At 45.3% G+C, this 52388-nt stretch carries 55 protein-coding genes (1 of these 55 only partly in view); 32 read left to right on the top strand and 23 right to left on the bottom strand.

Features of this window, described 5'->3' with window-relative positions:
* The 5 genes from L5M51_RS19510 to hemC all read right to left on the bottom strand — a co-directional run.
* Positions 1-1916, bottom strand: a 1916-nt coding sequence (locus L5M51_RS19510; protein WP_263174183.1) for a retention module-containing protein, incomplete at its 3' end; no start/stop codon positions are given.
* Positions 1917-2349: 433 nt separating this feature from the next.
* On the bottom strand, positions 2350-3516 hold the full coding sequence (locus L5M51_RS19505; RefSeq protein ID WP_263174181.1) for a heme biosynthesis HemY N-terminal domain-containing protein: 1167 nt from the start codon (positions 3514-3516) through the stop codon (positions 2350-2352).
* Positions 3513-4694, bottom strand: a complete 1182-nt coding sequence (locus L5M51_RS19500) for a uroporphyrinogen-III C-methyltransferase (RefSeq protein WP_263164633.1) — start codon at positions 4692-4694, stop codon at positions 3513-3515. The genes L5M51_RS19505 and L5M51_RS19500 overlap by 4 nt, the downstream gene beginning before the upstream one ends.
* 60 nt (positions 4695-4754) lie before the next feature.
* The gene (locus L5M51_RS19495) at positions 4755-5495 is read right to left on the bottom strand and encodes a uroporphyrinogen-III synthase (protein ID WP_113940850.1); all 741 of its coding nucleotides are present in this window, start codon (positions 5493-5495) and stop codon (positions 4755-4757) included.
* Positions 5496-5499: 4 nt separating this feature from the next.
* On the bottom strand, positions 5500-6432 hold the full coding sequence (gene hemC / locus L5M51_RS19490; RefSeq protein ID WP_263174179.1) for a hydroxymethylbilane synthase: 933 nt from the start codon (positions 6430-6432) through the stop codon (positions 5500-5502).
* A 202-nt stretch (positions 6433-6634) separates the two neighbouring features.
* Between hemC and L5M51_RS19485 the strand changes: the two genes are divergently transcribed.
* Positions 6635-9046, top strand: a complete 2412-nt coding sequence (locus L5M51_RS19485) for a class I adenylate cyclase (protein ID WP_263174178.1) — start codon at positions 6635-6637, stop codon at positions 9044-9046.
* Between the two features lie 83 nt (positions 9047-9129).
* Here the strand turns inward: L5M51_RS19485 and cyaY are convergent, their stop codons facing one another.
* On the bottom strand, positions 9130-9459 hold the full coding sequence (gene cyaY / locus L5M51_RS19480) for an iron donor protein CyaY (RefSeq protein WP_105250439.1): 330 nt from the start codon (positions 9457-9459) through the stop codon (positions 9130-9132).
* Between the two features lie 79 nt (positions 9460-9538).
* Here cyaY and lptM point away from each other — a divergent pair, with 79 nt between their 5' ends.
* The 7 genes from lptM (at position 9539) to L5M51_RS19445 (ending at position 14963) form a co-directional block, all read left to right on the top strand.
* Positions 9539-9730, top strand: a complete 192-nt coding sequence (gene lptM / locus L5M51_RS19475; RefSeq protein ID WP_168825920.1) for an LPS translocon maturation chaperone LptM — start codon at positions 9539-9541, stop codon at positions 9728-9730.
* A 57-nt stretch (positions 9731-9787) separates the two neighbouring features.
* On the top strand, positions 9788-11032 hold the full coding sequence (gene lysA / locus L5M51_RS19470) for a diaminopimelate decarboxylase (RefSeq protein WP_168825915.1): 1245 nt from the start codon (positions 9788-9790) through the stop codon (positions 11030-11032).
* A 76-nt stretch (positions 11033-11108) separates the two neighbouring features.
* Positions 11109-11936 carry a diaminopimelate epimerase gene (gene dapF, locus L5M51_RS19465; RefSeq protein ID WP_105250436.1) on the top strand — a complete coding sequence of 276 codons (828 nt, stop codon included), beginning with the start codon at positions 11109-11111 and terminating at the stop codon, positions 11934-11936.
* Entirely contained in the window at positions 11933-12562 is a 630-nt protein-coding gene (locus tag L5M51_RS19460) for a DUF484 family protein (protein WP_263142969.1), read from the top strand. Before dapF ends, L5M51_RS19460 begins: the two co-directional genes overlap by 4 nt.
* Positions 12563-12619: 57 nt before the next feature.
* Positions 12620-13540, top strand: a complete 921-nt coding sequence (xerC, locus tag L5M51_RS19455) for a tyrosine recombinase XerC (protein WP_263148225.1) — start codon at positions 12620-12622, stop codon at positions 13538-13540.
* Positions 13540-14271, top strand: a complete 732-nt coding sequence (locus tag L5M51_RS19450) for an HAD-IA family hydrolase (protein WP_168825913.1) — start codon at positions 13540-13542, stop codon at positions 14269-14271. Before xerC ends, L5M51_RS19450 begins: the two co-directional genes overlap by 1 nt.
* Before the next feature lie 113 nt (positions 14272-14384).
* Entirely contained in the window at positions 14385-14963 is a 579-nt protein-coding gene (locus L5M51_RS19445) for a HupE/UreJ family protein (RefSeq protein WP_168825911.1), read from the top strand.
* Between the two features lie 29 nt (positions 14964-14992).
* On the opposite strand, the gene L5M51_RS19440 is transcribed toward L5M51_RS19445, so the two are convergent.
* The 14 genes from L5M51_RS19440 to L5M51_RS19375 form a co-directional block, all read right to left on the bottom strand.
* Positions 14993-15496, bottom strand: a complete 504-nt coding sequence (locus L5M51_RS19440; RefSeq protein ID WP_105250431.1) for a helix-turn-helix domain-containing protein — start codon at positions 15494-15496, stop codon at positions 14993-14995.
* Between the two features lie 132 nt (positions 15497-15628).
* Positions 15629-16384: an iron-sulfur cluster repair di-iron protein gene (ric, locus tag L5M51_RS19435; RefSeq protein WP_168825909.1), complete on the bottom strand. Its 756-nt coding sequence runs from the start codon at positions 16382-16384 to the stop codon at positions 15629-15631.
* 405 nt (positions 16385-16789) lie between these two features.
* Positions 16790-17560 carry an HNH endonuclease gene (locus L5M51_RS19430; RefSeq protein WP_263148224.1) on the bottom strand — a complete coding sequence of 257 codons (771 nt, stop codon included), beginning with the start codon at positions 17558-17560 and terminating at the stop codon, positions 16790-16792.
* Between the two features lie 340 nt (positions 17561-17900).
* A complete protein-coding gene (locus L5M51_RS19425) occupies positions 17901-18617 on the bottom strand; it encodes a Crp/Fnr family transcriptional regulator (RefSeq protein ID WP_247651554.1) in 717 nt (238 codons plus the stop codon).
* A gap of 260 nt (positions 18618-18877) precedes the next feature.
* Positions 18878-19603 (bottom strand): nucleoside phosphorylase, encoded by a 726-nt coding sequence (locus tag L5M51_RS19420; protein WP_131523378.1) that lies wholly within the window; start codon positions 19601-19603, stop codon positions 18878-18880.
* A 70-nt stretch (positions 19604-19673) separates the two neighbouring features.
* Entirely contained in the window at positions 19674-20879 is a 1206-nt protein-coding gene (locus tag L5M51_RS19415) for a NupC/NupG family nucleoside CNT transporter (RefSeq protein WP_263148222.1), read from the bottom strand.
* Positions 20876-21427, bottom strand: a complete 552-nt coding sequence (locus tag L5M51_RS19410; RefSeq protein ID WP_263148220.1) for an NAD(P)H-dependent oxidoreductase — start codon at positions 21425-21427, stop codon at positions 20876-20878. Before L5M51_RS19410 ends, L5M51_RS19415 begins: the two co-directional genes overlap by 4 nt.
* A gap of 390 nt (positions 21428-21817) precedes the next feature.
* Complete coding sequence (flhA, locus tag L5M51_RS19405; RefSeq protein ID WP_113940840.1) at positions 21818-23899, bottom strand: flagellar biosynthesis protein FlhA; 2082 nt, start codon at positions 23897-23899, stop codon at positions 21818-21820.
* A gap of 15 nt (positions 23900-23914) precedes the next feature.
* The gene (gene flhB, locus L5M51_RS19400) at positions 23915-25045 is read right to left on the bottom strand and encodes a flagellar biosynthesis protein FlhB (protein WP_263148216.1); all 1131 of its coding nucleotides are present in this window, start codon (positions 25043-25045) and stop codon (positions 23915-23917) included.
* Complete coding sequence (gene fliR / locus L5M51_RS19395; RefSeq protein WP_113940838.1) at positions 25042-25821, bottom strand: flagellar biosynthetic protein FliR; 780 nt, start codon at positions 25819-25821, stop codon at positions 25042-25044. Before fliR ends, flhB begins: the two co-directional genes overlap by 4 nt.
* A 1-nt stretch (position 25822) precedes the next feature.
* Positions 25823-26092, bottom strand: a complete 270-nt coding sequence (locus tag L5M51_RS19390; RefSeq protein WP_006083412.1) for a flagellar biosynthetic protein FliQ — start codon at positions 26090-26092, stop codon at positions 25823-25825.
* A gap of 4 nt (positions 26093-26096) precedes the next feature.
* Positions 26097-26831 carry a flagellar type III secretion system pore protein FliP gene (gene fliP, locus L5M51_RS19385; protein WP_131523383.1) on the bottom strand — a complete coding sequence of 245 codons (735 nt, stop codon included), beginning with the start codon at positions 26829-26831 and terminating at the stop codon, positions 26097-26099.
* Positions 26828-27187, bottom strand: coding sequence for a FliM/FliN family flagellar motor switch protein (locus L5M51_RS19380; protein WP_131523384.1), 360 nt, complete (start codon positions 27185-27187; stop codon positions 26828-26830). Before L5M51_RS19380 ends, fliP begins: the two co-directional genes overlap by 4 nt.
* Positions 27180-28061: a FliM/FliN family flagellar motor switch protein gene (locus L5M51_RS19375; protein WP_113940836.1), complete on the bottom strand. Its 882-nt coding sequence runs from the start codon at positions 28059-28061 to the stop codon at positions 27180-27182. The genes L5M51_RS19380 and L5M51_RS19375 overlap by 8 nt, the downstream gene beginning before the upstream one ends.
* A gap of 1038 nt (positions 28062-29099) precedes the next feature.
* On the opposite strand from L5M51_RS19375, the gene L5M51_RS19370 reads away from it, so the two are divergent.
* The 7 genes from L5M51_RS19370 to L5M51_RS19340 are packed head-to-tail and all read left to right on the top strand — an operon-like array spanning position 29100 to position 35909.
* On the top strand, positions 29100-30410 hold the full coding sequence (locus L5M51_RS19370) for a sigma-54 dependent transcriptional regulator (protein WP_113940835.1): 1311 nt from the start codon (positions 29100-29102) through the stop codon (positions 30408-30410).
* A gap of 28 nt (positions 30411-30438) precedes the next feature.
* Positions 30439-30777, top strand: coding sequence for a flagellar hook-basal body complex protein FliE (gene fliE / locus L5M51_RS19365; RefSeq protein ID WP_131523386.1), 339 nt, complete (start codon positions 30439-30441; stop codon positions 30775-30777).
* 12 nt (positions 30778-30789) lie between these two features.
* On the top strand, positions 30790-32466 hold the full coding sequence (gene fliF, locus L5M51_RS19360; protein WP_263174175.1) for a flagellar basal-body MS-ring/collar protein FliF: 1677 nt from the start codon (positions 30790-30792) through the stop codon (positions 32464-32466).
* Positions 32467-32482: 16 nt separating this feature from the next.
* Positions 32483-33469 (top strand): flagellar motor switch protein FliG, encoded by a 987-nt coding sequence (locus L5M51_RS19355; RefSeq protein WP_251073491.1) that lies wholly within the window; start codon positions 32483-32485, stop codon positions 33467-33469.
* Positions 33469-34179, top strand: coding sequence for a flagellar assembly protein FliH (gene fliH, locus L5M51_RS19350; protein ID WP_113940832.1), 711 nt, complete (start codon positions 33469-33471; stop codon positions 34177-34179). Before L5M51_RS19355 ends, fliH begins: the two co-directional genes overlap by 1 nt.
* Positions 34157-35506, top strand: a complete 1350-nt coding sequence (locus tag L5M51_RS19345) for a FliI/YscN family ATPase (RefSeq protein ID WP_113940831.1) — start codon at positions 34157-34159, stop codon at positions 35504-35506. The genes fliH and L5M51_RS19345 overlap by 23 nt, the downstream gene beginning before the upstream one ends.
* Positions 35484-35909, top strand: a complete 426-nt coding sequence (locus L5M51_RS19340) for a hypothetical protein (protein WP_113940830.1) — start codon at positions 35484-35486, stop codon at positions 35907-35909. The genes L5M51_RS19345 and L5M51_RS19340 overlap by 23 nt, the downstream gene beginning before the upstream one ends.
* Before the next feature lie 88 nt (positions 35910-35997).
* On the opposite strand, the gene L5M51_RS19335 is transcribed toward L5M51_RS19340, so the two are convergent.
* The 3 genes from L5M51_RS19335 to flgA form a co-directional block, all read right to left on the bottom strand.
* Complete coding sequence (locus tag L5M51_RS19335; RefSeq protein WP_028761850.1) at positions 35998-36453, bottom strand: flagellar protein FlgN; 456 nt, start codon at positions 36451-36453, stop codon at positions 35998-36000.
* Positions 36446-36727, bottom strand: coding sequence for a flagellar biosynthesis anti-sigma factor FlgM (gene flgM, locus L5M51_RS19330; RefSeq protein WP_263148208.1), 282 nt, complete (start codon positions 36725-36727; stop codon positions 36446-36448). Before flgM ends, L5M51_RS19335 begins: the two co-directional genes overlap by 8 nt.
* A 100-nt stretch (positions 36728-36827) precedes the next feature.
* Complete coding sequence (gene flgA / locus L5M51_RS19325) at positions 36828-37565, bottom strand: flagellar basal body P-ring formation chaperone FlgA (RefSeq protein WP_263174173.1); 738 nt, start codon at positions 37563-37565, stop codon at positions 36828-36830.
* A gap of 96 nt (positions 37566-37661) precedes the next feature.
* Between flgA and flgB the strand changes: the two genes are divergently transcribed.
* From flgB to fliS, 17 genes are all read left to right on the top strand, one after another.
* A complete protein-coding gene (gene flgB, locus L5M51_RS19320) occupies positions 37662-38012 on the top strand; it encodes a flagellar basal body rod protein FlgB (protein ID WP_168825885.1) in 351 nt (116 codons plus the stop codon).
* A gap of 8 nt (positions 38013-38020) precedes the next feature.
* Complete coding sequence (flgC, locus tag L5M51_RS19315) at positions 38021-38437, top strand: flagellar basal body rod protein FlgC (RefSeq protein WP_113940825.1); 417 nt, start codon at positions 38021-38023, stop codon at positions 38435-38437.
* Positions 38438-38439: 2 nt separating this feature from the next.
* On the top strand, positions 38440-39102 hold the full coding sequence (locus L5M51_RS19310; protein WP_263174172.1) for a flagellar hook assembly protein FlgD: 663 nt from the start codon (positions 38440-38442) through the stop codon (positions 39100-39102).
* A gap of 22 nt (positions 39103-39124) precedes the next feature.
* Positions 39125-40327 (top strand): flagellar hook protein FlgE, encoded by a 1203-nt coding sequence (gene flgE, locus L5M51_RS19305; RefSeq protein WP_113940823.1) that lies wholly within the window; start codon positions 39125-39127, stop codon positions 40325-40327.
* Positions 40328-40341: 14 nt separating this feature from the next.
* On the top strand, positions 40342-41076 hold the full coding sequence (locus tag L5M51_RS19300) for a flagellar basal body rod protein FlgF (RefSeq protein ID WP_263174171.1): 735 nt from the start codon (positions 40342-40344) through the stop codon (positions 41074-41076).
* Positions 41077-41087: 11 nt separating this feature from the next.
* Entirely contained in the window at positions 41088-41873 is a 786-nt protein-coding gene (gene flgG / locus L5M51_RS19295; RefSeq protein ID WP_006083393.1) for a flagellar basal-body rod protein FlgG, read from the top strand.
* Positions 41874-41883: 10 nt separating this feature from the next.
* Complete coding sequence (flgH, locus tag L5M51_RS19290) at positions 41884-42546, top strand: flagellar basal body L-ring protein FlgH (protein ID WP_113940821.1); 663 nt, start codon at positions 41884-41886, stop codon at positions 42544-42546.
* A gap of 14 nt (positions 42547-42560) precedes the next feature.
* Entirely contained in the window at positions 42561-43673 is a 1113-nt protein-coding gene (locus L5M51_RS19285) for a flagellar basal body P-ring protein FlgI (protein WP_113940820.1), read from the top strand.
* Positions 43673-44080 (top strand): rod-binding protein, encoded by a 408-nt coding sequence (locus L5M51_RS19280; RefSeq protein ID WP_113940819.1) that lies wholly within the window; start codon positions 43673-43675, stop codon positions 44078-44080. Before L5M51_RS19285 ends, L5M51_RS19280 begins: the two co-directional genes overlap by 1 nt.
* Positions 44077-45450, top strand: coding sequence for a flagellar hook-associated protein FlgK (gene flgK / locus L5M51_RS19275; protein WP_113940818.1), 1374 nt, complete (start codon positions 44077-44079; stop codon positions 45448-45450). Before L5M51_RS19280 ends, flgK begins: the two co-directional genes overlap by 4 nt.
* Before the next feature lie 11 nt (positions 45451-45461).
* Entirely contained in the window at positions 45462-46379 is a 918-nt protein-coding gene (flgL, locus tag L5M51_RS19270) for a flagellar hook-associated protein FlgL (protein ID WP_113940817.1), read from the top strand.
* Positions 46380-46391: 12 nt separating this feature from the next.
* Positions 46392-47405: a hypothetical protein gene (locus L5M51_RS19265; RefSeq protein ID WP_113940816.1), complete on the top strand. Its 1014-nt coding sequence runs from the start codon at positions 46392-46394 to the stop codon at positions 47403-47405.
* Positions 47406-47549: 144 nt separating this feature from the next.
* Positions 47550-48362 carry a flagellin gene (locus L5M51_RS19260; protein WP_006083386.1) on the top strand — a complete coding sequence of 271 codons (813 nt, stop codon included), beginning with the start codon at positions 47550-47552 and terminating at the stop codon, positions 48360-48362.
* 219 nt (positions 48363-48581) lie between these two features.
* Positions 48582-49385, top strand: coding sequence for a flagellin (locus L5M51_RS19255; RefSeq protein ID WP_113940815.1), 804 nt, complete (start codon positions 48582-48584; stop codon positions 49383-49385).
* Positions 49386-49605: 220 nt separating this feature from the next.
* The gene (locus L5M51_RS19250; protein WP_113940814.1) at positions 49606-50424 is read left to right on the top strand and encodes a flagellin; all 819 of its coding nucleotides are present in this window, start codon (positions 49606-49608) and stop codon (positions 50422-50424) included.
* Positions 50425-50726: 302 nt separating this feature from the next.
* Entirely contained in the window at positions 50727-52073 is a 1347-nt protein-coding gene (gene fliD, locus L5M51_RS19245; RefSeq protein WP_173496199.1) for a flagellar filament capping protein FliD, read from the top strand.
* Between the two features lie 13 nt (positions 52074-52086).
* A protein-coding gene (gene fliS / locus L5M51_RS19240; protein ID WP_113940812.1) for a flagellar export chaperone FliS crosses the window boundary here: on the top strand, positions 52087-52388 show its 5' portion. Its footprint extends 79 nt past the window's final position; only the first 302 of its 381 coding nucleotides appear in the window; it begins with the start codon at positions 52087-52089; its stop codon lies off the right edge, out of view.

Genomic DNA, 52388 nt, shown 5'->3' with positions numbered 1-52388 from the left:
CAGTTGGCGGCGGGCTCAAAGCTGTAGGTGCCGTTGGCATTGACCGTCAGGGTGCCTTGGCCGGCGATCACGTAGGCGGTGCCCAGGGTGAACGGACCGGTTTGTCCGGCGACGCTGAAGCTCTGAATGCTGAGCGGGCCATCGACACTGGTGGTGCCGGTGAGCAAGGAGCCATTGGTGACGCCACTGTCTTCAGCCACGGTCAGGGTTTCATCGGCATCGGTGAAGCCATCGGTGACAGGGGTCACATTAATGGTTAATGTGGCCGTTGAACCAGTGTTAGTGGTGTAGGTAATGACAGGTACTTGGCCATTCCAGTTTGCATTAGGCGTGAAGGTGTAAGAGCCATCGGTATTAATGACTAAGCTGCCGCCTTCTAGGGAAACTGTGGTGCCCGCAGTAACAATATCGCCGTTGACAGTGAAGCTGACAACGGACAGGGTGCTGTCGATATCGGAATCATTATCAAGCACATTGCCTGTTGCTACAGTGTCTTCTGCAACTGTAGTGCTGTCATTTTCAAGGATGGAAGGATCGTCGACAGGGTTAACATTAATGGTTAATGTGGCAGTTGAGCCTGTGTTAGTGGTGTAGGTGATGACTGGTACTTGGCCATTCCAGTTTTCATTGGGCGTGAAGGTGTAAGAGCCATCGGCATTGATGACTAAGTCGCCGCCTTCTAGGGAAACGGTGGTGCCCGCAGTAACAGTATCGCCGTTCACGGTGAAGCTAACGACCGATAAGGTGTTATCCACATCGCTGTCATTGGTGAGCACGTTACCGGTGGCAACGGTATCTTCATCAACGGTATTAGTATCGTTGGCTAACGCAGAGGCATCATCAACAGGGGTAACATTAATGGTTAATGTGGCCGTTGAACCAGTGTTAGTGGTGTAGGTAATGACAGGTACTTGGCCATTCCAGTTTGCATTCGGCGTGAAGGTGTAAGAGCCATCGGCATTGATGACTAAGTCGCCGCCTTCTAAGGAAACGGTGGTGCCAGCGGTAACAGTATCGCCATTCACAGTGAAGCTTACAACGGACAGGGTGCTGTCGATATCGGAATCATTATCAAGCACATTGCCTGTTGCTGCAGTGTCTTCTGCAACTGTGGCGCTGTCATTTACAAGGATGGAAGGATCATCGACAGGGCTGATATTAATGGTTAGCGTTGCAGTTGAGCCCGTGTTGGTTGTGTAGGTAATGACAGGTACTTGGCCATTCCAGTTTTCATTCGGCGTGAAGGTGTAAGAACCATCGATATTTAAAACTAAAACACCACCTTCGAGAGTCACTTCTGTGCCTGCTGCGTAGGTGGTGCCGCTGATTTCGAAGCTCACAACACTTAGAGTGGAATCCACATCAGTGTCGTTATCGAGCACATTGCCAGTCGCTACAGTATCTTCATTGGAAGTGTTGCTGTCATTAGCAAGTGCTGAAGGTGAGTCTGCTGCAATGGTGAATTGTGGAATATTAACCGTCGTTCCAGTCAGTGCTTGGCCGCTTGTTGAGTAGCCTGAAGCTGCAATGGTTTCTGTGCCGCTACGGGCTAGAGTGACATAGCCCGAGTTACCATCACTGCCTGGTGTGTTACCTGCTGCGGTTTCTGGTAGGTTCTGAGTTGGGTCTTCACCGGATGCAATAAGATCTTGTAATGCTTGAATTTCATCTAGGGCTGCTTCGTTAGCCGTGCCAGAGGCTGCTGCAGTAGTTTCGCTGGGCGCGACTTCATTTGATAGCTTAGTGCCATCATCGAAGGTAATTTCATAGGTTGCGTTTTCGCCAATATGGAGCACAGCACCTTTAGGGAGTTGTTCGCCATCCTTAGCGGGTTGATTTGAACCATCAACTTCGACATTGATTTGCCCTTTTACTAACTTAAGCAAACCTTTCTTTGATGTAATTACCGATCCCATAGTAAGCTCCCAACAGCCAAAGTGTGTTAATCCATAGACGCACAAGTCCAACAAATATGTCGCACTGTGATACAAGTGGTGGAATTTTAGCTAACGAAACGACTTAAGTCAATTTTTTGACGCGCTTGTGTCGCCTGTTCTTATGCGGTTTTACGGATCTTAATACGCAAAAGTGACAATTTTTAGACCTGTAACTAGATGTAGTAGCTATATCTATAAAAAGGGCCGTATTTAGTACTTTTTAACTCTAAGATTAAGCATAGTTATAAGAAATTAATCTGGATTGGGAGAGTGGTTTTTACGGAAAAGAAGCGACACGATCTAGTTTTTAACATTTTTGGCAAGTTAAGTGGGTTTTAATATGCCAGCATTGGCAAGTGCCGTGATCTTTCGTTACTCAAATCACGGCGACTAGGTTGCAGGCATTGTAGAACTACAGATTAACCGCCTGACGATAACTTTGATGTGCGTTACCTTGTTCACCTAACTGTTCTTGAATCCGTGCAAGCGCCAACCAAGAGGCTTTTGTGGGTTCGAGTCGGCAAACATTTTGCCAGCAGGTTCTGGCTTCTTTCATATCCCGTGTTTGCTGATAAAGTTTAGCTAAGCACATCTGGTAGTCGGCATTATTCTCATGGGTGATTTCATGTTTGAGTAACTGCTTACGGATTTCTGTATCTTGGGCTGTCGTTATTTCTGGAATGACTTCTAAAAGCGCTGATTCAGGAGAAGTGCGTAATTTTTTCGAGAGTAGCTTCAGCGCTTGCTCTTTGCGATTAAAGCGGCATAAACCCACAGCATAAATCGCCAAAAACTCAGACTGATTGCGCTCACTGCGAGATAACCACTGCCAGCATTGTTCTAAGGCTTCTTCGCCTTTAATGGTTGCGGCTTTGAGTAAAGCGCAGTGAGTGATTACATTGAGTTCATTTAGCTGGGTGTCATCTAGGATCTGGCGTTTCTTCAAAATAGGTAATAATAGCTTGAGCGCATCCCAATCCTCTTGCGCTCGATATAACTCGAGGGCGAGTTTGAGTACCGGTGCTTTGCTCTTACTTGTGGGGGCTAATTTATCGAGCTCGGTGCGGGCTAAAGCTAACTCACCTTGTTTTAACAGATATCGAGTACGCGTGGTTGCGACGGCGTTCGCGGCCAGCGGTTGTGTTGCTGCACGGTCAAGATATTGATCACGCTCTGCTATTTTCTGTTGGTACTGGGCAGCACGAGCCGCTGCAAGTAAATTAAGTGCAGGGAGTTCGCCATTGTCGGCGCCTTTTATCATAGCGCGTTCTGCTGCTGGCCAATCTTCTTCTGCCAGAGCCAGTGCACCCATTAAGGTATGCTTTTTCGCGGAGCGACGGCGCCAGTGGCGAGGAATAAAACGGCTACGCAGCATGAGATTAATGGCGCTAATCACCAACCATTCTAGTACTTGGAACATGGCATAAAATACAATTAAGGCAATGATCCCAAAGACTAAACTGGTCTCAACCTGGTAGTCACCTGCCGCAATGTATACATAACCTGTGTTGCCCACCAACCAAGGGCTAATGCAGAGCCCTATCAATATTATCCCTAAGAAAATTAATATCTTGATCATAATGGCACATCCTCTGATGAGGTCAGCTCACCATAGCTTGTCAGCTGTAATAGCAGAGGTTTTGCGGCAAAGGATTTCAGAGTAATAGGATCAAGTTCTAATGTCGCCAATTTATCGATTTTGGCGATGGCTTCAGCAGTGCTGTGATCTTGAGTATCGAAATAGGTTTGAATCCACTTACGCACCATCATTAATGATTGGTGATAAGCGGCCCTGTCGTAGCGGTATAACGCAAGTTGAGATTGCAGCAGTTTATGACGAATGTTTTCAACCAGATACCACTGTTGCTCAGGAGCGAGTAAAGCGGGTGCATCGGCTGTTCTATGGCGTATGGTGATAAAGTCTTGGGTTAACGCTTTCCACGTCTTCCCTAAGTTGCTCTGCCAGTCATTTAAATCGCCAGTAATGTTTGTATCTTCAGGGGCATCGGTTTCTGCATCGGTGCGATTAAGGGGTAGTTTATCGAGTTGCTCAATTAAGGCATCGAGTGCTAATACACTACCATCAATATCTGTGGTTTTAATACTTGCAGTCGCGGCGATATCTTTTGCCAGAGCCTTACGAATAGGTAGCAAAGCGGGATTGTTCATGGCAGCGATGGTTTCATCCGCCGACTTTAATAGATCGGTGGCGGTGCGGGGATCTTTTTCTAACCAAAGTTTACGGCCCGCCATGTTTACTAGATATTCGGCTTCTGACGCCATCCAATGCGTTGGACTGCGCTGGGCAAGTTTATTGATCCTGTCCTGCAGTTGATTTTGGTCTTCTGCCAATTTTGTTAATTCTTGATAGGTCTTAGCATCATTCAGTTGTTGCTGTTCAAGCTGGCCAATACGTTGATTGGGTTGTAGCAGGGCTTGCTGTAATTGATCCTGCAGGGCGATATTTTTCGCATCCTGCGCTAGCAGTTGCTGTTGCATCTGTTGGTACAGCATAAAACCACCGCCAAGGGTGCAAGCGGTTAAACCCAGCGCTAATAACACTCCAAAGCGAATCGCCCATGAACTTCTATTGGGTACTGCTGTTTGACTCGGCGTGCTTGAAGGTGTGGCTTTGGCTGTTTGGGATTCAGAAGATGGCGCTGAAGTTACGGGCGTGTCATCAGTCGTTATTGATGGTTCAATAATAGAGGTAGCCTGTAATTCAGGGCTCTTTGCGTCGTGCTTGTTGTTATCCATTTAACAGTCCTTGAAAACATGCTACTGCCGAAATTCGAGTTAAATCGGGCTAAATAGCGCTTAGAGTTTAAGGGCGTTTAGCACGGCTTTGCTGTTGGCGGCATTGGCATTGGTGACTTGGGTTATACCAAAGGCGTGAGCTTGAGCTTCTACTCGGTTACTTGGGACTATGATATGACATGAGCGCAGCCATGCAAATAACTCTTTTGGCACTAGATTAATCAGGTTATCCAGTACTTCACCGCTGGTGACGACAATAGTGTCGATGCCAAACTCTTGCCATTGTTGTGCGATCTGTTGTCCATTGAGTGGTGGACAAGCCCGTTGATATACTTCCCAATAGCGCACTCTTGCACCGCGCTCAGCCAGTCGTTCAGCTAAGGCTTCACGGCCGCCAACGCCACGTATGATCGTAATCTGTTTACCTTTAATATCTTGCAAAGGCGCGAGCGTGAGTAGACCTTCGGTCTGTTGACAATCATCTGGGGCTTCGAGGGCTTCAATGCAGAGCTGATTTAATGCTTCCCAAGTCGCATGACCAACGGCGAAATATTGAGCTTGAGGCCAGCCTTTTATTCGAGAATGAGCGGTTGTTAAGGCATAGTCGGCAAAGCTGACTGCATTGGCGCTGATACAGATAATCATATCGGCGTATGCCAGTGGGTGCGAGTTATTCGTTGTGATGGGCGGCGTTGCTTCGACACACAGTAGAGGTGTAACCCAATGGCTAATGCCTTGTTGATTCAAGGCATCGATCATGGACTGATTGCGCCCTTCAGGGCGCGTCAGTAAGACTTTCATCGACTTATGCTTTAGCGTAAACAGCGTCGAGTATGCTTTTTGCGCCTTTGCTCAATAGCTCTTCGGCAAGGGCAACCCCTAATTGCGTGGCGTCGGTTTTTGGACCTGTGATCACGCTTTCGATGATTTCACTACCATCAGGGTTACCGACTAGGCCGCGTAATGTCATCTCATCACCATTGATTTCGGCAAATGCGCCAATCGGCACTTGGCATCCACCTTCTAGGCGCGTGTTCATCGCGCGCTCGGCAATCACACGGTAGCGCGTTTCTAAATGTTCTAATGGTGCCAGTAGGGCCTTAACGCGTTCGTCGTTGGTGCGACATTCGATACCCACAGCGCCTTGGCCGTTGGCGGGCAAGGATTCTTCGGCAGAAATAAAGCTGGCAATCCGCTCAGACAATTTCAGGCGAATTAAGCCTGCAGCGGCAAGAATAATGGCATCGTATTCGCCGTTATCAAGTTTAGCTAAACGAGTGCCTACGTTACCGCGTAAATCTTTGATAATAAGGTCAGGGCGTGATGCGCGCAGTTGGCATTGACGACGTAGGCTCGAGGTGCCCACAGTTGCGCCTAATGGTAATTCGCTGATCGTTTTATATAAATTCGATACAAAGGCATCGCGGGGATCTTCGCGCTCGCAAATAACTTCAAGGCCTAAGCCTTCGGGGAAGTCGACGGGCACGTCTTTCATTGAGTGCACCGCGATATCGGCAAGATCGTCTAACATGGCGACTTCAAGCTCTTTGACGAACAAACCTTTACCGCCCACTTTGGCTAGCGGCGTATCTAAGATAACGTCACCCTTAGTGCTCATTGGCAGCAATTCCACCACAATACCGGGGTGAATGCGTTCTAATTCGGCTTTAACAAATTCAGCTTGCCACATGGCCAGCGGACTCTTGCGGGTTGCGATACGTATGCGGTTCTCAGACATGCCTAGTTTCCATCAAAGATCTTAGTTGCGCCAATGCTAACATTGGCAAATCGTTTATGTAAGGAAGCCGTATCGATTCTTTGAAGTTGGCGATGTTCTAGATACCGTGAAAGTGTGACGGGCTTCACGTTTAGTTGCTCGAGTTTGTAAAAGTGTTAACATGAGCACATTTCCCATAAGTGCTTAAGTGTTGTGTTTTTGAATGGATCGGCAAATACAGTTTCCTGATATAGCAGAAAGACTTAATAAGGTACGTATTGCACGCGCCCTAGCTTTGCTATCGCCGTTACAAAAACACTTATTCCATTTGATCCCCTTTTTAATTCACCAGAACGGTGTTCAGTATCCTGGCTATCATGCCGCCAATACGCCCTGTGGAATCAACGAGTATCAGGTTGGTGAGACTGAGTCCCAGGCCTGCGATGTGTTCTCGCTGCCTTTTACTACTCAAGAAGCGGATATCAATGCCTTTGAAGGCGTTTATGCGATGGGGAGTACTGGCAGTTTTGGCCAAAATGCCAAGAGCGATGTCGATGTTTGGTTAGTACATAGGGCTGATCTGTGTTCTGAGGATTTGGCGCTAATCAAGATTAAAGCGACTCGATTGACTGCTTGGTTTGCCGAGTATCAGTTTGAGGTGAATTTTTACTTAGTTCATCCGCAGCAGTTTTGTGGCGGTAAAGCCGTTCGCGGATGTCAATCAGCGATGGCCCATGAGCATAGTGGTAGTATGCAACATTGGTTATTACTTGAAGAGTTTTATCGCAGCCAAATTCGTTTGGCAGGTAAAACGATTGCATGGTGGCCAGACGCTAAACTCAATCCTGCGCTCTTGTCCTTAGGCGATGTACATGAATTACCTGCGAGTGAGTACTTTGGTGCTTCGTTATGGCAGCTCTACAAGGGCTTAGAAAAGCCCCATAAGGCGCTGATTAAAGTATTGCTACTCGAGGCTTATGCCAGTGATTATCCCCATTCAACTCTGCTTTGTGATCACTTATGGCAGAAAACGCTCGCCGGTGATTTTTCGACGTCGAATGATGCCTATTACTCTATCTATGAGATTATCGAAACCTATTTACTTAAGCAGAATGATACTCGCCGACTAGAGATAGTGCGGCGCTGCTTCTATTTAAAATGTGGCGTGCACTTGAGTCGAACTCAAGAGGGCAAAGATTGGCGTTATCCTAAATTGCAAAAGCTGGTGCAGGATTGGCAATGGCCAGATAGTCTGATTAGCACTTTAGACAATTGTGAACATTGGCATAGTGGCCAGCTCAATTGGTTTAACGAGCAACTGAATGAATTGTTATTAGCGAGCTACCAAACCTTATTACGCTTCGCATCGACACATGAGTTAAATGAAGGTTTGCGGATCGAAGATTTGGGAATGCTGACACGCAAGTTGCATACCTATTTTAGTCAAGATGAAGACCAAATCGCTAAGCTGAATCTGCTGTGGAGTGCTTCAGTCGCTGAGTCCGAAGTGACTATGGTCTCAAGCTCCCGCGAGCGCCAATATTATCTGTATCGACAAGGGCCTCAGCCACAAAATTTGTTAGGCGAGTCGGCAATATGTAAGGGAAAAACCCCTTCAGCTTTAATGATTTGGGCATGTTTAAATGGGATCTCGACGCCGAGTACTCAATGGCATGAATATGGTCAGAGTAAGGCAAAGTCGAAACGGCTTACCGAAGCTTCTAAGCGGTTACTGAATTTTATCGACCACGATTGGCGTGTATCTAAACGTGACTTATGCCAGCCATGGCATTTTCGTAAGCTGATTTTCGTGCTCAATCTGGATTGCGATCCCACCATTGAATGGCAAGGACAGGAAATGATGGTCGATGTGATGAATGCGAACGTGTTCTCACTCGGGCGTAAAAAAGCCAATATGCTTGGTGTGTTAGATGCAATTTGCTTGAATAGTTGGGGTGAATGGCAGTGTCATCGCTTCGAAGGCGATACCGCGGTATTGCAAGCCTTAGCCTTTGTGACGCCGGGGCTAAGACGAGCCAGTTTACCTGTGGATATGGATGTGATCAGCTGTTCACAGAAGTTACGCCCACAGCTTAAATTAGCAGTGAAAAATCTACTAAAACAAACCATGCGTTTGTGCCAACAAGTGCAGCAATCCAGCACCTTAGTGCAGCCACTGCAGATAAGTCGTACTCGCTATGGGATCTTTTTTAATCCTTTAGGCATGGCTTATCAGGACTTGAGCGATGCCAAGTCATTTTATCAACAGTTATCCCGCAGTCATCTTGTACTATTGCCGCGGCCTGAATTAGGTGACGATCCCTTTTCGAGTATGCCGAAAGTGGTGCAAAACTATGCGGCTAAAGGCGCGATTCAGTATTTTCTACGCCAACGGGTCGATAACTTGGATGTATTTATCCTCGATGAGGAAAATCAACTAAGCCATTACGTGCAGGCGGGATCAAACATGGCCGAGTTGGTAAATAAAGTGAGCCATCACTATGTGTTCGATGAGCATTATGCTTCACGGGCCCGGTTTAATATTCCGCAATTTTTCCATTTAGTGCGGGTAGCCGGAGAGTTAACGGTGGCGCCTTTCGGTATCGATGTTAGCGATCAAGACACTGAGTTTTAGCTGGTTTTTAACATAAATAATGGGAGCCAAGGCTCCCATTATTGTTTTGTACTATTACGGTTTTGCACTACGACAGGCTTAGATTAAAAGCTAAGCTTAATGCCGCCTTGGCGCTCGATAGACTCTTGCACGAATGGCATAAACTCGCCGCCATTTCGTCCGTCCATCCATTTACCTTCAACAAAACCAAAGTGATATCCACCAAAGCGTGTGGCGACCCAAATCTCATGCAAAGGTTCTTGCTTGTTGATCACTATCTTAGAGCCATCAACAAATTCTAATTGCAATACGTTGCCACTGGCATCGATATCAAGATCGGCATCTTGCTCATCAATCGCAGTTTCAATCGCATTTTCTATGGCTTGGAACATGTCATCGGCGAGCTGGTGAAATTCTGTATCTGTCATGGCCATGCATTTCTGTCCTTTGCTTTCGTCAAGATGGGTGCGATTATAAGGCCATTAGTCACCAGATGCACAGATGTTGAGAAAAATGAGACTGTTTTTATTGTTATTGCTTGGTAGCCTATTCATTACTGCGTGCGGCCAGAAGGGCCCCCTCTATCGATCTCCGGCCACAGAGGTGAATCAGCCTAAAAAGGTTGAGGCGTCTAAACCAGAGCCTGAAGTTGAAGAGATTAAAACTGAAATTCGAGCCATCGAAGTACAAAAAACACAACAATAATAGCAGCTATAACTATCATCACTATCGCAGCGATAAAGCGCAGTAAGGAATCAGACATTGGATCACTTTCTCTACCAACAAAATGCCCTGCACGCCGAAGGCTGCCAGGTCGCCGACTTAGCTCAAACCTATGGCACACCGCTGTATATCTATTCCCGCGCCACGCTAGAGCGCCATTGGCATGCCTTTAATAATGCCGTGGCAGATCATCCACATTTGATTTGTTACGCGGTTAAAGCTAATTCGAACTTGGCCGTACTGAATGTGCTGGCACGTTTAGGCAGTGGTTTTGATATCGTTTCGGGTGGTGAGTTAGCAAGAGTGATTGAAGCGGGCGGCGATCCCGCCAAAGTGGTGTTCTCAGGCGTGGGTAAAACTGCGGCCGAAATGGAACAGGCACTTAATCTGGGCATTTACTGCTTTAACGTCGAGTCGAGCGCCGAGCTTGAGCAGTTAAATTTGGTCGCAGGTCGTTTAGGTAAAGTGGCGCCAGTTTCCTTGCGAGTCAATCCCGATGTGGATGCGGGGACTCACCCCTATATTTCGACTGGTCTTAAAGAAAATAAATTCGGTATCGCTATGGATGAGGCCGAAACCGTCTTCGCCCGTGCCCATGCTTTGCCACATTTAAAAGTGAAAGGTGTCGATTGCCATATCGGCTCGCAATTAACCGAAATTCAACCTTTCCTCGATGCAATGGATCGTATGCTAGCGTTGATCGATCGTCTGGCTGAACAAGGTATCGTCATTGAGCATTTTGATGTGGGTGGCGGTTTAGGTGTGACCTATGATGCTGAAACTCCGCCGCATCCTGATGTGTATGCCGCCGCCATATTAGCGCGTATGGGCGACCGTCAACTTAAGCTAATCTTCGAACCGGGCCGTGCGATTGCCGCTAATGCGGGGATTTTTGTTACTCAGGTGCTGTATCTGAAAGAAAACAGCGACAAGCGTTTTGCGATTGTCGATGGCGCGATGAATGACTTAATTCGCCCAGCACTTTACAGTGCATGGCAAAATATTATCCCAGTAGTGCCAAGGGACTCTGAGGCCTATGAGTTTGATATTGTTGGTCCAGTGTGCGAAACCGGTGACTTTTTAGGTAAAGATCGCAAGCTGGCTTTAGTGGCTGGGGATTTACTTGCTGTGCGTTCGAGTGGTGCCTATGGTTTTGCGATGGCCTCTAACTACAACACGCGTCCTCGTGCGGCCGAAGTCATGGTCGATGGTGAGCACGCTTTCTTAGTGCGTGAGCGAGAAAAATTGTCTCAGCTCTGGCAAGGTGAGCAACTCCTGCCGTAAACTAGAAAAATTATATTGATTCAGGCGCTTGGTTTCATACTTAATGAGCGGCGCCTCGGCTTAAAGGATAAGTATCTTGATCCAATTCACTAAGATGCACGGACTGGGTAACGATTTTATGGTGGTCGATGGGGTCACGCAGAACGTGTTCTTTTCGCCTGAGCAGATCCGCCGTTTAGCCGACCGTAACTTTGGCATAGGTTTCGATCAATTACTGTTGGTTGAGCCGCCCTATGATCCCGATTTAGATTTTCATTATCGCATCTTCAATGCCGATGGTACTGAAGTCGAACAATGCGGTAATGGCGCCCGCTGTTTTGCCCGTTTTGTGCGCAATAAAGGATTGACCAATAAGAGTAAAATCCGTGTTAGCACTTCATCAGGTAAGATGACTCTGCGTTTAGAGCGAGATGGCACAGTTACCGTGAATATGGGCGTGCCTATTCTTGAACCAAGTCTGATCCCCTTTAAAGCCAAGAAAGCCGAAAAAACCTATTTACTGCAAACACCACTGCAAACGTTTTTATGTGGCGCGGCTTCTATGGGCAATCCCCATTGTGTGCTCGACGTTGAAGATGTGGCGAGCGCCGCTGTTGCTGAAATTGGTGCCATGCTCACTAAGCATGAGCGCTTTCCCCGTGGTGTGAATGTGGGATTTATGCAAGTAGTAGATTCGGGCCACATTAAGCTGCGGGTGTATGAACGTGGCGCGGCCGAAACTTTGGCCTGTGGCACTGGCGCGTGTGCGGCCGTGGTTGTAGGCCAAGTGCAAGGGAAGCTTGGCCAGCAAGTGCGGGTGGATTTACCCGGCGGTACTTTAACCATCAACTGGGAAGGCGAGGGGAAACCTTTGTGGATGACGGGCCCAGCGCAGCATGTTTACGATGGACAAATTCAGTTATGACAGAGCCTTTGATGCCGCAGACGAATGTGCCCTTTGATGAGTTGATTATTCGCGAGTATCTGCTGGATAATCCTGATTTTTTCAATCGCTATCCCGAACTATTGCTGGCAATGCGTCTACCCCACATGGAGCGCGGCGCCATCTCTTTGGTGGAACGTCGTCAAGAAATGCTGCGCCAGCGAGTCAGCCAGTTGGAAGAAGAGATCACCAGTCTGTTAACGATGGCGGCGCGCAACGAGAAAATTTACCAATTCAATACTGAGTTATCCTTCCAGCTACTGAATTGTGCCGATCTAGTGTCACTCAAAGAAATCTTAGCCGACAGTTTAAAATTACAGTTTAATTTCAGTCATGTGCGTTTGATCAGCGTTCTCGATGCCGATATGAAGGCAATATGGGATCAAAGGCTGCATAAAGGTCACTATTTTGGTCGGCTAACGCAACAAGAAGCCAAACGGTTATTTGGTAGCGAAGTGGGTTCGGTGGCACTGACTAAATTGTCGGAAGACAACCCAGTGATTTTTGCCATTGCTAGCCAAGATGTCACCCATTTTCATCCAGATATGGATAACATGCTGCTGGAACAGTTGCGGCGTTTACTGGCGCATATGCTTGCCAAGCTGTAACGGCCGTTGAGCTATAGTGCTCACCCAAGGCTTAGCAAAACCCACGAGGAAACCGATATGAGTACGCAAACAGGCGAAGTGTCGGCATTAAATACTCAATGGTTACACACCTTTGAACGTTATCTGAGTACCGAGCGACAGTTGTCTGCCCATACAGTACGGAATTACCTTTACGAGCTTAATCGCAGTAGCGATCTTTTGCCCGAAGGCGTGCATTTGCTCAATGTAAGCCGCGAGCATTGGCAGCAAGTGTTAGCCAAATTGCACCGCAAAGGTTTAAGCCCACGATCGCTTTCTCTGTGTTTATCGGCGGTAAAACAATGGGGTGAATTTTTGCTGCGCGAAGGCGTGATTGAACTTAATCCCGCCAAAGGCTTAAGTGCCCCCAAACAGACCAAACCTCTGCCGAAGAATATCGATGTCGATGCCATCAGTCACTTGCTGGACATTGAAGGTACAGATCCGCTGAGTCTGCGGGATAAAGCCATGATGGAATTGTTTTATTCCAGTGGCTTACGTTTAGCGGAACTTGCCGCGCTTAATTTATCCAGTGTGCAATATGATTTGAAAGAAGTGCGAGTCTTAGGTAAAGGTAATAAGGAGCGTATCGTCCCTGTCGGTCGTTTAGCGATTACTGCGCTGCAGAATTGGCTCAATTGCCGAAAGCAGATCCCCTGTGAAGATAACGCCTTATTTGTGACTGAAAAAGGCAAGCGACTCTCCCATCGCAGTATTCAGGCGCGCATGGCTAAATGGGGTCAAGAGCAGGCATTATCGGTGCGAGTACATCCCCATAAGCTGCGTCATTCCTTTGCCACTCACATGTTAGAAGCGAGCGCCGACTTGCGGGCGGTACAAGAATTATTGGGTCATGCGAACCTGGCGACCACACAAATTTATACCAGTTTGGATTTCCAACACTTAGCTAAGGTGTATGATAACGCCCATCCTAGAGCGAAAAAAACACAGGATAAATAATGCGTTGCTATCTTAGGCCTCAACATATTCAAGCGATCAGTTTCGATCTCGACGATACCTTGTACGACAATCTGCCGCATATTTTAAATGCCGAGGCTGAGCTGGCGACGTTTCTGTTGCAGACTTATCCATTATCGCAGGCGTGGCAACCCCATGATTGGCGCAGGCTAAAACTGCAACTTTTGCAACAAAATCGTGAGCTCGCCCACGACACCAGCGCAGCACGTTTAGCTACGCTTCGCCAAGGTCTAATACAATTAGGGTATTCGTCGACTGAAGCCGAACGCGGCGCCGAGCAAGGATTAGCATGCTTTTATTTTTATCGCAGCCATTTTCAAGTGTCTGACGAAGTGCTCTTATTACTCAAGCGCTTATCGCAGCATTTTAGATTAGTCGGGATCACCAATGGCAATGTGGATGCCGAGCGGATTGGTTTAGGTGATGCCTTCGAGTTTGTGTTGCATCCAGGTAATGGCGTGCATATGAAACCCGCTAAAGACATGTTCGAATTGGCCTGCTCGCGATTAAACATTGCACCGCAACATTTACTGCATGTTGGCGACAGTATGAATGCCGACGTTCGTGGTGCTCGATTGGCGGGGTGTCAGTCTGTGTGGCTAAATCCCAGTTTTGGTCGAGTCGATTCCTTACCGATAGCCGCCTTGTTGCCCCATTTAGAAATAGCCTCCCTCGACGCTTTGACAAAAGTATTGGCTATCGACGTAAACTAACTTAGCGTGCATTTTTAATCTGTATCTTTGGGTGATTGAGATCAAGGTTTGCCAGCCAAATTTGCACTAAAGTTAAGTTTTATATCACTAAAGTCACTGACTAAGGCTATTTTATGGCGCGTATCGGGTTGTTATTACTGCTCACTTTATGTTGGATCGCGCCGGTATCGGCCCATGAGATCCATTCAGGTGGCGGTTTCATGTCGGGTTTTAACCATCCCGTATTGGGCTTCGATCACTTGCTGGCTATGTTGAGTGTGGGCATGTTGAGCACCCAGCTCGGTGGCCGCGCGATTTGGACTGTCCCCTTAGCATTTGTCACCTTTATGTTAGTGGGTGGGATTTTAGGTTTATATGTGATTGCTGTTCCCTTTGTTGAAATAGGTATTGCCCTCTCTGTGTTGTTGCTCGGTCTTGCTATCGCCTTCGACCGTCAAATCCCGTTGTTATTCGCTATGGCCTTTGTGGGCGTATTCGCGATTTTTCATGGTCACGCCCACGGCGCTGAAATGCCGGAATTGGCTAGCCCAGTCCTGTATGCCCTAGGATTTTTATTTGGTACAGCAGTCATCCATTTAGGCGGCGTAATGATAGGCCTTGGAATGCAGCGGATGACAGGGCAACGCAATTTAATGCGCGTTACTGGCGTAGCGATTGCGGCCATGGGCGGCTATCTATTAGCAGGTTTTTAACGTAATAACAGGATGTTAGATTTACTGGATTAACGTGCCTTGAGTTGCTTCATGCAAAGATGGGCGCGGCGTAGCAGTAGATTGACTTGCCGACGGCTCGCGTGCATGTCGGCATCTCCCACCCTAAAATAACTCCCAGTGTAAGGATCGCTGCCTACGTAGATAGGTTTTAGCTGCTCAGGCGCCAGCGGTACGCGGATACGAATGAGTTTTTTGTTCATAATTTCAATAATCTGTACATCCGAGATCGCTAAAAGATTGTGACTCGTGCGACTCGGGTCATCGAGGATTTCCCAAAATTCTTGCAAGACGGGAAGGGGGTTGGGAATGCCTTCAATACTGAAATGGCCACGCTCTTCCCGCACACCTAGGATGATCTCGCCACCCAAAGTGTTGGCAAAAGAGCTATAAGTCGCCCAAATGTCTTCGGGTAATTGACCTTGGCCATCGCGGCCACCTGCGAGTTTAAATTCTACTTGGGCCGATTCGTGCAAATTGGCAATATCATCGAGTGCAAATGATTGAAATGTCATGGCAGCTTATCCGTCAGCGACACATGACTTGTTGTAGCACGTCAACAATTGAAAGGCCAGACTTAGGTCTGGCCTCAAGGTTAAGCGGAAAATCTGTAATTTGGAGCCGCTACGGGATAAACATTTAATCAATTATTGAGTCAGAACCAATGCCTTAGGAAAAAGAATATTGTTTTCTAAGTGAATATGCTGATGTAAGTCCGCCTCAAATTCCGCCAGAGTGGCATAACAAACACGCCATGTAGTGCACGCATATTCAGGTGGTGTGAAGTCGTTAGTGAGCTCGTGTAATTTTTGCAAAATCAAACCGACTTCTTCATGCTCATGTTGCATCGCATTGATGGGGTTGCCAATATGGCCAAAGCAAGCCTCAACCTGCTCTCCATGACTCATGGCGCGGATCGCCGGAAACAGTATTTTTTCTTCCTTCATTAAATGTGGCATTAAGTCTTCAACTAAGGCTCGTACCCAACCCGCAAAGGGAACGATTTCGGCATAGTGCTCACCGTGAGCGCGAATCATCTTTTCGGAATATTCGACTAATAAAGGGGCTTTTTCGCGCACGTATTGATGGTGCGTTGATTCTATATATTCGATAAGTTGATCTAAGGGTAATTGATTTAATTCATCTTCTTTGCTACCGGTAAGTGTTGCGGCATTCAGCGCAGCAACCACTTTTGCGGGATCTACATCTGCACGCTCACAGGCGACTTCCAGTGATTTACCCCCGCCACAACAAAAATCGATACCAAATTGACTAAACACATGTGCGCGGCGAAAGTCTTCTGCCACTAGTTCACCTATTTTTCGTTCTAGCCAATGATTGTGTTGAGAATTAAACCCATGGGGTGGGAGTTGTGCATCTTTTGAGACAGAAGTAGCAGACATGAGTAGCTCCAGAGCAGCAATAAAGTTACATTCATATTATTTGCAGCTTTATTTTGTGGCAACTAATCCTGACTGAAATAGTCAGGTTTTGCAGTACCAGTCACATAAATGGAGTCAAATAGAAGGAAGGCTATCTGATTGTTCTGAGCTACAAGCAACAGGAAGCCCAGATATCTAGCCCGTTATTTTGGCCTTGTAACCTTATCAAGTTGGCGTTGAATCAATTCTCTGGAGATTTGATTCATCTTAAGGGGGAAAAACCGCCCTCAAAGAGCCAAAAACGAGGCGCGAGGGCGGGTTTTAGCGGTTGACGTGAATCAGTCTGGGGTAGAGTGATTCACGGGCACAATTTAAAGTAAAACGACCATGAGTAAATTTATGGTTAATGTTCTGTTGACCCAATTTTTAGCTAATTGCCAAACCTGCGCCACAATTTGAAACAAAGCAATTTTTCATTATATTTCCCATGCCGAATTTCGTTTCTTTGGCATTAAACTCAAGGCCGGAATTGGCAACAATGTACGTAACTTCTACTGCTGTAATAGGAAACTCAATGGGCCATCCGTTCGGCCTAGCGTCGTGATAACGCTTGTTGGCGTCGTCGATAGTATTTATCTCAAAATACTCGATTGATACCATGTCACCATTCGGGTAACTAATTTTTACTTTTTTAGCTGAAGGCGGACATTCAATGTCCTCTTCACCGCCAACGTTGAACCATTCATTATTTTGAATGTAAGCCCTTGGCAAATTACTTGTTGATAGTATGTGTAGGTTTAGTAAGAGATAATTATTTTCGTCTCGCTCGAACCAAATAACTGGCTGCTCCCTAAATTTGAAAATAACTGGTGTCTCGTAATAGAAATTACCGCCGACAACAGCTAAGAGGCGATTTCTCATCCAATTGAATTTTCCGCTAACTTGTTTCCAGTTGTCCTTTCCAGTTTGTTTTAGGCTATGAAGTTGTTCTTTGGTAAATGCTCCATGATCAGCTTGTATATGATGTTCTCTGCAAAGAGCGATCATGCCCTCAGGATTATGATGATTATTTTCGCGCCATGGAGGCTCGAAATGATGCCATTCAAGATATGGTCGACCACAATCCAGAACAGGACAACCAAATCCGACCTCTTCCCGCAGTGTTCTTTTGACGTCTTCTGGAGGTTTCCTGTTCATATTCGCATCCTTTCAGCCTGACTAAATCAAAGATTATGATTAATAATAACTCTACAAGAGTCATTATATGTAAACGTGACACAAAGTCAGCATACCGCACAATGAATGGGTTTGATGCGTGAACCAGACTAGGCAAGTCTGATTCACTCATTACAAAATCTAACACTTTTTAGATCCATCAGATTGGATTATGGCTCTCCATATTTAGGATTGGATTTATCGCTCTTAACGATAAATGTGCTGATTGATGCAGTTTGTCGATGGCAAAGCTGATGCAAATTGGGTGGTTTGCCTATGAATCCCTTGCATAACCTGATGCTTGATGCAGCATTCTTTTGATCTACTCCGCAATAAAAGTTACTAGCGCCTTTGGGTCGATAATATGCAGCTGCTGATCGCGTTTTTCGACAAGGCCGAGTTCAATGAGGGAGTTGAGTGCGCGGCGGTAGACGCGACTGCTGGTGCCAAAGCGTTCGGCTTCTTGCTCGACTTTGTTAAAGGCTCCGAGGGCGATATTGTTTTGACTGCGTTGTAGCAGATCGAGGGCGATATTGACGGCGATGGGGTGCAATAGGCGGTTGGTGTAGATTGCCATTGAGTCTTGATAATCCCATGCCAGCGCTGAGGCAAAAAAGAGCGCTAGTTGCGGTTGAGTGACTATGCATTGCTGCAGTTTGGCGGCACAAATTACCTCGGCTTCCATCTGATCTTCGGCCATCACTGTCCACTGGCAGGGCAGTTTGGTAAAAAACTCAATTTCGCCAAAAATATGCTGATCACAATTTAGCTCACCTAACTGAAAGCGCCGACCATTATGGGCGCTAGTATACATGGCGACTTTTCCTACGGACACGACATAAAGCTCACGCACATTTTGCCCCTGTTGCAACATGATATCACCGGGGGCAAATTGGCGGCTGGCCGTTTGGCACTGAAATAAGGCCTGCTTAAAGAGTTCGCGCTGCTCGCTTAATGTGTCGCCAAAGCGGCTAGAGAGTTCAGGATGTAACTGCATGTTGATGATAGTTGTGGATATTGATGCGATTAAGGTACGCATTTCGCTGCAAGATTGATACTCATTCGATCATAAAATATGTAAATCCCTGCGTGAGGGCTGGCACTTTGGCGGCGGTAGATGGTCGTTCGCATTGTGTGTCGCCGTTGTTGTGACGCTGCAAACGTGTGTTATGACAGGTCGGTGTGAATGTGAGCTTTAGTGAGAATGATGGCGCATTGGCTGCGCCATTAAGAGGATGACTTGGTCGTTATCTGGATGCATTTATCGGCAAGGCTTACTGCTATTAACCTCAACAAGCTCTAATCACACAGTGCGTTGAGTGCGGCTAAAATGGCATGTTGCTCACCTTGGGCGCTTGCTTTGGACGATGCAACATAGTCATTAACTCCTGCTTTAACATCCTGCTCAAATAGCACTACGTTGGTTAGTATCGCCGCCACTTCAAGTTGGCGCAGTCGGCCGACGGTGAATAACGCAGCGGTTTCCATATCGGCCCCGAGCACGCCTTGGCGATGCCAATAGTGGCAGAGCTCCTGTTCTTGATCGGTATAAAAACTGTCGTGGGAGCGCACTACGCCGCTATGGGCAATAATATGATACTGCGCGCAGTATGCTTGCAGTTTGCCGACCAAACGATGATTGGCACAGGCCGGAAAACCGTGCTTTACATAGCTGGCAGAGCCGCCATCATCACGCACTGCAGCCTCGGCAATAATCACATCACCTATCGCTATCTGCGGTTGTAGCGCACCGGCGGAGCCGATGCGGATAAGTTGTTTAACACCGCATTGATACAGTTCCTCAAGGGCAATGATCGCTGAGGGAGCACCAATACCTGTGCTGCAGACGGTGATTATAGTGTCGCCATAACGGCCACGCATTAACCGAAACTCGCGGTTATCCGCCAAGGATTCGACATCCGTTAGATGCGCCGCGATGCGGTTGACTCGATTGGGTTCGCCGCAGACGACGGCTTTTTCACTGACTTGATGGGGCGCGACGAGAATATGGGGTTGAATACTCATTGTTGACCTTTATCAATTACTTAGCTTGGCGGTAGCCCCGAATTGTATCGGGCTACCGCGAAGGGAAAACTTAGATAAACAAACTGACAATTGCAGCATTCATCAAGTTTGCTAACGTCGCCGCTAGCAGTACTTTCATCCCGAGCTGACCAATCAGCCCCGCGCGTTGCGGTATCATTTGACTCAGGGCGCCACACACCATGGCCACTGAGCCGATATTGGCAAAGCCGCAAAGGGCAATAGTCATAATGGCATTGCTACGTGCAGAGAGTTCCACATTGCCCATATTGGCGAAGGCAACAAACTCATTCATGGCGATTTTTTGGCCTAGGAAGGCGCCTGCTGTGTTTGCTTCAGCCCATGGAATACCAATCAACCATGCTACTGGCGCAAACAAGGTGCCGAGGATCATATCCACGGTTAAGGTTGGCATGCCAAACAGTTCACCAATCGCACCCAATCCGCCGTTCAACAAGGCCATGAGACCAATACAGGCAATAATGACTGCGCCGACGATGGCAGCGATTCCCATACCAGCAATAGCGCCTTTGGCTATGGCATCAATAAAGCTACTGGGCTTTTCATCATCGGGTAATTCTGGCACTTCGTTAACGGTTGGCTCGGTTTCTGGGATAAGCAACTTAGCGAACATCAACCCCGCTGGAGCTGACATAAAGCAAGCCATAATCAGATAGTTAAGCGCAACGCCCATCCCCGCAAGGCCCGCTAAAATGGAGCCAGCAATTGAAGACAATCCACCGACCATCACCGCAAAAATTTGTGCGCGGGTGAGGACGCGGTGGTAGGGCTTGATCAGTAACGGTGCTTCGGTTTGGCCGAGAATAATATTGCCCGCCGCATTCATTGACTCCGCCCGTGATGTGCCGAGTACCTTTTGCAAGCTGCCGCCAATAATTAACACAAACCACTGCATAATGCCTAAGTAGTACAGCAAAGAGGTGAGTGCGGCAGTAAAGATGATTTGCGGTAATACCTGTAACGCCCAGACAAAACCTATGCCTTCAACGCTGAAATTGACTAAGCTGCCAAAGGCAAATTTGATCCCTTCAGTACCATAACCAAAGACTTTGCCTACAGTATTTGATACGGCCAGCAGTACATCGGCACCGATCTCGGTTGCCAGCACAAAAAAACCGAGCGCGATGATAATGCCAAATGCACCGATAACGGCGCGCCAGCTGATCAAACGGCGGTTCTCAGAAAACAGCAAACCTACGCCTAAGAGTACAAAAATACCAAGGATGGACTGGATCATACTGAGTGGTCCTTATATGAATTAACGGCTGCAATCACACGCTCGGCGTGGGCCTTTGCAAGGGAAAGGGTGTTGGACTTATTGCCACCTTCGGCGGCAGTGGAGTTCATCTCAAAGCTAATAATGGTATCGATAATCTCGACAGCGGCTGCACGAAATGGGTGTTCGTAAGCTTGTTGGTATACGTTAAAGGGTAAAAAGTTAAAGCCTGTTTCGCTGTAGGAGTCCTCAGTCGCCCCCGCAGTGATAGAAAACAGGACAGGTTTACCTTGGAGCTGGCTACCATTAGGGCCAAAGGCAAAACCATAGGTAAATACCTCATCAATCCAATATTTGAGCACGGCGGGGTAGGTGCTCCAATAGAGCGGGAATTGCACCACAATCACATCGGCATCGAGCAACTGTTGCTGCTCCGTGGCGGTATCCCCATCAAACTGAGCCACTGAATTGATACGCCAGCTCGGTTGCTCAGCCTCAAGGGCAAGTATGCAGGCATTGGCCACAGACTGGGTTAAGTTGGGGTGCCCGTTTAGCACGAGTATGTTCATTAGCTAGCTCCTGAGAGGAAACGGTGCCGCCATGCAGCCAAAACCAGAGGCTCAAGCACCGAGTTACGAAGTCATGGCGTGGATTATAGGGAGGGAAGGGTGAATACAAGAGGACATTTGTCTCCTAGCACCTGATGCAGCTCATACTATTGTGAAAATTTGATTAACATATCGATGTAAAAATGAATGAAGTGATAAGCGCAATGTCGGGTCATACCGAAATGCTAACGTTTATTAAGCGCTCAGCTCTGCTCCTAATCTGTTCATCCTGACTGCATGAAATAGTGCACATTGCATGTGGCACCAATGTCGAACGCTGGTTAGCATTCTGTCATTGATGCTTTTTGCACGATGAAAACTTAATAAAGCGATAGGGCTTAATGCGTTTGATTACCCGAGTTGTCCCGCAATCATAAGTTCTTTTGTTTCAGGGACTTCATTATAGGATAAAACATGAAGTCCGCGGGCGAAGGCTAATGCGTATCGCGCGAGGAAAGGCCTGAGTTGTGGAGAAACAAGTAGGATAGGGTTATAGCCTTTCTCTTTTGTCTCCGCGAGTAATTGGGGCATTCTTTGTTGTAGCTGCGCCAGTAGATTAGGTTCGATAGGGAAACTATCCAATGCAACTCGGCCCTGTTGCTGCGATTGATTTAACGCTGTCATTAAGGTTTGTTCTAATTCTGCGGTCAGCGTAAGTACATTCAACTGCGGACTGCTGCCTGCGATTTGATGCAAAATACTGTTGCGCAAAGCGCAGCGCACATCGGCGGCGAGTAGGACGGGATCTTTGGTTTGCTCGCTGCATTCCAGCAAAGTTGTTGCTATGGTGCGTATGTCTTTAAGGGGCACTTGTTCTTTGAGTAACAAGCGGAAAACTTTGAGTAACTGTATGGGGGTTAAACAGGTACTGAGTGATTCCGCCAGTTTTGGGGCTTGCTTACTGAGCCTGTCAGTTAATTGCATAATATCATCATGTTGCAATAATTCAGGCAGTGATTCGCGCAATAACTTACTGACATGAGTGGCAATGATCGTGGCATTATCGACGACCGAATAACCTAAATTGAGTGCTTTGGCTTTTAGTTCAGGCGTAATCCAAATCGCATCCATTTGGTAAGCGGGTTCCTTAGTTAAAATCCCATCAATTTTGCCGTACACAGGACCACTTTTTATTGCTAACAGTAGATCAGGCTCTAATTCGGCGATAGCCACTTGAGTGCCCATAAAGTTAATTTGGTATGCATGTGGTGCCAAGGCTAAATTGTCGCGCACTCTCACTTCCGATAGCAGAAATCCGATTTGTTCTGAAAGGGTACGTCTGATCCCTGTTAGGCGTTTTTGTAATTCTGCTCCTTTCGTTTTTTCGACTAGATGAACCAATCTATAGCCTAATCGTACTTCGATGATGTCGGTAAAAGGCAGGGATTCCCAGCTTGGCGCTGAAGGTTCTGTCAGGCTGGTTTCTATGAGTTCTTCTGTTTTCTCTTCAGTAAAGGAGGCTTTATTCTGGTTTTGTTTCCACGCTGCAAAGCCTAGTAGTATTGCAAAAGATAAAAATACCAGTGCTGGCATGCCCGGGGTGATACCGAGAATCGCCATCACAATGGCTGCAGTGGCTAAGGTTCTAGGGTTAGCCAGTAACTGTCGACTCAATTGGGTCGGCATTTCTTCTGCATCGGATACCCTAGTCACAATAATTGCGGCAGCAGTGGCGAGTAGTAATGATGGAATTTGTGCAACTAGGCCATCACCAATGGTTAATAGTGCATAGGTTTTAAAGGCTTCTGTTGTACTCAGATCATGCATAAAGATGCCTATGCTGATCCCGCCAATAATGTTGATTGCTAAGATCAAGAGTCCTGCGATGGCATCCCCTCTCACAAATTTTGAGGCTCCATCCATGGAACCATAAAAGTCTGCTTCTCTGGCGACATCTTGGCGACGTAGGCTGGCTTGTTCGTGTGTGAGTGTGCCAGCATTGAGATCGGCATCGATCGCCATCTGTTTACCCGGTAGGGCATCCAATGTAAATCGCGCCGATACTTCAGAAATCCGCTCGCCACCCTTAGTGATTACAACAAAGTTAATAATCATTAGAATTAAGAAGATAACAGCACCGACGACATAGTTTCCGCCAATGACGACTTCACCGAAGGCTTGGATCACTTTACCCGCAGCATCGCCTCCTTCATGACCTTCAATGAGTACTACGCGCGTCGATGCAACGTTTAAGGTTAAACGCATTAAGGTCGCAAGGAGCAATAAGGTTGGGAATACAGAAAACTCTAACGGTCGTCTGATCGATACGCTCACCAGCAGCACCATGACGGCAAGGACGATGTTAAATGTAAACAAAATGTCCAGTAGCCATGCAGGCAGCGGTAAAATCACCATTGCCAGAATAGCGAGCAGCATGACGGGAATGCCGATATAGCTGTAATTTCCTGAAAAGGTGCGAGAAAGCCAATTCATAGGTTAAGCAATCCTTTAATCGTGACGTAAATTAGGGGGAATAAAAAAATGTGGTAAAGGGTCAGGTTTCTGCTGTAAGCCCTTACGAGATGCTTTTATTTGCATGACATAACTTAATACGTGCGCTATGGCGATAAAAAGGGCACTGGGTATCTGTTGATCTACTTGCGTTGAATGATAAATAGCCCGCGTGAGCGGTGGGATATCAATAATTTCAATATCATGTTTTTTAGCGAGTTCTCGCATATAGAGGGCGAGTTCTTCGGTGCCTTTAGTGATGACGTAAGGCGCATCCGCTAAGTCAGGATTGTATTTTAATGCCACGGCATAGTGAGTAGGATTAACCAAGAGAACATCCGCTTTTGGAATGGTGGTATCTGCCCGAGAGCGAGCCATTCGTTGCTGTATTTGGCGGATTTTAGCTTTAATCTCTGGCTTACCTTCTTGCTGGGTATGCTCGTCTTTTACTTCTTGACGTGACATACGTAATTCTTTGCTGTTATGCCAATATTGGTAAGGCACATCAATAAAGGCGATCACGAGCAGTCCAGTACCAAGATAAAACATGCCTTGCGACAGTAGATTGATGCCATCACGAACCGCTTCATCAATAGGACGTTGATTGTAGCTAAGTAGTTCTTGTAAGTGACCATTCAAGAAAACCAACATAATTCCGATCAGTAACACAATCTTTAGGCATGACTTGAGTAACTCAACAAGAGATTGAGCGGAAAATATTCTTCCGACACCGGCAAGAGGATCGATTCGACTGTACTTAAAATTAGCATTTCCAAAATTAAATATTGGCCCCCCAGGCAAGGCTCCTGCAACTGCGGCCAACAGAGCAACCATGATGAATAGTGGACCTAAGATGCTTAGCATTTCGACTAGGCTGGCGCCAAGATGGCGCATCATGATGTCTGGTTGATCTAACTCTGCTCGGGTGAGCAGCATATTGTATTTAGCTAATCCACTGACTCTCGTCGCAAACCAATCCGCATTACTGGTCAGCATGACAGAGCAACCAACAACCAGTGCTGCGGAGGCAAGATCTTTAGAGCGTGGAACTTGGCCTTCTTCTCTCGCTTTACGCTTTTTCTGCGGTGTAGCTTCTTCTGTTTTATCTTGTTGGGGCGTTTTACTCATGAGATCCCTCCGATAAATTGGTACATGGCAGTTAATGCGTCTAAGCACAGATCACTGTAACGAGTTGGAATGCCGCTTAACGAAAGGAAGACGCAAATCAAGCCCATCAACAAGGTCATGGGAAACCCGAGCGAGAAGATGTTTAATGACGGCGCAGCGCGGCTTAATACACCAAAAGTGATGTTAACCATTAACATGGCGAGTACTGCGGGTATGGCGAGCATCAGCGATGCAGCAAATAGCCAGCCCATTCGACTAACCAATCCCATTAGCGGTAAGTCAAAAATCCCATTTCCAATTGGCCATAAACGAAAGCTATCAACAATGATGTTGAGCCCGACTAAATGACCGTCAAGAGCCAGAAAAATCAATGTACCAAAGATTTGTAACCATTCACTGAGAATGGGGTTGGTGTCGCCATTAGCAGGATCGTTCATCACCGCCATCGCTAGACCCATCTGCATCGACATAATAGTGCCAAGCATGGTCATCACATGGATTAAAATGGTTAAAAATAGCGCGAGCATAAATCCAGTCAGTAGTTGCTCTATGGCTAAAAACAATGATCCAAGCGAGAGCGCATCGACAGCGGGAACGGGTGGCAGCATAGGTGCAATAAGCGCTGCAATACTTAAGGCAAGAAAAATTCTTACTGTTGCAGGCACATAGGAATTACCTAACAAGGGCATTATCATAAATGCCCCCATGATCCGGCAGAATGGCCACCAAAGGCTGCCGATTAACATGCTGAGTTCGGTTGAGGTGAGTGAAAGCATATCAACCGATAATATGAGGAATATTCATAAACAGCCTGTCAAATAAATCACTTAGCTGTTGTATGAGCCAATGGCCTGAAAACAGAACCATAAGTAGAGTAATGATAAGCCTTGGCAGAAAACTCAAGGTTTGTTCATTGACCTGTGTCGCAGCCTGAAATACCGCAACGATTAAGCCTAAAATGAGTCCCGGTGTCACCAACACAGAAACCATGATGATGACGAGAAACATTGAGTCAGCAAAGAGCGAGGTCAGTTCATTGATGTCCATCTAGCTACCCAAAACTTGCGGTTAAGGTGCTTACCGTCATAGCCCAACCATCGACTAATACAAAAACCATCAGTTTAAATGGGAGAGAAATAATTAACGGTGACAACATCATCATCCCCATAGACATGAGGACACTTGCGACAACCAAGTCGATAACTAAGAAAGGTAAGAAAAGTAAGAAGCCAATTTGGAAAGCTGTTTTGAGTTCACTCAGTACAAATGCGGGCATAAGGACAAAAAAGGGGACTTCCTCTGCTGCTTTCATGTGTGTGGGTTCGTTAGCTATTTTCAGCATTTGCTCAAGATCAGTTTCTCTTGTCTGCGCCAGCATAAATCGAGTTAAAGGGATTTTGGCTATTGAGACAGCCTCCATCAATTCGATCTTACCTTGGTCATAGGGCAAATAAGCTTCCTTATAAATTTTGTCTCCCACTGGGCGCATAATAAAGATAGTGAGTACTAATGCTATCCCAACAAGCACTCGGTTAGGGGGACTTTGTTGTAGTCCGAGAGCTTGTCGGAGGATTGCTAATACAATGATAATACGAGTAAAACTGGTTAGCATCATCAGCATGATGGGCAAGAAACTAATGGCCGTCATGAGCGCTAAAATTTCGAGTTTAATGTTAACTGCTTGACTGTCTTGAGCGCTATCCAGTGTGAATAAGGTCAGTCCTTCCGATGCGAGGGCTTGGGGAGCAAACAATAGAATCGCCAGTAACAATACCCGAACTATCATTCGTTACTTGTCCCATCGAGAGTAATGCTCTCTATTTCCAGCAAACGTACGCCATATCTGCCTGCCACTTCTACGACTTCGCCTCTTCCTAATAGTGCACCATTTACTCTGATATCCAGCGGCTCACCTACCATACGGTCGAGTGCGATAACATCACCTTCTCCCATACGATTTAGTTCGCCTAAAGACATTTCAGCACTGGCCAGTTCGAGAGTAACTTGAACAGGAAGTTGTTGAAAAAAATTATTATTTTTCAATTTACGGTTATGGGTGTCCGGCTTTGAAAATGCTCTCTCAGAGAAAATATCGTCCTCTAATAGAAAATCATCATCCGATAAAATAGATTGTTCAGCCAATGTCATGCTCCTCATGCTGATAAATATCTTGGGTCAATTTCGCTACCATCTGTCCTTCATGACTATGCACAGAGGCATGAAATAGCGGTGTGTTTCCGATTGATAACAAGGTTTTTGGATAGAGATTAATAGGTAAAATATCCCCAGTTTTTAATTGGCTGAGTGATTGCACCGGGATGCTATGTTGCCCTAATGTCAGCTGCATTTTTATGGGGAGACTTTTTAGCCAGACGGCTAGTTTTGCGGGTAAATCCGCAGATACTTCAGATTTCTTAGGCTGTTCGGCCAGATGCCCCAGTAAATGCTCAGTTAAGCAAAAGAGCATTGGAGGGGTTAGTGGGCCATTGGTAAAATTGAACGACCATACTGCCGATACTGCGAGTGGCATATGGCCTTTTATGAGCTCAACTTCAAGATTATTGGTTTCGATCGTGCTATTAGGTAGCTCCTCCACTACGGAAAGTAGCAACTTTTTGGCTAACCTAAATTCAGATTGGCTGGGGTTTCTCAAAGGAGAACTTAATGGTGTTGAGGTATTACCGTAATAATTACTTGCCAATTGATCGAGCGTGCAGCGATCAATTCTCCAATAACCGAGGGTATTTTGATGATGTTTTAATACAAACCATGAATAGCAATGTTCTGGAACGACAGGTGTTCTAGGTTCTGTTAACGTTGACCCCGAAACAGCGGGATGACCCTGTCTTAGTAGCGGAGATAGGATATTATTTATGGCATCGATAAGTGGACGATGTAGCTTTTCTAGCTGTTGCAATAATCGCGTTCTCGCTAGCTTTTCTTGAACTAGCATAATAGGTCTAATTATTTCATTGGAATTTGATTTTATAAGCCTAGCTTTCGCCGTCGTCTTCATTGTTCTTCCTATTAAACGTGTTTTTACTACTAGAATGCTGCTTGGCTACCTCCGTGATTCAGTTGGCGCATAAAAAACATACACAAACAGAGTGCCTAAATATTTATTTCTTTATCGTTAAGGATTAATGAATTTCTTAAAACAGTTAAGCGTTGAACTTTAGGTTCGACTCTGTTTTAAACGACGAGGATGATAAGTTAATAAGGCTTAAGTATTCAATAATAATTATAAGAAATGCTGAAATATATGTGAATAGAATTGTAGGGTAAAGTTGGTTGTGAACAAAATGTTTGTTTTGAGATTGTGTAAGAAGATATTAATGCTTTAGGTTTTGCATTTTCGCGTCAATAAAAAGGCGGTTAGATATTATTTTGACATTTGTCGATATTTTGGCGGGCAATATTTATGTCAGCATTTACATATTGATTATTAATGATGATATTGTGTTGCAAATCTGTTTGTCTTTGATTTTCATTGTTTTTTGTGCGCTATGGTTTGTGATTTATTTAATATTAAACATTGGCGGTTAAATTTTGTCACTATTTTAAAAGTATCGATGGTGCATTTTTATCATTGTCATATATTATTTTACAAATATATTTGGTATAAGTCAGTCCTAAGTTATATGCATCACTTTTTTGCGGTTTTTCTTTTAGACCTTTCATGGTTGATAGCAATTGATTCATATAATTCGGTGATACCTTAAACTTTGTTGCTGGTCACATTTCTTATCGATGATTGCACTAGAACACGTTTTAACCTTATTTAGTTGAGGGCATATCCTTAGCCATTGTCAATGTGGATACTCATTGTGTGTAGTTCTCTATCGCTGGCTTTGATATTACATGCGGAAATATATCTTCCGCATTCAGCTTCCGCATTTGTTTTTACTGTTCTTAATGGCTTGAGTTATTTATTGCTCATTCATCTAGATGGATAAGTAAGTAGTAATAGATTTTATATACACTCAAACACAAAGACTTATAGGTCTAAATTAAGGTGTTATTTAATGTACTGTAAACGAAAGGGAGTTAGTGAGTGGGTGGCCTAAGTATACGGATTGAAGGGTTAAACATATCTGCGGAACTTGCATGCAAAATAACACATGAGGATTTTTATCTGTGGAGTGATGCAATGGAATTACCTTGGCTCACTATCGTTAACTTATCGGATTGTAGTCCTTGTGATGTGAAGTCCTATCTTGCCCGTTTTCCTGGCCGTAATATCGTCGCCTTATTAGCACCAGAGCAAGGTGAGTTGGCAGCCGCAGCAATGCGAGCTGGCGTACAGGATTATCTATTAATTCCCGTAGAAACTGAGCAGTTACTTGCCTCCATTCAACGATTACACCGTTTAGAGTTACCTGATTCTAGTTTGGTTGTCGCGGCTTCTGTTAGTCGACAATTGTTGATGTTGGCCCATCGCGCCGCAACCACTGAGGCCAGTGTTTTATTATTGGGTGAAAGTGGTACTGGTAAAGAACCGCTTGCTCGTTATATTCATCGCCACTCCTCCCGTTCACATAAGCCTTTCGTTGCGATTAACTGCGCTGCCATCCCTGAAAGTATTCTAGAGTCCGTTCTCTTTGGGCATGTCAAAGGTGCCTTCACTGGTGCCATTTGTGATAAGGCAGGAAAATTTGAGCAGGCCAATGGCGGTACTTTATTACTCGATGAAATTGGTGAAATGCCCTTGCCGTTACAGGCGAAGTTACTTCGGGTGCTACAGGAGCGTGAGGTCGAAAGACTCGGTGGCCAGCATGTTATACCACTGGATATCAGAGTCATTGCCTCTACCAATCGCGACTTAAGACAAGCCGTGGAGTTTGGACATTTTAGGGAGGACTTGTTCTATCGATTAGATGTTTTACCTCTGAAAATTAAGCCTTTAAGAGAACGAAAGGCTGACATCCTGCCTCTAGCTGAACATTTCTTAAATTTATATGGCCAATCTGATTGCTCAAGTCGCTGTTATTTCAGTGAGCACGCAAGACAAGTGCTCGTTAACTATGATTGGCCCGGAAATGTAAGAGAGCTAGAAAATTGTATTCAACGTGCATTAGTGATGCGTAGAGGTCAGGCGATTCAAGTTGCGGAACTCGGGTTAAACATTCAAGAAGAGATGCTTGAGTTGGAGCCTTTAGGCGCCTCAGATGGACTTAAAGCGTCAAAACAACAGGCAGAGTTTCAATATATTATTGATGTACTTAAACGTTTTAATGGGCAACGCACGTTAAGTGCAGAGGCGCTAGGGATGACGACTAGAGCCTTAAGATATCGCCTCGTACAAATGCGGGAAGCGGGTATAGATATCGAAATGTTATTAGAGCAAGCGGGTCGAGCAGCTTAGAGCAATCAAAAAGTAATAGGAATGGAATATGTCTAGTGGAGCGATTGTTAGCTCAAATATGTTAATGGAAACCTTAAACATTCATCGTGAAGTGGCTAAAGGGGCGATCAACATCACTTCAAACCCTGCCGATAATGGTATGGCTTATGGGTCATTCACTGACTTGATTAAGAGTAAAGTTTCTGCCGTTAACCAAGATCAGAACCAATCCTCTATGGCGATGGCGGCTGTCGATAGTGGAAAAAGCGATGATCTCGTCGGTGCTATGGTGGCTTCGCAAAAGGCCAGTTTGTCCTTTGCGACTATGCTCCAAATTCGTAATCGTCTTGTGCAAGCATTTGACGATGTAATGAAGATGCCTATTTAAGGAATTGTGTGAATGTCTACCACTTTTGTTCAATCAGGTCAGGATATTACCGGGACTGAATCTTCGTCAGGATTCATTGCTGGCATGACCCAAAAATGGCATCGTTTTAACCGTGGTGATCGTCAAGTTATCGCCTTAGCTTTACTTGCGGTGGTTGTCGCCAGTGTCATAGTGTTGATGTTATGGACTGCTACTGCAGGGTATCGACCTTTATATGGCAGCCAAGAAAATGTCGATACCTCTCAAGTGTTAAATGTCTTGGATGCAGAAGGCATTGATTATCGCCTCGAGGCTAATACTGGGGCAGTCCTCGTTGCAGAAGAGCAAGTCGGTAATGCGCGTATGCTTTTGGCCGCAAAAGGGGTAAAAGCGAAAGTACCTTCGGGTATGGAGGCACTCGACAATACCGCGCTCGGCACGAGTCAATTTATGGAACAAGCTAAGTATCGCCATAGTTTAGAAGGTGAATTAGCTCGCACTATCATGTCGTTAAAGTTGGTCCGTGCCGCAAGAGTTCATTTGGCGATACCTAAACAAACTCTGTTTATCCGCCAGGAGCCTGAACTGCCGACGGCTTCCGTCATGCTGCAGCTAGACCCGAATACTCGACTCTCTGAAACACAAGTTGAGGCTATTGTTAATTTGGTTGCTGGCAGTGTGACTGGACTAACGGCCAGTAATATCAAAGTTGTCGATCAAGATGGTCGATATTTAAGTGAGAATATTTCAGGCAATCAAGATCTTAGTCAGTCTAGAAACAAGCAGTTACAGTACACGCGTGAACTTGAGAATAGCTTAGTGGCTAATGCCGCCTCTATGCTCGAGCCTGTGCTTGGTCAAGATAATTTCCAAGTGCGGGTGACTGCAAAAGTAAACTTCAATCAGGTTGAAGAAACTAAGGAGTCACTCGATCCGCAAAATGTCGTGACTCAAGAGCGCACGAGTGTCGATGATTCAAGTAATACTATTGCCGCGGGAATTCCTGGAGCTTTAAGTAATAAGCCACCCCAAGCAGGGAAAGAGGCGACGAATGATAAGACCCGTAATTTGAAGCAGGAAGAAAGTCGTCAATATGACGTTGGTCGTTCTGTGCGTCATGTTCGTTATCAACAAATGCAGCTCGAAAACCTCTCAGTTTCAGTGCTTATTAATAGTGCTACGGGTCAAGGAGCATTCAATGAAGAGGCTCAACTGGTTAAGTTTGGCAATATGGTCAAGGATGCCATCGGCTTTTCGGCGGCGAGAGGTGATAGTTTTACCATTAATGCCTTTGAGTTTACCCCAACCGTCGCTGCCGAATTTACGCCGTCACCTTGGTGGCAATCAGAGAATTACCAAGCTTATTTACGCTACATCATAGGCGGCATCCTTGGCTTTGGACTTATTTTGTTCGTATTAAGGCCGCTGGTTAAGCACTTGACCCGAACCGCTCAAATTACCGCGCCTAGAATTGAGCCCGTTGCATTAAGTGCCGCTTCCGCTGCTACACTCGATGGGCATTCCGCCGATACTTTACCAAATCAAGCACATCAGTTACCGAGTGCCGACTGGCTAGGCAGTCAAGGTTTACCCGAGCCCGGCTCACCTTTGACCGTTAAAATGGAGCATTTAGCCTTGCTCGCAAACAAAGAACCCGCGCGTGTTGCAGAAGTGATAGCTCATTGGATAGGCGATAAAGACGGTGAATAATTCAATCGAAATTAAGATGGACAATTACGCCCAAGCGGCCATGTTATTACTGAGTATGGGAGAAGAAGGTGCCGCCATGGTCATGGCGCATTTGGATCGTAACGATGTGCAACACTTAAGCCATAAAATGGCGCGGTTATCGAGTATTACCCAGCAAGAAGCCGAGGCAGTACTCAGCCGTTTTTTCCAACGCTATAAAGAACAATCGGGTATCGCCAGAGCCTCACGGTCCTATTTACAAAAGACTCTCGATATCGCTTTGGGAGACAGAGTCTCTAAAAGTCTTATCGATAGCATTTATGGTGATGAGATTAAAGTGCTCGTTAAGCGTCTCGAATGGGTTGACCCACAATTACTTGCCCGTGAAATCACCCATGAGCACTGCCAGTTGCAAGCGGTATTGTTGGGATTATTACCACCAGAAAGTGCCGCTAAAATTCTGAAAATGTTGCCCACTGATAGCCAAGATGAGGTGCTCGTTCGTATCGCGCAACTTGGCGAATTAGACCGCAACGTTGTTGAGGAACTGCGAGAACTGGTTGAGCGTTGTATGTTGATGGCAATGGAGAAAAGTCACACGCAAGTGGCGGGCGTCAAACAGGTTGCCGATATCCTCAATCGCTTCGAAGGCGACAGAGAACAACTGATGGAAATGATCAAACTCCATGATAAGCAGATGGCGATCGATGTCACCGATAATATGTTTGACTTCATTATTCTTGGGCGACAAAAGCAAGAAACGTTGCAGACCTTATTAGGACAGGTACCTTCTGAAACCTTATCGTTAGCATTAAAAGGCATTGATTTTGAATTAAAAGATGCCTTGCTCAATGCCTTGCCTAAACGTATGTCGTCAGCGATTGAAACGCAAATAGAAGCGTTAGGTGGTGTACCTGTTAGCCGAGCGAGTGGGGCGCGTAAAGAGATAATGGAACTGGCGAAGCAATTAATGCAAGAAGGTGAAATTGAATTGCAGCTATTTGAAGAACAGGTCGTTGTTTAATGGAAAACAAGCATTCTCGTTGGCGTCTAAATACCAATCTCGCTCGTCGTTATCGTTTTCCTGCATTACACGATGCGGTGGAATCAAATTCCGATGCGGGCAGTGATTTTCAAAGTTATCAACAAGCATTTGATGAGGGTTATGACGAAGGTGTTATTCAAGGTAAGAGTGCGGGTTATGAGGCTGGCATAGAAGAAGGACGCATTGCTGGACATGCAGCTGGTTTTCATCAAGGTCGGTTAGATGGGCAGTCAGCGGGTAGGGCATCCATCGATGAGCAGCTCAACAGCTTACTTGTGCCGCTAGGTGCCTTGAGAGAACTACTCGAAGACGGTCATGCAAAGCAGGTTCGTGAACAGCAAAATTTGATCCTTGAATTAGTACGCCGAGTGTCACAACAAGTGATTCGCTGCGAGCTAACCCTGCAGCCACAACAAATACTTAAACTCGTTGAAGAAACCTTGAGTGCGTTGCCCGATGATCAAGCGGATATCAAAATCCATTTAGAGCCGAGTGCCGTGACTAAATTAAAAGAGCTCTCGGAAGATAAAATCCGTGGCTGGAATCTCATCGCTGATAGCAGTATTTCAGCGGGCAGTTGTCGAATTGTGAGTGATAAATCCGATGCAGATGCTTCAGTCGAGACACGACTCGATGCTTGCATGAAGCAGGTTGAAACCAAGTTGAATGAGGCTGAGATTGGAGTCTGATGTATTTCATGACGATTGGCCTCAGGTTCCAGTTGCAAGGGTTTATGGACGTCTCATTCGAGTCAATGGTCTATTGCTTGAGGCTGTTGGCTGTCAGCTTGGTATGGGGGATCGTTGCCAGATTGAAGGGCGAAATGGTCGTTTAATTGAGGCTGAAGTCGTTGGCTTTCATCGGGACGTATTGTGCCTTATGCCGATTGAGCCCACACAGGGCTTGATGCCAGGTGCTAGAGTGCTGCCTATTACGGATGAGCAAACAATTGCTATTGGTGATGGTTTGCTTGGCAGGGTGCTTGATGGACTTGGACAACCACTCGACTTACTGGGCGATTTAACCGGTGTTTCACAAGTCCCGCAATCTCACACGAGTTACAATCCTTTGCTGCGCCAGCCTATTCGGCAGCCGCTAGATGTCGGTATTCGCGCCATCAATAGTTTGTTGCCCATTGGTAGAGGCCAGCGACTCGGGCTCTTTGCGGGCTCTGGTGTGGGTAAGAGTGTGTTATTAGGCATGATGACTCGTTTTACTGAAGCAGATGTTGTGGTGGTTGGCTTAATTGGTGAGCGTGGCCGAGAGGTCAGGGAGTTTATTGAAGAAACACTCGGTGAAGAAGGGCGTAAACGGGCTGTGATTATTGCAGCCCCTGCAGATACCACACCGCTGATGCGATTACGTGCAATGCGGTTATCCCACTCCATTGCCTGTGCTTTTAGGGATCAGGGCAAGCAAGTACTGTTATTAGTAGATTCATTGACTCGTTATGCTCAGGCACAGCGTGAAATCGCCTTGAGTTTAGGTGAGCCTCCAGCAACCAAAGGCTATCCGCCATCGGCATTTGCACAGTTACCTAGACTGGTGGAAATGGCGGGCAATGGTGAGCATCCGACGGGAACGCTAACCGCGTTTTATACCGTATTGGCCGAGGGCGATGATCAGCAGGATCCCGTTGCAGATGCAGCGAGAGCCATTTTAGATGGCCATATAGTGCTAAGTCGTAAATTAGCCGAGCAAGGACATTTCCCTGCGATTGATCTTAATGCGTCTGTGAGTCGCTTAGCCATGCACATAGCGACCTCTAGCAGTATTGAACAGAGTCAGATCTTTAGACATCTTTTGAGTCGTTACAATGAGGTCAGAGACTTATTACCTTTAGGTGGCTACCAAGCGGGCCAAGATCCTGAAATGGATCTTGCTGTGCGAGTGTATCCAGAAATGGCACGATTTTTACGCCAGACTACACACAGTAAAGTCAATTTGGCTGAAAGTTTAGTGCAATTGGAACAGTTGATGGGAGTTATGGGATATGAGCCAGCGTCATCTCTCTAAGTTACGTGTTCAAGCTGAAAAGAAATTAGCGCAGCTAGGGCAAAAACGCGATGATTCCAGCCTAAGCGTCCAACTAAATCAACAACAACATCAAGCCTTAACCCAAATGATATTGACTTATCGTGGTGCGAAAGAGGGCTCAAATGTTTTGCTCTGGCAAAATTCCGCAAGTATGGCGCAAGTGTTAGAGCCTATGCGGGTGAAGTTAGCTCAAAAGGAGGTTTTTCTACAACAGGAACAACTGCGCATTGATCGCCTATGGCGTAAGCAATTAGGGCGTCAGCAAGGTTTGAAGTGGCTTGAAAAACAAACACATATACAAGAGCAAGCACAAGTGGCGCGCCGTGAACAGGCTGTTGTTGATGATATGGCGGGTTTCTATTACAAGAATAAAGGCCAATAAGCGCTGTGTCATTACAGCTGAGAGCCACCTTTGTAAACTATGCCACTATCTGCAGAACACCCTGGTAACTCTCAATAATTCAGTTTGATTAGCGTTTGGCACCGTAATCAATTTCATGGTGTTGGCCATCTTGATTCAGGATACGGTTAATCGTTTCTTGCTGTATTACGAGCAATCTGCCGTTGGTTTCATTGGCTGTTTGGCTATCTTTAACTAAGAGCTGCAAGTTGTCCCATGACATTTTTATTTGCGGTCTTAGGTGATCAGGTAGCGCCGTGATTAAGCGTCTCATGCCACTATTGTCACTATTAAAACCTAGTGTCGCGAGATTTTCGCTTCGCTGTTTGGCTCTCAAAGCTAACTTGTTACACAGTGCAGTTTGACGCTCGTTATGGGCTAAGAGCGCATCATTATCCCTGCGTTGCATTAATTCACGTTGGTGCTTAAGCATTGATTTTAGTTGACTATATCCCTCAAGATCTTGACGAATATCGCGAATTAAACTTTGAACAAGTTCGCGCTTATTTACTTGACTATTATCCATGCTGTATCAATATCTTATCTGCAATTTTATCTAAGCTCAGCTCAAAGTTTCCATTACTTAAAGCCTGACGTATAGCAGCAACTTTATCTGTGTCAACGTCGGAGATGGTATGTAACTCTTTCTGGGTTTGTTCTAACAATTGCCAGTCGTGACTAATATCTTGTCGTGTTGGCGTTGATAGATTTTCTGATTCAACGGGCTTTCTGGGCGTATTAGCGCTCTTACTCGTGCTGAACTCAGTGCTCAAGGCACTGCTAATTTTATTAATTTCCATAGATGTTCATCGTCATAAATGGCTAGATATTAGATATAGGCGACCTAAATAGGATAAATCTAAAATAAATTTTTAAATTTATCCTAAGGTGGCTTAAATGTTAAAAACGGGTTTCAACTCTCCCCTTAGCTATGGGGTAAGCGGTAATGATTTTCCCTGAACTACTATTCCTCACTCTAATGGCATCACCTTGTTTACCCGCATCCATAGCAATCCCAATCATATTGGCATAAAAGGTGGCACTGACTGCTTCAATAATCACTTCATCCCCTATGCTCACGAGTTCTGGTGCACTTAAATTGCTTGCTCTTATGGGTTTGTTTTTGATTATTTTTCTGGCAACCGCTTGCCCTAAAATGTGTTTTTCATCAGTAATAATGTCTTGATCTGACGCAGTTAAGGGCAACATTTGCCATTGTAGATTTTCTGATGTGACAACTTCATCTCTCTTAAGCGTTTTGTTGGCAACAGGAATGTAGGCGCTGAGAGCAACCTTGGCCCGAACATAGAGTGACCAGCCTTCAGAGGCACAGCTTATTTTTCGTTGGATCCGACCGAATGGGAGCCCTTTAGCAGCCTCGACTTGGAGCGCCGTGCTACACGTTTTTAGCTTGGCAGTGCTGGAAGGAATGTGCAGTGTGATTTTTTTGCTGACTTTTTTTATCTCTTGCGATTGTTGCCACTTAGCTATCTCTGCGGCTACGGAGTTTGTCATTTGCTGAGATATTTGTTCTGTCGCTGTGATCTTCCCTTTCGCGTACACATTGAGCGGAAGTAACCCTATGCTCAGTAAGAAAGTGAGGGAAAAGAACTTTCCGTATATCGATAGCGATTTCATTTAACCAACTGTTTTATATGAATAAGTATATTGGCATGCTAATTGTAAGCTGCTCGACCATCTAAATTAATTACGCATACAGTACTAGGAGTTGAGATGGCTATCAACCTTGATAAAGCATTAGGAATACATCCTCAGACACTCGATTTTAGAGTGGAGAGAAGCAAGGTATTAGCGAGTAATTTAATCAATGCCGAAACTCCGGGGTACAAAGCGAGAGATTTGGATTTCAAAGCGGCCATGAAGCAAGTTGAAGCAGGCATGCAGATGAATCAAGAGTACAACCTCGCTTATCGCATGCCTTATCAAAATTCTGCCGATGATAATACCGTGGAACTCGGTAAGGAACAGGCAAGATATTCACAGAATGCGATGGATTATCAAACGAGTTTGACATTTTTAAACATGAAAATAGCCGGTCTAAAGTCTGCTATTGAAGGTCGTTAGGAGCCTGTATGTCATTTGGCGATATTTATCAAATAGCGGGTGCTGGCATGAATGCTCAGACCATACGTTTAAATACAGTCGCGAGTAACTTAGCTAACGCTGGTACTGCCGCCGAAAACCCTGAGTCGGCCTATCGAGCATTAAAACCCGTATTTGCGACTATTTATGATGCGACTCAACAAGGTGCGATTGGTGCTTCGATTGAAGTGAGCGATATAGTCCAAGCGGATGCTCCATTGGATATGCGTTATGAGCCGAATCATCCCTTTGCCAATGAACAAGGTTATGTCGCTTACTCTAATGTGAACACGATTGAAGAAATGGCCGACATGATGGCGGCAAGTCGTTCATTTGAAACCAGTGTTGAAATCATGAATCGTGCGCGTTCTATGCAGCAAGGTTTATTGCAACTAGGGAATAAATAGCAATGGAATTGACTCGCTCTGGTAACAACTCGATTCAGAATCCTGCAGGTGCATTAGCGGCACCAGGGAATGATGCTGCGTCATTAAAGAATGAATTTATGACCTTAATGATCGCGCAAATCAAGAATCAAGATCCCACTAAACCGCTTAACAGTGCTGAGTATATCTCTCAATTAGCGCAGTTTTCGCAGGTCGAAAGCTTAGAGGGAATGAGGAAGAATCAATCAAGCCAAATGGTCATGATGGAAAATTTGGGCATAGTACAGTCGGCATCTTTGATTGGTAAGAATGCCATGGTGCCTGTGTCTGAGTTTCAGCTCGATGGTGAAGCGGTTGAAGGCAAAGTGTATTTAGAGAATGCAGCTGAAGGCTTAGATCTTGAAATTATCGATGCACAAGGTCAGGTCGTTAGCACTATTCAACTCGGTGCTCAGGATGTTGGTGATGTTCGGTTCTCTATCGATCCTGCTGAGCTGGGGTTGTCTGCAGGCCAATATGAAATCAAAGCTAAGGCGACACTAGGTGAAAATAGTTTAGTTGCGCCAACGTATATTAAGGCACCGATCGAGAGAATCCATTTCTCCAGTGCATCCGGCATGATGATGGCTGAAATGGGCCATGGTGTTGGGGTTGTTTCTGTGCTCAATATTTCTGAAGTTTCTTAAATTATTTTTATAGGATATTAAGATGTCATTTAACATAGCTTTAAGTGGTTTACAGGCGACGACTCAAGACCTCAACACTATCAGTAATAACATTGCTAACGCATCAACGAGTGGTTTTCGCGGTGGCCGTAGTGAATTTGCATCAATTTATAATGGTGGTCAGGCGGGTGGCGTTGGCGTGATGTCAACGAGCCAAAACTTCTCTAAAGGTGGCAGCTTAACTTATACCGGGCGTCAGCTTGATATGGGGATCCAAGGCGAAGGCTTTTTTGTTCTCAAGGGGAATGATGGCGGCGCTATGTATGCTAGAGCTGGGATGTTCCATAAGGACAATCAAGGCTTTATAACCGATCCAGTCGGTAATCGTTTACAGGGATATTCTGTGAATGCGACGGGAAGATTACAAACAGGTAATGCGGGTGATTTACAGGTACAAACGGCTTCTTTAGCGGCCAAAGCCACAACGAATGTCAGCATGGTTTCAAATCTCGATGCGAGAGTCGATGTAATTCCTCCAGCTGTCCCAGCCGTGCCATTTGATCCTAAAAATATTGATAGTTATCACTCTATTGGTACCACCAGTGTCTACGACTCTTTGGGTACTGAGCATGTGGTGACTCAGTATTATGTAAAAACAGCGCCGAATGAGTGGACGGTTAATTACACTCTGGATGGGACTCTTCTGCCAGACCAAACAACATTAAAATTTGATTCAAAAGGCATTTTAGATCCAACTACGACAAAGGATACCTTCGACCTTACATTGGGTAATGGGGCATCACCGCTTAAATTTGATATCAATTTTGATAAAAGCACTCAGTATGCCGCCAAATATAACAACTCGAGTTTATCTCAAGACGGTTACACCTCTGGTGAATTGAAAGGTGTGCGTCTGGATGACAATGGCATGTTGTATGGCACTTATACTAACGGCCAAGATCAATTACAGGGTCAGGTCGTCCTCGCAAACTTTAGTAATCCCAACGGTTTATCGGCCGTGAGTAACAATGCTTGGGTGGCTACAAATACCGCTGGGCAAGCGATTATGGGGGCGCCATCTACAGGCACTATGGGCACTGTAACGGGGGGGTATTTAGAGGGCTCGAATGTGGATACCACTGCTGAAATGGTTAACCTCATGTCGGCTCAGCGTAACTATCAGTCCAACGCCAAAGTTCTCGATGTGAACTCGACTATGCAACAAGCATTACTTAATGCCATTTAAGAAGAGACACTGACATGGAGAAGATGCTTTATACCGCAGCCAGTGGTGCAGTTCGTATTCTTGAGGCGCAAAGTATTCGCGCGAATAACTTGGCTAACGCTGAAACTGCAGGATTTAAAGCCGACCTTGAGCGCGTTAATGCCGTGCCTTTAGCTGTTCAAGGTAATAGTTTGAACACAAGGGTCATGGCACAGACTGAGAGTAGTGGTTTTAGCCTGCAAAGTGGGGTGATCAATCCTACGGGCCGTTCATTGGATTTAGCGATCCGCGATCGTGGCTTGTTCAGTGTGGCTGTTGACGGTGTTGAAGCATACACCCGTTCAGGTGCAATTGAGACAAATGCCGAGGGGCAACTGACTATTGATGGCCGACCTGTATTAGGCGTTGATGGGCCGATAGCGCTGCCTGAGCATAAAGATGTCTTTGTGGGTGAAGACGGCACAGTCAGTGTTTTACCCTCTGAAGGCGGGATCATTGAGGAAGTGGGCCGATTAAAGCTAGTGAATCCTGACTTTGCCTTAATGCAAAAGGGGCAAGATGGGTTGCTCTATCGTCGTGATGGCCAAGCAGTGCCACAAGATGAAGGTGTGTTAGTGGATAGTGGCTTCCTTGAGTCGAGTAACGTGCAGGCCGTGTCAGAGCTTATTGCATCTATGGATTTGAGTCGTCAATTTGAGATTCAAGTTAAGTTAATGAAAAGTGCAGAAAAGCTGGCCGAGGCTGGTAATCGTCTGCTGGGCAATGTTTAAGGATTATTGGTATGCAATCAGCGTTATGGGTAAGTAAAACCGGCCTAACAGCACAAGATACGAAAATGACTGCGATTGCCAACAACTTGGCAAACGTGAATACCACTGGTTTTAAGCGTGACCGTGTTGCGTTTAATGATCTGTTTTATCAGGTTCAACGTCAGCCAGGTGGACAGGTTGATGCACTGAATAATCTGCCATCGGGTCTGCAATTAGGTGCAGGAACGAGAGTCGTTGGTACTCAAAAAATATTCACTACTGGGGATATGCAAAATACCAGTCAGCAGTTGGATTTAGCGATTGAAGGCCATGGTTTTTTCCAAGTAGAAGAGCCAAATGGCGATCTTGCTTATACCCGTGACGGTCAGTTTTATCGCAGCAGCGAAGGCATGATGGTCACGTCACAAGGTTTACCTTTAGTGCCCAATATCGTGATCCCTGAAGATGCGCTAACCGTTACCATTGCTAACGATGGTGTAGTCACAGCGAAAATGGCGGGTGAAGCTGAACCTCAAGATTTAGGTCAAATCACGCTTGTTAACTTTACTAATCCAGCAGGGTTAGAAGCTCGAGGTGACAACCTTTACCGTGAAACGGCTGCATCGGGTGTGGCGGTTGAAGGTGTGGCGGGTGATCAAGCTTTAGGTGCTTTAAGACAGGGGGCGCTAGAGGGCGCAAACGTCAACGTGGTGGAGGAAATGGTCGAAATGATTTCCACGCAGAGAGCATATGAGATGAATGCCAAAGTTGTGTCAGCCTCAGACGATATGCTCAAGTTCCTCAATCAATCGGTTTAGAGAGGCGATCATGCGTTGGTTATGGTTTTTATGGTTTGCACTGTTATCGGGTTGTATGTCGCATATTCCAGATAAGGAGACTAAACCTGGCACTAAAGAGTGGGCACCGCCTGAGATTGACTACAGCCTGCCAGATGCAAAGGATGGCAGTCTTTATCGTCCCGGTTTCATGTTGACACTTTTTAAGGATAAACGTGCTTTCCGTGAGGGCGATATTTTAACCGTCGCGTTAGATGAAAAAACCTATTCGAGTAAGAAAGCGGATACCAAGACCAACAAAGAACAAGATATGGGTATGGGACTTGCGGGCAATATTGGTGATAAAACGGCCAATGCTGACGGTAAAACCTCTTTTTCGAGAGGGTTTAATGGTGCAGGCTCAAGTACACAGCAAAACCAGTTATCAGGTTCAATCACTGTAACTGTTTCTAAGGTTTTACCTAATGGTACCTTGTTGATACGTGGTGAAAAATGGCTGCGATTGAATCAGGGCGATGAGTATTTACGCTTACTTGGCATTATACGTGCTGATGATATAGGTAATGACAATACGATATCGTCGCAACGCATTGCCGATGCTCGAATTATTTATGGTGGTCAAGGTGCCATTGCCGACAGTAATGCTATGGGATGGGCTTCTCGCTATTTCAATAGTCCATGGTTCCCGCTCTAGCAAAGGATATTTTGATGCTACGTTGTTTATTATTGTTACTTTTGGCTACTGGTACACTGCAAGCGGAAGAGCAAAGCCGCTACTTGATGGATATTGTCGATGTGCAAGGTCTGCGTGATAACCAACTCGTGGGTTATGGCTTAGTCGTCGGGTTAAATGGGACGGGTGACCGCTCTCAAGTTAAATTTACCAGTCAATCTGTCGTCAATATGCTTAAGCAGTTTGGTGTACAGATTGATGATAAAACCGATCCTAAGTTAAAGAACGTCGCCGCCGTTGCTGTGCATGCGACTATTACTTCTCTGGCGAGCCCAGGACAATCCTTAGATGTGACGGTTTCATCCCTTGGTGATGCAAAAAGTCTTCAGGGCGGAACCTTATTAATGACGCCTCTTAGGGCTGTCGATGGTGAGGTTTACGCGGTAGCGCAGGGCAACTTAGTGGTTGGCGGTATTTCTGCCGCCGGTCGTAATGGATCATCTGTGACTGTGAATGTGCCAACTGTTGGCACTATCCCCAATGGTGCCTTACTTGAGGCACCAATCAAAAGTAACTTTAGTGATAATGAAGACATCATATTAAACCTTAAGGATCCCAACTTTAAAACCGCCCGAAATATCGAACGGGCTGTTAACGAACTATTTGGACCTGATGTTGCGCGTGCGCAAGATCATGCCAAGGTTCTGATACACGCGCCTAAGTCGAATCGAGAGCGTGTGACTTTTATGTCAATGCTTGAAGAACTCAAGATTGACCAAGGCCGACGTTCACCTCGAATCGTGTTTAATAGTCGTACTGGCACTGTGGTATTAGGGGGAGATGTTGTGGTTCGTAAAGCCGCTGTGAGCCATGGCAATCTGACAGTGACTATTGTTGAACGGGAAAACGTGAGCCAGCCTAATGGCGCTTATCTTGGTAATGCCGCAGGGGAAACCGTGGTGACTAATGATAGCCAAGTATTAGTCGAGCAAGGTAACAAACGTATGTTTGTTTGGCCCGAGGGCACGGCAATTGAAGAAATCGTGCGTGCCGTAAATAGCTTAGGTGCGACACCAATGGACTTGATGGCAATTTTAGAAGCTTTGGCGGAAGCGGGCTCTTTAGAAGCTGATTTGGTGGTGATTTAATGAAAGTTGAAAATACGGGCGGTTACTTAAATAAGCTGAATGCCGATGATTTGATTAAGGCGAATGGCGAGCAAGGTGCACTTAAATTAGTCAGTCAACAATTTGAGGCGCAGTTCCTGCAAACGGTACTTAAGCAAATGCGCTCAGCCACCGACGCTATGGCCGATGAAGATAATCCTTTAACCTCCAAAAGCAATAATGGCCTTTATCAAGATTTACATGATGCGGAATTGGCAAGTCGTTTAAGCCAAGTCAATGGTATGGGCTTGGCTGACGTGATGACCAAGCAGCTATCACGTTCATTTCAGTCTGAGAAAGATCCGGTCGCCTTTGATCCTCAACAGATGACAACAACAGCGATGCAGCCTGCACTTATTATGCGGCCCGTTGTGAAGGATTTTAAATGAGCATGTTGAACATTGGTAAGTCTGGCTTATTGGCAAGCATGGCCGCATTGAATGCAACCTCAAATAACGTTGCTAATGCTATGGTTGCAGGCTATTCACGTCAGCAGGTGATGTTAAGTTCGGTTGGTGGCGGTGCTTATGGCTCCGGCGCGGGCGTGTTTGTTGATGGTGTTAGACGGATCTCTGATCAATACGAAGTCGCGCAGTTATGGCAAACCACGAGTGCAGTTGGTTTTTCTAAAGTGCAAAGTAGTTATTTGCGTCAGGCTGAACAAGTATTTGGTGCCGAAGGGAATAATATCTCAAAAGGCCTAGATCAATTATTCGCCGCCCTCAATTCATCTATGGAACAACCTAATCTCATTGCCTACCGACAAGGTGTACTTAATGAGGCTAAAGCCGTTGCCCAAAGAGTGAATGCAATCAACGACAATATTGATTCGCAACGTAATCAGATCAATGGACAGCTTGGTTCATCCGTAAAAGAGATCAACTCACAACTAAATATTATTGCCAGTTTCAACCGCGACATTCAGGCGGCGAGTGTGACAGGAACGATTCCCCCTGCACTGCAAGATAGTCGAGATGCTGCGATTGATGACTTAGCTGCGATTTTAGATATTCGGGTTGTTGAAGATAGCCAAGGCATGGTCAATATCTCGCTGGCACGAGGTGAGCCGCTATTGACGGGAAATACTGCCGCTAAGTTAACGAGTAATCCCGATCCCACCAATCCTAAGAACGATTTGGTGACTATCCAATTTGGTGCTAGCCAGTTTAATGTTGATGAAACCGCTGGTGGCAGTTTAGGTGCCTTGCTTACTTACCGTGATGTGCAGCTTGCGGATTCGCAACAGTACATAGATGAATTAGCGGTAATGTTAGCGACCGAGTTTAATTCTATTCTTGCTTCTGGCACTGACTTAAATGGTGCGACACCGTCACAGGATTTATTTACTTATCAAGCTAATAACCCAGGAGGAAGCTTATCTCTAACGGCCGGTTTTACGCCTGATAAACTTGCCTTTGGTAAAGATGGTACCCAAGGTGATAACGCAAATTTAAAAGCTTTAGTACAGCTAGCGAATAAAGAACTGAGTTTTACTAGCCTTGGCAGTAATACAAGCTTAGCGGAATCCTTCTCCAGCAAGGTTGGCCAGTTAGGTTCTGCTTCTCGCCAAGCGATTTCATTTGCTAAAACCAGTGTAGATTTGCAAAAAGATGCGCAGTCCCAATGGGCGAGTACCAGTGGTGTAAATCCCGATGAAGAAGGGATTAATTTGATCATCTATCAGCAGTCATATATGGCGAATGCGAAGGTGATTTCCACCGCAGATCAACTGTTTCAAACTATGCTTAGTAGCTTTTAAGGACTTTATTCATGCGTGTAACAATGCAAAATTTATACACTAACAATTTAAACAGTTTGCAGAACACGACCTATGATGTGGCACGTTTGAATCAAATGCTCTCTAAAGGTGTTTCAATACTATCGCCTTCGGATGATCCTATTGGTGTTGTTCGGGTAATGGATAACCAACGCGATTTAGCACTAGTACAGCAATACATTAAAAATATCGATTCCTTAAGTACCAATATGAGCCGTGCTGAAACCTATTTATCGAGTATGGTTGAGACGCAGCAGCGGATGAAGGAAATCAGTATCGCCACTAATAGCTCAAATCTCTCGAAAGAGGATAGAGCATCCTATGCTTCTGAAATGGAAGAACTCTTAAAGGGATTAGTGGATAATATTAACGCCACCGATGAGTCGGGTAATTATCTCTTTTCCGGTAATGCGATTGAGAAAGCTGCGGTAGTTAAGGATGCGGCTGGGCGATACGTCTATCAAGGTGATGCTAGCGAGAGAACGGTACAAACGTCTAGCTCTTCATGGACTACGGCTAATGTCACCGCCGAAAAAGTCTTGTTCTCCAATGCTGGTCAAGATATTTTGAATCAAGCAATGGACTACATTAACGTATTAAATGATCCAAGCTTATCACCAAGCGATCCTGCTTTTAGTGCGGCTGCGAGTGGAATACAAACAGCGTTAAGTGAAACCTTAGATAGCATAGGTGCAGCTATTACCGATTTCGGTGGCAAGCAAAATAATCTCGCGTTAGTTAAAAGCTCCCATGAAGAAATGGTGTTGTTTAGTAAACAAGTGATAGGTGAAACGCAGGAGCTCGATTATGCCGCTGCCACTGCCGAGTTCAATGTCAAATTAACCGCATTAAAAATTACCCAGCAAACTTTTGTACAGATAAGCCAGCTGTCCCTTTTCAATCATATGTAGGTAATGAGTTAAATGATCAAAGGGATAGGTGAGTCACTTAGTCAGTTACGTCAAAGTCAGACGGTAACGTCTCATTATGTTGCTCCGATATCAGGTGCGCCCCGCAGTGCACCGAAAGCGAGGCCCATACCTAAGCATAGATTGGAAGCCTATGGACGTTGGGCCAAGGTGACTCAAGAGCAACATAATATTAGTGCATCGCAAGTGGTGTTACAGAGCTTGATTTCAGCCAAAAGTATCCTAGGTCAACTAAACAAACAGCTACAAACCTGCTTGTTCAGTAAAAACACAGTTGTTGAAGATGCATTACATAAAGCGGAGGAGTGTCGAAGACAATTAATCGAGATTAGGCCTTATTACCAAGGAAAGCGTTTACTCGATCATCACTTGAATTTGATTTCAGCATCCCAGCCTGCGGCATTACATTTTTTTAGGTTCCGACGAGTCGATCTCACATCACCTAAGAACCGCGATGAGCGGATTACGCTTTTTACAGAGAAGCAAACATTGCATTTGCTTTTGCCTGCCAATAAAAATCGCTTAGAGCTACAAGATATCATAGAGCCTGTTTTAGCTTCGATTGGGATAAGTATCGACCGCTTATCGACCAATGACACAGTGTTTACTGTACAGCATGAGACTTGGATGAAGCTCAATGGGGCGATTTTAATGGTTGGCGAAGGGCAAAGATTGCCAGCGGGTGAGCCGAGGAATATACCATTAGAAGAGAAATTTAGTTGGCAGGATCCCCGTGAATGGAATTTTACGGATACTGAAAAGTTAAAAATGACATTGGCTAAAGTGTCAAAGGTAGATAAAAAAGTCACAGTGCAAATTGATGATATTAAAGCATCCCACCGTTTACTACTGGTGAAGGTTAAGCAATTGACCGCATCTAGTCAGCCCAAATTTGAACTCCAACATTTGCATAAATTTATGCAACCCTATCCTTTTGCCTATCAAGTAACATCTTTGATGGCGCAGGGAAATACGAACCGCGAACAGGTTAGCGCTCTGCTGCTCTAATTTTTGAAGCGAACCCTAAGTGTGATTATTTAATTTTTGAAAATAAGCTATTTGGCTTCAGTGAAGAGCTTTTCATGTCGCCTTAATGAGTTATGCCTGGATTCAGGCCTAACCAAAACAATCGTTATTTTCTGGAGAACTACTATGTTAGGTGTTCATACTAATTACGCTTCAATCGTTGCGCAGGGTGCTGTAAATAAAAGCAATAACCTTTTAACTAATGCTATGGAGCGTTTATCGACTGGTTTACGTATTAATAGTGCATCTGATGATGCTGCTGGTCTGCAAATTGCTAACCGCATGAGCGCTAACGTAAAAGGTATGGAAACGGCTTCACGCAATATTTCTGATGCGACCTCTATGCTACAAACCGCTGATGGTGCGTTAGAAGAATTAACGACCATTGCTAATCGCCAGAAAGAATTGGCTACTCAAGCCTCTAACGGCGTTAACTCTGCGGCTGATTTAACGGCATTAAATGATGAGTTCACGCAATTGAACGCCGAAATAACGCGTATTGTAGAAAATACTACTTATGCCGGTAATAAATTATTCGATACTGGTGTATTGACCTCTGGTACGGGCGTGAAATTTCAAATTGGCGCCGGAACAACGGAAACAATGGATGTTAAATTAGGCGCAATTCCTAAAACTGTCGCAGGTACTTTAACAGGTGGTACCGCCAATGCTGCGATTGCCCTTGTGGATACCTTCTTAGCCGCTGTGGGTACTGAGCGTTCTACCTTAGGTGCCAACATTAACCGTCTTGGCCATACTGCGGCTAACTTAGCTAGCGTAACTGAAAACACCAAAGCCGCTGCTGGCCGTATTATGGATGCCGATTTTGCGGTTGAATCTGCCAATATGACGCGCAATCAATTATTAGTTCAAGCAGGTACAACGGTACTGTCTTCAGCTAACCAAAATACGGGTTTAGTGATGGGGTTACTGCGCTAATGTTATTCAATTAGTCAGTGTTAGTTTTAATGCCAGTAAGCTTAGCTTACTGGCATTTTTTATGGTGTTTGCGCATGCCATTTCAGTCTAGTTTTTACAGTGCTATGCACTCTATTTTTTAAATATCGATTTTAGTTGTGTGCTGTTGTTGTCGCTTTAGTTAGTTATGCCTGAACTCAGGTCTAACCCAAATGCTCGTTATTTAATGGAGAACTACATATGTTAGGTGTTCACACTAATTACGCTTCAATTGTTGCTCAAGGTGCTGTTAACAAAAGCAATAACCTATTGACTAATGCAATGGAGCGTTTATCGACAGGTTTACGTATCAATAGCGCATCTGATGATGCTGCTGGTTTGCAAATTGCTAACCGCATGAGCGCTAACGTTAAAGGTATGGAAACCGCTTCACGTAATATTTCTGATGCGACCTCTATGCTACAAACCGCTGATGGTGCGTTAGAAGAATTAACGACCATTGCTAATCGCCAGAAAGAACTCGCCACTCAAGCGGCAAACGGTGTGAACTCTGCTGATGATTTAACGGCTCTGAATGATGAGTTTACTCAATTAAACACCGAAATTACCCGTATTCTCGATAATACAACTTATGCCGGTAATAACTTATTCACCAAGTTGGAGGCTGGTGTTACCTTCCAAATTGGTGCCGGAACGGGTGAAAAATTGGTTGTTACAACAACAGCCATAGATGATGCTGCGCTGGCTGCTGGTGATTTAACTACTGGCGCGAATGCGGCAATTGCCCTTGTTGATACGTTCATCGCAGCAGTCGGTACAGAACGTTCTACACTAGGCGCCAACATTAACCGTCTTGGACATACTGCAGCTAACCTTGCCAGTGTGACTGAAAATACCAAAGCTGCCGCTGGACGTATTATGGATGCCGATTTCGCGGTTGAATCTGCCAATATGACCCGCAATCAATTATTAGTTCAAGCGGGTACAACGGTACTGTCTTCTGCTAACCAAAATACAGGTTTAGTGATGGGGCTACTGCGTTAATTACGCCGAGTTGAGTTAGTTTTAAGTGCCAGTAAGCTTAGCTTGCTGGCATTTTTTATGGCGTTTTGTGGATGCCATTTAAGTCTGTTTTTATAGAGGTGATCCCATCTATTTTTAAATAAGTTTTAGTTTTGCGCTGTTGCTGTCGCCTTACTTAGTTATGGAGCTATACCGGGATTCAGGTATAGCCAAGATAACTGTTTTTTCTAGGAGAGCTGATATGTTAGGTGTTCACACTAATTACGCGTCAATTGTTGCACAAGGTGCTGTTAATAAAAGTAATAATCTATTAACTAATGCTATGGAGCGTTTGTCGACGGGTTTACGTATCAATAGCGCATCTGATGATGCAGCGGGTTTGCAAATTGCTAACCGCATGAGCGCTAACGTAAAGGGCATGGAAACGGCTTCACGCAATATTTCTGATGCGACCTCTATGCTGCAAACCGCTGATGGTGCGTTAGAAGAATTAACGACCATTGCTAACCGCCAGAAAGAATTGGCGACTCAAGCATCAAACGGCGTTAACTCTACAGCAGATTTAAAAGCGTTGGATGATGAGTTTAAGCAATTAAATGCAGAAATTACCCGGATTGTAGAAAATACAACCTATGCGGGTAATAACTTATTTAAAGATGCTACTGATGGTGTACTCGTCAAAGGTGTGACCTTTCAGATTGGCTCGGATGGAGCAGAGCAAATGTCAGTTACCTTAGGTGCTATTGATAAGACTGTTACTGGTGATTTGTTGACTTCTGCAGCCGCCAATACGGCTATCGGGGCTGTTGATACCTTCTTGGCTAAAGTGGGGACAGAACGTTCAACCTTAGGTGCCAACATTAACCGTCTTGGCCATACTGCGGCTAACCTTGCCAGTGTAACTGAAAATACTAAAGCCGCTGCCGGCCGTATTATGGATGCCGATTTCGCGGTTGAATCTGCCAATATGACACGTAATCAATTATTAGTTCAGGCGGGTACAACGGTACTGTCTTCAGCTAACCAGAACACGGGCTTAGTCATGGGTTTATTGCGTTAATGTTATTGAGCAAGTGATGTCATTGGTCACGGCTAAAATGCCAGTTAGTTGCGCTGACTGGCATTTTTATTTTAGCCACGGTTTATGTATTGGTCGGTAGTCGCTAAACCCGAGATTGAAACCTATAAGGTTCATGTTTTAGTGGGTAATTTTCGATAACACAAAGTGGAAGATGGTTTTCCTGTTTAAGTGTCCATGCGGAAGTATTTAGCTGTGTTTGGGCCAGTTAATTATTTAAATTTCTTTAAAAACAGTAACTTGTTTTTGGCATGCGTTTTGCTCTAGAACGAGTGGAGGTAGTCATGATTTCAGGTATGAATGCAGCACAATTTGCTCAGCAACTGATTGGCGCAGACCGCGCAGGTAAAGATACGCTTTACAAAGGTAAGCTAACTGCCAGCAAAACACAGTTAGATGCTTATACATTGCTCGAAAATAATATGAAGAAGATGGCCACTAAGCTGAGTGAAATGGGTGGCGATGCAGCTAAAGGCAAAATTGCTACGGTTACGGGCGAGAATGCGACCGCGACAGTTAAATCTGATGCTCCAAAGGGCAACTATGATTTGAGCGTGCATAAACTTGCGCAAGCGCATCAACTGACTAAAGCCTATTCCTCTGAAAGTGAATTGTTGCCAACGTCGGGCATTATCAGTATTCAAGTCGGTAGTGATCCGACTAAGCGCATGGACATTGATTTGGCAACGGTTAATGGCGGTGCGGCTATTTCTGTGTCTCAGTTACGCGATGTGATCAATAAACAAGTGGGTAATCCTGGTGTACAAGCGTCATTAGTGCGCACAGGTAACCAAATCGAATTTATGCTGTCTTCAAAGGAATCGGGTGTCGCGAATCAAGTGAAGGTAGAGTTTAACGGTGCCGATTGGGGCATGACAGAACGTCGTGCAGCACAAGATGCGGAACTCACATTAAACGGTATCAGTATTACCAGCAGTAGTAACTATCTAGAAAATGTTGTTGATGGTGTCAGCCTCGAATTAGTCAAGGTGCATGCGGCTGGTGAAAGCAGCATGATTAAAGTCACTGACGATTTTGAAGCGAATAAGAAAGCGGTTAAGGATTTTGTCGATTCATTTAATTCTTTAATGACGCAAATTAATCAATTAACTCGTTCTATGGGCGTTAAAACCTCTGACTCTGGCTCTTCCGATAAAGATAAGGAAGACAAAAGCACTGCAGTGAGTGAAGCGCAAATTGGTGTGTTGAAGGGGGATACCTCTATTCGCCTTCTCCAGTCTAAATTACGTGATTCTGTATTTGCAACGGCTGCTAATGGCATGCGTTTGTCTGATATCGGGATTGAGATTGGACGAGACGGAAAACTAAAAATTGATGATGCTAAGCTGACCGATAGCTTTAAAAGTGATCCAGAAAAAGTACAAGCCATGTTTACTGGTCCTGACAGTTATATCAAAAGCATAGAAAAGACCCTAAAACCTTTTACACAGTTCAATGGCTATATCGATCAAAAGCAGGAAGCGCTAAATAAGCAGATTAAAAGTGTGAATGACAGTATGGCGCGCCATGATTATCAAATGAATCAAAAGTATCAGATTTATTTAACCCAGTTTACGGCAATGGAATCCACCATTAATCAGTTTAATTCCGCAAGTCAGTTGTTTTCATAGGAAGCAGTAAAAAATGTTAAATGAGTACGATCCATTTAATGCCTACAAGCAAACCGCTTTAGATGCACAAGTAGCGGCAGCAACAACCCATGACATGGTGCGTATGTTACTTGATGGTTTATTGGAAGAACTAGAGCGGACCGCTGGCCATATGGAATACCAAAGGTTTGAGGCGAAAGGAATGAGTATCCATAAGTGCCTTAATATCGTGCATGGCTTGGACTCTATGCTTGACCTTGAAAATGGTGGTGAGGTTGCCGTGAGCTTACATCGTCTCTATGACTTTTGTAGCCGTCAGCTTGTCAGCGCCAGTGT

The organism is Shewanella sp. SM73, assembly GCF_025653795.1.
Lineage (GTDB): Bacteria > Pseudomonadota > Gammaproteobacteria > Enterobacterales > Shewanellaceae > Shewanella > Shewanella oncorhynchi.
The sequence above is the reverse complement of the archived record's forward strand: the minus strand, read 5'-3'. Positions and strand labels throughout refer to the sequence as shown.

Coding starts and splice junctions, on each gene's coding strand:
- L5M51_RS19505 (WP_263174181.1), bottom strand. CDS start 3,516: ATGATCAAGATATTAATTTTCTTAGGGATAATATTGATAGGGCTCTGC.
- L5M51_RS19500 (WP_263164633.1), bottom strand. CDS start 4,694: ATGGATAACAACAAGCACGACGCAAAGAGCCCTGAATTACAGGCTACC.
- L5M51_RS19495 (WP_113940850.1), bottom strand. CDS start 5,495: ATGAAAGTCTTACTGACGCGCCCTGAAGGGCGCAATCAGTCCATGATC.
- hemC (WP_263174179.1), bottom strand. CDS start 6,432: ATGTCTGAGAACCGCATACGTATCGCAACCCGCAAGAGTCCGCTGGCC.
- L5M51_RS19485 (WP_263174178.1), top strand. CDS start 6,635: ATGGATCGGCAAATACAGTTTCCTGATATAGCAGAAAGACTTAATAAG.
- cyaY (WP_105250439.1), bottom strand. CDS start 9,459: ATGGCCATGACAGATACAGAATTTCACCAGCTCGCCGATGACATGTTC.
- lptM (WP_168825920.1), top strand. CDS start 9,539: ATGAGACTGTTTTTATTGTTATTGCTTGGTAGCCTATTCATTACTGCG.
- L5M51_RS19460 (WP_263142969.1), top strand. CDS start 11,933: ATGACAGAGCCTTTGATGCCGCAGACGAATGTGCCCTTTGATGAGTTG.
- xerC (WP_263148225.1), top strand. CDS start 12,620: ATGAGTACGCAAACAGGCGAAGTGTCGGCATTAAATACTCAATGGTTA.
- L5M51_RS19450 (WP_168825913.1), top strand. CDS start 13,540: ATGCGTTGCTATCTTAGGCCTCAACATATTCAAGCGATCAGTTTCGAT.
- L5M51_RS19445 (WP_168825911.1), top strand. CDS start 14,385: ATGGCGCGTATCGGGTTGTTATTACTGCTCACTTTATGTTGGATCGCG.
- L5M51_RS19440 (WP_105250431.1), bottom strand. CDS start 15,496: ATGACATTTCAATCATTTGCACTCGATGATATTGCCAATTTGCACGAA.
- ric (WP_168825909.1), bottom strand. CDS start 16,384: ATGTCTGCTACTTCTGTCTCAAAAGATGCACAACTCCCACCCCATGGG.
- L5M51_RS19430 (WP_263148224.1), bottom strand. CDS start 17,560: ATGAACAGGAAACCTCCAGAAGACGTCAAAAGAACACTGCGGGAAGAG.
- L5M51_RS19425 (WP_247651554.1), bottom strand. CDS start 18,617: ATGCGTACCTTAATCGCATCAATATCCACAACTATCATCAACATGCAG.
- L5M51_RS19420 (WP_131523378.1), bottom strand. CDS start 19,603: ATGAGTATTCAACCCCATATTCTCGTCGCGCCCCATCAAGTCAGTGAA.
- L5M51_RS19415 (WP_263148222.1), bottom strand. CDS start 20,879: ATGATCCAGTCCATCCTTGGTATTTTTGTACTCTTAGGCGTAGGTTTG.
- L5M51_RS19410 (WP_263148220.1), bottom strand. CDS start 21,427: ATGAACATACTCGTGCTAAACGGGCACCCCAACTTAACCCAGTCTGTG.
- flhA (WP_113940840.1), bottom strand. CDS start 23,899: ATGAATTGGCTTTCTCGCACCTTTTCAGGAAATTACAGCTATATCGGC.
- flhB (WP_263148216.1), bottom strand. CDS start 25,045: ATGAGTAAAACGCCCCAACAAGATAAAACAGAAGAAGCTACACCGCAG.
- fliR (WP_113940838.1), bottom strand. CDS start 25,821: ATGCTTTCACTCACCTCAACCGAACTCAGCATGTTAATCGGCAGCCTT.
- L5M51_RS19390 (WP_006083412.1), bottom strand. CDS start 26,092: ATGGACATCAATGAACTGACCTCGCTCTTTGCTGACTCAATGTTTCTC.
- fliP (WP_131523383.1), bottom strand. CDS start 26,831: ATGATAGTTCGGGTATTGTTACTGGCGATTCTATTGTTTGCTCCCCAA.
- L5M51_RS19375 (WP_113940836.1), bottom strand. CDS start 28,061: ATGAAGACGACGGCGAAAGCTAGGCTTATAAAATCAAATTCCAATGAA.
- fliE (WP_131523386.1), top strand. CDS start 30,439: ATGTCTAGTGGAGCGATTGTTAGCTCAAATATGTTAATGGAAACCTTA.
- fliF (WP_263174175.1), top strand. CDS start 30,790: ATGTCTACCACTTTTGTTCAATCAGGTCAGGATATTACCGGGACTGAA.
- L5M51_RS19355 (WP_251073491.1), top strand. CDS start 32,483: ATGGACAATTACGCCCAAGCGGCCATGTTATTACTGAGTATGGGAGAA.
- fliH (WP_113940832.1), top strand. CDS start 33,469: ATGGAAAACAAGCATTCTCGTTGGCGTCTAAATACCAATCTCGCTCGT.
- L5M51_RS19345 (WP_113940831.1), top strand. CDS start 34,157: ATGAGGCTGAGATTGGAGTCTGATGTATTTCATGACGATTGGCCTCAG.
- L5M51_RS19340 (WP_113940830.1), top strand. CDS start 35,484: ATGAGCCAGCGTCATCTCTCTAAGTTACGTGTTCAAGCTGAAAAGAAA.
- L5M51_RS19335 (WP_028761850.1), bottom strand. CDS start 36,453: ATGGATAATAGTCAAGTAAATAAGCGCGAACTTGTTCAAAGTTTAATT.
- flgM (WP_263148208.1), bottom strand. CDS start 36,727: ATGGAAATTAATAAAATTAGCAGTGCCTTGAGCACTGAGTTCAGCACG.
- flgA (WP_263174173.1), bottom strand. CDS start 37,565: ATGAAATCGCTATCGATATACGGAAAGTTCTTTTCCCTCACTTTCTTA.
- flgB (WP_168825885.1), top strand. CDS start 37,662: ATGGCTATCAACCTTGATAAAGCATTAGGAATACATCCTCAGACACTC.
- flgC (WP_113940825.1), top strand. CDS start 38,021: ATGTCATTTGGCGATATTTATCAAATAGCGGGTGCTGGCATGAATGCT.
- L5M51_RS19310 (WP_263174172.1), top strand. CDS start 38,440: ATGGAATTGACTCGCTCTGGTAACAACTCGATTCAGAATCCTGCAGGT.
- flgE (WP_113940823.1), top strand. CDS start 39,125: ATGTCATTTAACATAGCTTTAAGTGGTTTACAGGCGACGACTCAAGAC.
- L5M51_RS19300 (WP_263174171.1), top strand. CDS start 40,342: ATGGAGAAGATGCTTTATACCGCAGCCAGTGGTGCAGTTCGTATTCTT.
- flgG (WP_006083393.1), top strand. CDS start 41,088: ATGCAATCAGCGTTATGGGTAAGTAAAACCGGCCTAACAGCACAAGAT.
- flgH (WP_113940821.1), top strand. CDS start 41,884: ATGCGTTGGTTATGGTTTTTATGGTTTGCACTGTTATCGGGTTGTATG.
- L5M51_RS19285 (WP_113940820.1), top strand. CDS start 42,561: ATGCTACGTTGTTTATTATTGTTACTTTTGGCTACTGGTACACTGCAA.
- L5M51_RS19280 (WP_113940819.1), top strand. CDS start 43,673: ATGAAAGTTGAAAATACGGGCGGTTACTTAAATAAGCTGAATGCCGAT.
- flgK (WP_113940818.1), top strand. CDS start 44,077: ATGAGCATGTTGAACATTGGTAAGTCTGGCTTATTGGCAAGCATGGCC.
- flgL (WP_113940817.1), top strand. CDS start 45,462: ATGCGTGTAACAATGCAAAATTTATACACTAACAATTTAAACAGTTTG.
- L5M51_RS19265 (WP_113940816.1), top strand. CDS start 46,392: ATGATCAAAGGGATAGGTGAGTCACTTAGTCAGTTACGTCAAAGTCAG.
- L5M51_RS19260 (WP_006083386.1), top strand. CDS start 47,550: ATGTTAGGTGTTCATACTAATTACGCTTCAATCGTTGCGCAGGGTGCT.
- L5M51_RS19255 (WP_113940815.1), top strand. CDS start 48,582: ATGTTAGGTGTTCACACTAATTACGCTTCAATTGTTGCTCAAGGTGCT.
- L5M51_RS19250 (WP_113940814.1), top strand. CDS start 49,606: ATGTTAGGTGTTCACACTAATTACGCGTCAATTGTTGCACAAGGTGCT.
- fliD (WP_173496199.1), top strand. CDS start 50,727: ATGATTTCAGGTATGAATGCAGCACAATTTGCTCAGCAACTGATTGGC.